Origin of the sequence: Caballeronia sp. J97 (genome assembly GCF_905220305.1) — a bacterium.
GTDB lineage: Bacteria > Pseudomonadota > Gammaproteobacteria > Burkholderiales > Burkholderiaceae > Caballeronia.
The window spans coordinates 1-56,416 of the sequence record NZ_CAJMZL010000004.1; the positions used below are offsets into that span (position 1 = coordinate 1).

General features: G+C 63.0%; 53 protein-coding genes, 2 tRNA genes and 1 pseudogene (1 of these 56 cut by a window edge). 33 read left to right on the forward strand and 23 right to left on the reverse strand.

Going from position 1 to position 56,416, the window contains the following annotated elements:
- From U4Y90_RS08220 to U4Y90_RS08235, 4 genes and pseudogenes are all read right to left on the reverse strand, one after another.
- Nucleotides 1–315 (reverse strand): ParB N-terminal domain-containing protein (locus tag U4Y90_RS08220; RefSeq protein WP_321794084.1); only part of this gene is annotated, 315 nt, incomplete at its 3' end.
- A pseudogene (locus tag U4Y90_RS08225) lies at nt 312–1,876 on the reverse strand (recombinase family protein). The pseudogene U4Y90_RS08225 and the gene U4Y90_RS08220, both read right to left, overlap by 4 nt.
- A 155-nt stretch (nt 1,877–2,031) precedes the next feature.
- On the reverse strand, nt 2,032–2,475 hold the full coding sequence (locus U4Y90_RS08230; RefSeq protein WP_321794085.1) for a hypothetical protein: 444 nt from the start codon (nt 2,473–2,475) through the stop codon (nt 2,032–2,034).
- A gap of 798 nt (nt 2,476–3,273) precedes the next feature.
- Nucleotides 3,274–4,134 carry an AraC family transcriptional regulator gene (locus tag U4Y90_RS08235; RefSeq protein ID WP_321794086.1) on the reverse strand — a complete coding sequence of 287 codons (861 nt, stop codon included), beginning with the start codon at nt 4,132–4,134 and terminating at the stop codon, nt 3,274–3,276.
- Between the two features lie 153 nt (nt 4,135–4,287).
- On the opposite strand from U4Y90_RS08235, the gene U4Y90_RS08240 reads away from it, so the two are divergent.
- A complete protein-coding gene (locus tag U4Y90_RS08240) occupies nt 4,288–4,482 on the forward strand; it encodes a hypothetical protein (protein WP_321794087.1) in 195 nt (64 codons plus the stop codon).
- A gap of 5 nt (nt 4,483–4,487) precedes the next feature.
- Nucleotides 4,488–5,870 carry an ATP-dependent RNA helicase DbpA gene (dbpA, locus tag U4Y90_RS08245; RefSeq protein ID WP_321794088.1) on the forward strand — a complete coding sequence of 461 codons (1,383 nt, stop codon included), beginning with the start codon at nt 4,488–4,490 and terminating at the stop codon, nt 5,868–5,870.
- Between the two features lie 6 nt (nt 5,871–5,876).
- On the opposite strand, the gene U4Y90_RS08250 is transcribed toward dbpA, so the two are convergent.
- Nucleotides 5,877–7,250, reverse strand: coding sequence for an MFS transporter (locus U4Y90_RS08250; protein ID WP_321794336.1), 1,374 nt, complete (start codon nt 7,248–7,250; stop codon nt 5,877–5,879).
- 191 nt (nt 7,251–7,441) lie between these two features.
- Here U4Y90_RS08250 and U4Y90_RS08255 point away from each other — a divergent pair, with 191 nt between their 5' ends.
- A complete protein-coding gene (locus U4Y90_RS08255; RefSeq protein ID WP_321794089.1) occupies nt 7,442–7,828 on the forward strand; it encodes a DUF488 domain-containing protein in 387 nt (128 codons plus the stop codon).
- Between the two features lie 279 nt (nt 7,829–8,107).
- On the opposite strand, the gene U4Y90_RS08260 is transcribed toward U4Y90_RS08255, so the two are convergent.
- A tRNA-Lys gene (locus U4Y90_RS08260) sits at nt 8,108–8,183 on the reverse strand.
- Nucleotides 8,184–8,342: 159 nt separating this feature from the next.
- Between U4Y90_RS08260 and U4Y90_RS08265 the strand changes: the two genes are divergently transcribed.
- From U4Y90_RS08265 to U4Y90_RS08275, 3 genes are read left to right on the forward strand one after another with little or no spacing between them, the layout of a single operon-like run.
- On the forward strand, nt 8,343–8,750 hold the full coding sequence (locus U4Y90_RS08265) for a PaaI family thioesterase (RefSeq protein ID WP_321794090.1): 408 nt from the start codon (nt 8,343–8,345) through the stop codon (nt 8,748–8,750).
- Complete coding sequence (locus tag U4Y90_RS08270; protein WP_321794091.1) at nt 8,751–9,620, forward strand: patatin-like phospholipase family protein; 870 nt, start codon at nt 8,751–8,753, stop codon at nt 9,618–9,620.
- Between the two features lie 10 nt (nt 9,621–9,630).
- Nucleotides 9,631–10,107, forward strand: a complete 477-nt coding sequence (locus tag U4Y90_RS08275) for an OsmC family protein (RefSeq protein ID WP_321794092.1) — start codon at nt 9,631–9,633, stop codon at nt 10,105–10,107.
- Nucleotides 10,108–10,118: 11 nt separating this feature from the next.
- Here U4Y90_RS08275 and U4Y90_RS08280 read toward each other — a convergent pair whose 3' ends face one another.
- Nucleotides 10,119–11,135 (reverse strand): D-2-hydroxyacid dehydrogenase family protein, encoded by a 1,017-nt coding sequence (locus U4Y90_RS08280; protein WP_321794093.1) that lies wholly within the window; start codon nt 11,133–11,135, stop codon nt 10,119–10,121.
- Between the two features lie 485 nt (nt 11,136–11,620).
- On the opposite strand from U4Y90_RS08280, the gene U4Y90_RS08285 reads away from it, so the two are divergent.
- A complete protein-coding gene (locus U4Y90_RS08285; protein WP_321794094.1) occupies nt 11,621–13,492 on the forward strand; it encodes a phosphoenolpyruvate carboxykinase (GTP) in 1,872 nt (623 codons plus the stop codon).
- A 339-nt stretch (nt 13,493–13,831) separates the two neighbouring features.
- A complete protein-coding gene (locus tag U4Y90_RS08290) occupies nt 13,832–14,911 on the forward strand; it encodes a LysR family transcriptional regulator (RefSeq protein WP_321794095.1) in 1,080 nt (359 codons plus the stop codon).
- A 79-nt stretch (nt 14,912–14,990) separates the two neighbouring features.
- Here U4Y90_RS08290 and U4Y90_RS08295 read toward each other — a convergent pair whose 3' ends face one another.
- The 3 genes from U4Y90_RS08295 to dprA form a co-directional block, all read right to left on the reverse strand.
- Nucleotides 14,991–17,636, reverse strand: a complete 2,646-nt coding sequence (locus U4Y90_RS08295) for a DNA topoisomerase III (protein ID WP_321794096.1) — start codon at nt 17,634–17,636, stop codon at nt 14,991–14,993.
- 171 nt (nt 17,637–17,807) lie between these two features.
- Nucleotides 17,808–18,185: a thioredoxin family protein gene (locus U4Y90_RS08300; protein WP_321794097.1), complete on the reverse strand. Its 378-nt coding sequence runs from the start codon at nt 18,183–18,185 to the stop codon at nt 17,808–17,810.
- A gap of 75 nt (nt 18,186–18,260) precedes the next feature.
- Entirely contained in the window at nt 18,261–19,466 is a 1,206-nt protein-coding gene (gene dprA / locus U4Y90_RS08305; RefSeq protein WP_321794098.1) for a DNA-processing protein DprA, read from the reverse strand.
- Between the two features lie 201 nt (nt 19,467–19,667).
- Here dprA and def point away from each other — a divergent pair, with 201 nt between their 5' ends.
- From def to U4Y90_RS08350, 9 genes are all read left to right on the forward strand, one after another.
- Complete coding sequence (def, locus tag U4Y90_RS08310; protein WP_321794099.1) at nt 19,668–20,171, forward strand: peptide deformylase; 504 nt, start codon at nt 19,668–19,670, stop codon at nt 20,169–20,171.
- Nucleotides 20,172–20,174: 3 nt separating this feature from the next.
- A complete protein-coding gene (gene fmt, locus U4Y90_RS08315) occupies nt 20,175–21,149 on the forward strand; it encodes a methionyl-tRNA formyltransferase (protein WP_321794100.1) in 975 nt (324 codons plus the stop codon).
- 70 nt (nt 21,150–21,219) lie between these two features.
- Nucleotides 21,220–21,867: a LysE family translocator gene (locus U4Y90_RS08320; protein WP_321794101.1), complete on the forward strand. Its 648-nt coding sequence runs from the start codon at nt 21,220–21,222 to the stop codon at nt 21,865–21,867.
- Between the two features lie 132 nt (nt 21,868–21,999).
- Nucleotides 22,000–22,854 (forward strand): zinc metalloprotease HtpX, encoded by an 855-nt coding sequence (gene htpX / locus U4Y90_RS08325; RefSeq protein ID WP_087123244.1) that lies wholly within the window; start codon nt 22,000–22,002, stop codon nt 22,852–22,854.
- A 153-nt stretch (nt 22,855–23,007) separates the two neighbouring features.
- On the forward strand, nt 23,008–24,426 hold the full coding sequence (gene rsmB / locus U4Y90_RS08330) for a 16S rRNA (cytosine(967)-C(5))-methyltransferase RsmB (protein WP_321794102.1): 1,419 nt from the start codon (nt 23,008–23,010) through the stop codon (nt 24,424–24,426).
- A complete protein-coding gene (locus tag U4Y90_RS08335) occupies nt 24,423–25,019 on the forward strand; it encodes a DUF4390 domain-containing protein (protein ID WP_321794103.1) in 597 nt (198 codons plus the stop codon). Before rsmB ends, U4Y90_RS08335 begins: the two co-directional genes overlap by 4 nt.
- Before the next feature lie 22 nt (nt 25,020–25,041).
- Nucleotides 25,042–27,471 carry a PAS domain-containing sensor histidine kinase gene (locus U4Y90_RS08340; RefSeq protein WP_321794104.1) on the forward strand — a complete coding sequence of 810 codons (2,430 nt, stop codon included), beginning with the start codon at nt 25,042–25,044 and terminating at the stop codon, nt 27,469–27,471.
- A complete protein-coding gene (gene esaR, locus U4Y90_RS08345; protein ID WP_321794105.1) occupies nt 27,472–28,185 on the forward strand; it encodes a response regulator transcription factor EsaR in 714 nt (237 codons plus the stop codon).
- Nucleotides 28,186–28,279: 94 nt separating this feature from the next.
- A tRNA-Phe gene (locus U4Y90_RS08350) sits at nt 28,280–28,355 on the forward strand.
- A gap of 111 nt (nt 28,356–28,466) precedes the next feature.
- Here the strand turns inward: U4Y90_RS08350 and U4Y90_RS08355 are convergent.
- Nucleotides 28,467–29,585 (reverse strand): lipopolysaccharide biosynthesis protein, encoded by a 1,119-nt coding sequence (locus U4Y90_RS08355; RefSeq protein ID WP_321794106.1) that lies wholly within the window; start codon nt 29,583–29,585, stop codon nt 28,467–28,469.
- 699 nt (nt 29,586–30,284) lie between these two features.
- Between U4Y90_RS08355 and queC the strand changes: the two genes are divergently transcribed.
- From queC to U4Y90_RS08380, 5 genes are all read left to right on the forward strand, one after another.
- Nucleotides 30,285–31,019, forward strand: coding sequence for a 7-cyano-7-deazaguanine synthase QueC (gene queC, locus U4Y90_RS08360; protein WP_321794107.1), 735 nt, complete (start codon nt 30,285–30,287; stop codon nt 31,017–31,019).
- Between the two features lie 37 nt (nt 31,020–31,056).
- Nucleotides 31,057–31,689, forward strand: a complete 633-nt coding sequence (gene queE, locus U4Y90_RS08365; protein ID WP_321794108.1) for a 7-carboxy-7-deazaguanine synthase — start codon at nt 31,057–31,059, stop codon at nt 31,687–31,689.
- Between the two features lie 19 nt (nt 31,690–31,708).
- A complete protein-coding gene (queD, locus tag U4Y90_RS08370; protein WP_321794109.1) occupies nt 31,709–32,155 on the forward strand; it encodes a 6-carboxytetrahydropterin synthase QueD in 447 nt (148 codons plus the stop codon).
- Nucleotides 32,156–32,342: 187 nt separating this feature from the next.
- On the forward strand, nt 32,343–33,125 hold the full coding sequence (locus tag U4Y90_RS08375) for an HpcH/HpaI aldolase family protein (RefSeq protein WP_321794110.1): 783 nt from the start codon (nt 32,343–32,345) through the stop codon (nt 33,123–33,125).
- On the forward strand, nt 33,122–33,802 hold the full coding sequence (locus U4Y90_RS08380) for a tetratricopeptide repeat protein (protein WP_321794111.1): 681 nt from the start codon (nt 33,122–33,124) through the stop codon (nt 33,800–33,802). Before U4Y90_RS08375 ends, U4Y90_RS08380 begins: the two co-directional genes overlap by 4 nt.
- Before the next feature lie 63 nt (nt 33,803–33,865).
- Here U4Y90_RS08380 and rodA read toward each other — a convergent pair whose 3' ends face one another.
- From rodA to U4Y90_RS08405, 5 genes are all read right to left on the reverse strand, one after another.
- The gene (gene rodA, locus U4Y90_RS08385; protein ID WP_321794337.1) at nt 33,866–35,014 is read right to left on the reverse strand and encodes a rod shape-determining protein RodA; all 1,149 of its coding nucleotides are present in this window, start codon (nt 35,012–35,014) and stop codon (nt 33,866–33,868) included.
- Nucleotides 35,015–35,037: 23 nt separating this feature from the next.
- Nucleotides 35,038–37,320 (reverse strand): penicillin-binding protein 2, encoded by a 2,283-nt coding sequence (gene mrdA, locus U4Y90_RS08390; RefSeq protein WP_321794112.1) that lies wholly within the window; start codon nt 37,318–37,320, stop codon nt 35,038–35,040.
- 82 nt (nt 37,321–37,402) lie between these two features.
- Complete coding sequence (mreD, locus tag U4Y90_RS08395; RefSeq protein WP_321794113.1) at nt 37,403–37,915, reverse strand: rod shape-determining protein MreD; 513 nt, start codon at nt 37,913–37,915, stop codon at nt 37,403–37,405.
- Nucleotides 37,912–39,030: a rod shape-determining protein MreC gene (mreC, locus tag U4Y90_RS08400; protein ID WP_321794114.1), complete on the reverse strand. Its 1,119-nt coding sequence runs from the start codon at nt 39,028–39,030 to the stop codon at nt 37,912–37,914. Before mreC ends, mreD begins: the two co-directional genes overlap by 4 nt.
- 197 nt (nt 39,031–39,227) lie before the next feature.
- Complete coding sequence (locus tag U4Y90_RS08405; RefSeq protein WP_004189550.1) at nt 39,228–40,271, reverse strand: rod shape-determining protein; 1,044 nt, start codon at nt 40,269–40,271, stop codon at nt 39,228–39,230.
- Between the two features lie 376 nt (nt 40,272–40,647).
- On the opposite strand from U4Y90_RS08405, the gene gatC reads away from it, so the two are divergent.
- From gatC to U4Y90_RS08430, 5 genes are all read left to right on the forward strand, one after another.
- A complete protein-coding gene (gatC, locus tag U4Y90_RS08410; protein WP_321794115.1) occupies nt 40,648–40,947 on the forward strand; it encodes an Asp-tRNA(Asn)/Glu-tRNA(Gln) amidotransferase subunit GatC in 300 nt (99 codons plus the stop codon).
- Between the two features lie 54 nt (nt 40,948–41,001).
- On the forward strand, nt 41,002–42,495 hold the full coding sequence (gene gatA, locus U4Y90_RS08415; RefSeq protein ID WP_321794116.1) for an Asp-tRNA(Asn)/Glu-tRNA(Gln) amidotransferase subunit GatA: 1,494 nt from the start codon (nt 41,002–41,004) through the stop codon (nt 42,493–42,495).
- Nucleotides 42,496–42,497: 2 nt separating this feature from the next.
- Nucleotides 42,498–43,967, forward strand: a complete 1,470-nt coding sequence (gatB, locus tag U4Y90_RS08420; protein WP_321794117.1) for an Asp-tRNA(Asn)/Glu-tRNA(Gln) amidotransferase subunit GatB — start codon at nt 42,498–42,500, stop codon at nt 43,965–43,967.
- Nucleotides 43,968–44,109: 142 nt separating this feature from the next.
- Nucleotides 44,110–44,949, forward strand: a complete 840-nt coding sequence (locus tag U4Y90_RS08425; RefSeq protein WP_321794118.1) for a PPK2 family polyphosphate kinase — start codon at nt 44,110–44,112, stop codon at nt 44,947–44,949.
- Between the two features lie 29 nt (nt 44,950–44,978).
- Complete coding sequence (locus U4Y90_RS08430; protein ID WP_321794119.1) at nt 44,979–45,788, forward strand: exodeoxyribonuclease III; 810 nt, start codon at nt 44,979–44,981, stop codon at nt 45,786–45,788.
- Here the strand turns inward: U4Y90_RS08430 and U4Y90_RS08435 are convergent.
- The 5 genes from U4Y90_RS08435 to U4Y90_RS08455 all read right to left on the reverse strand — a co-directional run bounded on the left by U4Y90_RS08435 (nt 45,769) and on the right by U4Y90_RS08455 (nt 50,362).
- On the reverse strand, nt 45,769–46,683 hold the full coding sequence (locus tag U4Y90_RS08435) for a M48 family metallopeptidase (protein WP_321794120.1): 915 nt from the start codon (nt 46,681–46,683) through the stop codon (nt 45,769–45,771). The genes U4Y90_RS08430 and U4Y90_RS08435 overlap by 20 nt on opposite strands.
- Entirely contained in the window at nt 46,680–47,966 is a 1,287-nt protein-coding gene (locus U4Y90_RS08440) for an AmpG family muropeptide MFS transporter (RefSeq protein ID WP_321794121.1), read from the reverse strand. Before U4Y90_RS08440 ends, U4Y90_RS08435 begins: the two co-directional genes overlap by 4 nt.
- A 44-nt stretch (nt 47,967–48,010) precedes the next feature.
- Nucleotides 48,011–48,619 (reverse strand): methionine biosynthesis protein MetW, encoded by a 609-nt coding sequence (gene metW, locus U4Y90_RS08445; protein WP_321794122.1) that lies wholly within the window; start codon nt 48,617–48,619, stop codon nt 48,011–48,013.
- Nucleotides 48,616–49,761 carry a homoserine O-succinyltransferase MetX gene (gene metX, locus U4Y90_RS08450; RefSeq protein ID WP_321794123.1) on the reverse strand — a complete coding sequence of 382 codons (1,146 nt, stop codon included), beginning with the start codon at nt 49,759–49,761 and terminating at the stop codon, nt 48,616–48,618. Before metX ends, metW begins: the two co-directional genes overlap by 4 nt.
- A gap of 244 nt (nt 49,762–50,005) precedes the next feature.
- A complete protein-coding gene (locus tag U4Y90_RS08455) occupies nt 50,006–50,362 on the reverse strand; it encodes a DUF308 domain-containing protein (protein ID WP_321794124.1) in 357 nt (118 codons plus the stop codon).
- Between the two features lie 200 nt (nt 50,363–50,562).
- On the opposite strand from U4Y90_RS08455, the gene U4Y90_RS08460 reads away from it, so the two are divergent.
- Nucleotides 50,563–50,844: a type II toxin-antitoxin system Phd/YefM family antitoxin gene (locus tag U4Y90_RS08460; protein WP_321794125.1), complete on the forward strand. Its 282-nt coding sequence runs from the start codon at nt 50,563–50,565 to the stop codon at nt 50,842–50,844.
- Nucleotides 50,841–51,161: a type II toxin-antitoxin system RelE/ParE family toxin gene (locus U4Y90_RS08465; RefSeq protein ID WP_321794126.1), complete on the forward strand. Its 321-nt coding sequence runs from the start codon at nt 50,841–50,843 to the stop codon at nt 51,159–51,161. The genes U4Y90_RS08460 and U4Y90_RS08465 overlap by 4 nt, the downstream gene beginning before the upstream one ends.
- Before the next feature lie 20 nt (nt 51,162–51,181).
- On the opposite strand, the gene U4Y90_RS08470 is transcribed toward U4Y90_RS08465, so the two are convergent.
- Both U4Y90_RS08470 and argB read right to left on the reverse strand, forming a co-directional pair.
- A complete protein-coding gene (locus tag U4Y90_RS08470) occupies nt 51,182–51,928 on the reverse strand; it encodes a pyrimidine 5'-nucleotidase (protein ID WP_321794127.1) in 747 nt (248 codons plus the stop codon).
- Between the two features lie 49 nt (nt 51,929–51,977).
- On the reverse strand, nt 51,978–52,877 hold the full coding sequence (gene argB, locus U4Y90_RS08475; RefSeq protein ID WP_321794128.1) for an acetylglutamate kinase: 900 nt from the start codon (nt 52,875–52,877) through the stop codon (nt 51,978–51,980).
- 144 nt (nt 52,878–53,021) lie between these two features.
- Between argB and U4Y90_RS08480 the strand changes: the two genes are divergently transcribed.
- The 4 genes from U4Y90_RS08480 to U4Y90_RS08495 all read left to right on the forward strand — a co-directional run.
- Nucleotides 53,022–53,243, forward strand: a complete 222-nt coding sequence (locus U4Y90_RS08480) for a cysteine-rich CWC family protein (RefSeq protein WP_321794129.1) — start codon at nt 53,022–53,024, stop codon at nt 53,241–53,243.
- A 128-nt stretch (nt 53,244–53,371) separates the two neighbouring features.
- Nucleotides 53,372–54,670, forward strand: a complete 1,299-nt coding sequence (locus tag U4Y90_RS08485; RefSeq protein WP_321794130.1) for an ATP-binding protein — start codon at nt 53,372–53,374, stop codon at nt 54,668–54,670.
- A 43-nt stretch (nt 54,671–54,713) separates the two neighbouring features.
- Entirely contained in the window at nt 54,714–55,256 is a 543-nt protein-coding gene (locus U4Y90_RS08490) for a response regulator transcription factor (protein ID WP_321794131.1), read from the forward strand.
- A 464-nt stretch (nt 55,257–55,720) separates the two neighbouring features.
- Nucleotides 55,721–56,416, forward strand: partial view of a methyl-accepting chemotaxis protein gene (locus U4Y90_RS08495; protein WP_321794132.1) — the 5' end (the start) only. Its footprint extends 864 nt past the window's final position; the window shows 696 of its 1,560 coding nt (coding positions 1–696); the start codon lies at nt 55,721–55,723; the stop codon falls past the right edge of the window.

Sequence of the window (56,416 nt, forward strand, 5' to 3'; positions counted from 1 at the left end):
CCTGCGCGCGATGTTTTCAGTCAGACTCATGACGAACGCGTCCTCGTCGCTGACGCTGACAACGAGCGCGGGGATGGTTGCCTCTCCAAGCGAGCGGAATGCCTTCAATCGGCCCTCGCCGCACACAAGAAGATATTTTTCTATGCCGCTGGTCGTCGCTCGCGGCGTCACCACGATGGGCTTTTTTAGGCCAATAGTCTTGATGTTATCGACGATTTCTTTGAAAACCCGACCATTCCGTTCTCGCGGATTGATAACTTCAATCTGGGCGACGGGGACCATCCGGATTTCTCCGGGCTGCTGCCGCGAATTCACGCTACTCTCCTGAGACGGGCGCGTTCGGCCATGCCATACAAGTAATCCAGTGTATCGAAGCGATAGCTCTCAAACTCGATGGGATTCTGGTCCGCCAGATGAATGCGAGGCTGGCAAAAATCCAGATGTGGCAACAGGTAGTAGTCCAGCGTCGATTCGTTGGTCTGGTCGAGGCGCACGGCAACCGTGATGTCCGGCAGAAGACTGGTATCGAAGCGCACCTTCCAGTGATTGCGACCATTGTCATGTGCCTGACAACGGGCGAGTACGATGCAGGCTGTGAACTCCTCGTTGACCGTCAGCAGGTCGGTTGCGGGGTCGCGTATCACTGTGCCACCCAAATCCGCGATTTTCGTTTCGGTTTGTGAGACGATTTGCGGATGGAGTTGCCGCAGGAAGCGGTTGGTTTCGATGTAACGGTAATCCCGGCCGGGTGTAAAACCAACGGTCTGGTACGCGCGAATCAGACTGCCAAAACGGTACACGTAGACCGATGTGGATGGCATGCCATCGGTTTCATCAATCACGACACCAGAAAGAAATCCTCGACTTCGATACAGGCCGCGCAGCCGCTCGATTAATTCCTCGTTTGAATAGCGACGCGCCCGGGCTCTCATGATGCCTTGAGCCGTGTAGAACGTCTCGCTCGGAACAATTGCCTGAAACGCACCTTCTTTTCGAATCCACATATCAGGTGTGTTGGTCACACGCATCTTCTTCAGCTTGAACGACACACGGTTGTACACGTTATTGCCGATGTATTTCTCGTTGGTCAACACCTCGCGTACCGTGGCTCGTGTCCATCCCCGGTCGAGGTCAGTCCGAACGCGCATTCCGTTCAGACGCGCGGCGATTTCGTATTCGTCGAGCGACTCATCGATAAACCAGTCGTAAATCAGGTTGACCGTTCGCACCTCGCTTTCCGGCCCCGGCATGAGAATCACCCGGTCCGTCTGGAGGCTTTTATGTTCGCCGCGGTGCAATTCTGCTTTCATGAGGCCATGGTCATCGACTAACACGCGCCGCAATCCATAGCCTGCCGGCCCTCCTTGCCGGAACCCCATTTCAATCAAGCGGCACTGGCCCGCGAAGACTTTCGCCGACAATTCGCGGCTGTACTCGCCAGCCATCGCCCTTTTCACGCCTTTCACGATGGTCGAGACGGGCGACCCGTCGTTCTCAAACTGCTCTGCGCAATACGCGACGTGAATGCCGGCGCGCCGGCAGATGTACTCGTAATAAGCGCTCTCGTCGGCATCCTGGAATCGCCCCCACCTGCTCACGTCGTAGACGAGGATGACGCAAAATCAGCGCTGCCATTGGCGACATCGGAGATGAGGTTTTGAAGTGCCTGCCTGCCGTCAATTCGAAGGCCGCTTTTGCCTTCATCGGCATAGGTGCGGACGATTTGGAGTCCACGGCGGGCAGCATACTCTCGGATTTGGTCGCGCTGATTCTCGGTGGAATACTGCTGGTGTTCGGTCGACATGCGTACGTATTCCGCTGCGCGCCCGGCAGAAGAACTGGCGTCGACCGGCGCATCCGCGCTATTGAATGACATGCTCCACCCCGCAACTCAGACACGGACAGGCCGCACGCATAGGACGCAAGTGGACGCCCGATGCGAACCATCGAATGGTCGCGGTCGAAAGCGAACGGCGACAAGGCAAAGGTAGCAGGCTCGAAACCGATATGTATCAAGTCATCTATTTGCAATCACGACGGCGGCTCGGTCGGCTCAGACAGCACGGCGATGTGAACGGTCCATGCGTCCATTTTTGCAACGCCGGCGTCAGCCGCGCGAGACAGCAGGTAGAAGCCAGAGTCCAGCGGCCGGGGAAGCTTGATAACGTCCATATTTGCAATTGCGCTGGCGGCCCGCCGCGCATTGCGCAATCGCTGCATAGTGCGGTTGCGCTCGCAATACGCCGGATGTGCACCCCGATATTCACGCCAGTAGCGCGAGTGGCCCGCGCGCCATTTCGCCTGAGCGCGCGCCTGGTTGTCGCGATAGTCACTGTCGTTACGGAGCCGGTTGCTCTGCCAGTCGCGTCGCCGGGCGCGCTGACAAGCCTCCGACGAGCAATATCGTTGACGGGGGACATGCGGCAGCGGCGCAAACGCGTTGCCACAGGCAAGGCAAAAGCGGGTCGATTTCATGGGCCCCTCCAGGTCAGGTTGCAACGGGCGCACGCAGAGGTTCCGACCTGTCACGGCGGGCTCTGGTGTATTAGAGACATACATTTTTCGGACAGACTTGCCGGCGAATCACACACTTTTCGGACAAGTCACAGCCGTCGATGCTTGGAATCGCACATGTTTCGGTCGGCCCGAAGTCATTGGTCAGCAGGAATCCGCGCACATACGGAAGCGCCGGGTAGATGTGACCCAATTCGCGCCGAAGTCAGAACGCGCATCGCGCAACCGCGGCTACGCTAGTAACACCGGCGGGCAAATAGCGCCGGCGGCGCGAACGCGTTGCCGCGAGCAAGGCAGAGGCGGGTCGATTTCAAGGGGCTCTCTAGGTCGCAGTGCAACGGGCGCATGTGGCCGTCTCGACCCGCCGGCGAAATCACTGGCGTGGGAACGGATGGAGAAGGGGCATCCGTGCGCATCCAGTGGATTCCCATCACTGGCGAAAATCGCTAGAATTTCCTTACTTCAAGCGCAGTTTTTCGAAAAACGCGCGCGTGCGCGACCGCCGTCTGCTGACGGGAGAGCTCGTTTCTGGGGCTTCGAGCACAACGCATTTGACGTGGCCCGGGTTTGAATTTCTCGGCTTATGCGTCCGCTTTTCTCACGTTATGCGTTCGCACTGACTGGAGCGCCTTCTCTGGCAAGGGCCAGTTTCTCGGGATATGCGACCGTCTACAGGTGTTGATAACGGCCTTCCGTACTATCCAAACCCGTGTTCGCGCAGAGCGTCACGGGTTTTTTCTTTGCGCGGCCGTTCTGACGTTACGCAACCACCTTCAACGGCAACCAAATCTCTGTCACCAGATCCGCCGGCGCCGTCTCCCTCGGATCGCTCACATAAACCTCGAAAACCGGCGCCTCGCCGGTCTCGCGGCCGGACTGGGGCAGCCATTCGCCATAAAGCCACTGATACGCGAAACCAAGCTGGGCATACGGCCCGACATGCGTGAGCACCGCAAACTCCCCGCCAGCAACTTCGACGCGCGACACCGGCGCCTCGAACTTCACCTGATCCGGCTCGAACAATTCGCAACAGGCCATCGACCGCAATTCATCTTCGGCGACAGCGGCCGGATCGTCGAAATAAATGCCGAGCGACCGCGCGCGAGGATCGACCAATTCACGCACGGCGAGCCAATGAAACAGCATCTCGAACGCCCGCCCGATGTTCATGTACGACCCGCGATGCTCCATCGCAGCCACGCTAAAGCCACTTTGTGTACGAATATCGACTTGATGCATTGCCGTATCTCCTGATCGAACTGCATCGAAAGGAACAAACATCGAAGCGCCGCCGTCATTTCGGAATTGCGCCGGCGCCATCCGATAACTCGCCTGAAACGCCCGCGAAAACGCCTGCACGCTGCCATATCCGGCGCGCTCGGCAATCGAATCGATCGGCACGGAACCTTGCAGCAGCTCATTCGCCGCCCGATGCAACCGCAGTCGCCGCACGGTCGCCGCGGCCGTCTCGCCGTAAAACGCGTGATAGATCCGATGCCAGTGATACGGCGACAAACACGCCACCTCCGCGAGGCGATTGAGATCCAGCTCGTCGTCGAGATGATCGTGGATATGTGCAACCACGCGCGCGAGCCGCGCTTCGTAGAGCCTGCTGCTCATCGTCCGCTCCGGAAAGAGAAATCGATTGCAGGATAAGTAGCACGACCGGCTTTAGCATTTCTTGCGGACTTGCGCGGACCGCGCCGACACGAGACACGCGTACACTTTCGCCTTTGAGCGCACGAAAGCGCCACAAACCAGAGAAACACGAATATGTTCACCTGCCGAAACCAGTCCTGCGGCGCCGATTGGGCGCTATCGGACGTCGATATCCACAACGAGGGCCAGGGCCTCCTGTTCCGCTGCCCGATGTGCGGCGCGCGCAACTACGTCACGCGCCATGAGACCAAGGAAGGCGACGTGACCTACGAGCAAGTCAAGGAAATCCCGCCTTACGGCAAGGGCTGACCGCCATGACAACCGACACCTCCTTCAGCAATCTCCCGCTCTCGCCGGCCATGCAGTCGAACCTGCAGCAACTCGGCTATCTTTCGATGACGCCGATCCAGGCCGCGAGCCTGCCGCCGGCGCTGGCGGGCCACGATCTCATCGCGCAGGCGAAAACCGGCAGCGGCAAGACTGCGGCGTTCACGCTGCCGCTGCTCTCCCGGCTCGACGCGAGCCGATTCGCGGTGCAGGCGCTTGTCCTCTGTCCGACGCGCGAGCTTGCCGATCAAGTCACGCAGGAGATCCGCCGCCTCGCGCGCGCGGAAGAGAACGTGAAAGTGCTGACGCTATGCGGCGGCACGCCGATGCGTCCACAGATCGCGAGCCTGGAGCACGGCGCGCATATCATCGTCGGCACGCCGGGGCGCATCATGGACCACCTGCAGCGCGAGACGCTCGCGCTCGATGCGGTTCGCACGCTCGTTCTCGACGAAGCCGATCGCATGCTCGACATGGGCTTCTTCGACGACATCGCGTCCGTCGCGCGCCAATGCCCGAAGGATCGCCAGACCTTGTTGTTCTCGGCGACGTACCCCGAAGGCATCGCGAAACTGAGCCAGCAGTTCCTGCGCAATCCGCGCGAGATCAAGCTGACCGAACAGCACAGCAACGCGAAAATCAAGCAGCGCTTCTATCAGGTCGAGGATCACGAGCGCCTGCATGCAGTCGGCCTGCTGCTCGATCACTATCGGCCGGTGAGCACGCTCGCCTTCTGCAACACGAAGCAGCAGTGCCGCGATCTGCTCGACGTCCTGCGCGCGCAAGGCTTCGAAGCGCTGACGCTGCACGGCGAGCTGGAGCAGCGCGAGCGCGATCAGGTGCTCGTGCAGTTCGCGAACCGGAGTTGCTCGGTGCTCGTCGCGACCGATGTCGCCGCGCGCGGCCTCGACATCGCGCAACTGGAAGCGGTGATCAATGTCGACGTGACGCCGGACCCGGAGGTCCACGTGCATCGCATCGGCCGCACGGGACGCGGCGATGAGGAAGGCTGGGCGCTGTCGCTCGCGAGCATGGACGAGATGGGGCGCGTCGGCGCGATCGAAGAGGCGCAGCGCGCGGAAGTGGAATGGCATCCGCTCGACGAGCTGACGTCGGCGGAACCGGGTCATCTGAAACCGCCGATGGCGACGCTGCAAATCCTCGGCGGTCGCAAGGACAAGATCCGTCCCGGCGACGTGCTCGGCGCGCTCACCGGCGAAGCGGGTTTCGACGGCAAGCAGATCGGCAAGATCAACGTGATGGACATGGTCACGTACGTGGCCGTCGAACGAACTGCCGCGGATGACGCCGTGCGCAGGCTGAGCGCGGGCAAGCTGAAAGGCCGCAAGGTGAAAGTGCGAAGAATGTGAGGGAGCTCACGCCTCGCGCGACGGCTCTCCGACAATTCGTTCAGACGACGGTTTGCGCGTCACGAGCCGCAAACCGCTCGCGATACTGCCCGCGCCCGCGAACGCCGCCCCGAGCGACAGCGCGAGCGTCGGGCCATGTTTTCCGGCGATGCTGAAGCACAGCGCGACCAGCGCCGCGCCGGTCGCCTGCCCGATCAGCCGCGATGTCGCAATCGTGCCGCTCGCGCCGCCGCTGCGCTCGCGCGGCGCGCTCGACATGAACGCCTTCAGATTCGGCGACTGAAAGAAGCCGAAACCCGCTCCGCAAATCGCCATGCGGATGCAGATTTCCAGCGCGTGTGGTTGCGCCGGCAGCATCGCGAGCGACACCATTCCGACGCACAGAATCGCGAGCCCGACACCGCCCAGAAGGCCGGGCGCGTGACGATCGGACATGCGCCCGGCGATCGGCGCCATCAGCGCGACGAGCGCGGACCACGGCGTCATCAGAAAGCCGGTCTCGACCTGGCTGCGGCCCAGCACGCTTTCGAAGAAGAACGGCAGCGACACGAACGCGAGTCCTTGCGCGGCGAACGAGCAGATGGCGGTCATCGTCGAGAGCGCGAACATCGGGCGTCGAAAGAGATCGACGGGCAGCATCGGCGCGGGATGGCAGCGTTCGCGCCGCAGCAGCAAAACCCCTGCGACGAGCGCGACGCCGAAGGACGCGAGCACGGTGCGCGTGGGCGCGCGCTGGGCCGCCTCGCCGAGCGCGAAGATCAGCGACGCGAACGTGACGACGTTGAGCAGCGCCGCGATGCGATCGAAGCCGTGTTCGGCGCGCTTCGTCTGCGGCAGCGAAGGCCAGGCGATCATCAGCGCGACCACGCCGACGGGCAGGTTGACCGCGAAGAGCCACGGCCAGGTGCCGAGCGAGAGGACGATCGACGCGACCGTCGGCCCGATCGCGAACGCAATTCCGACGACGAGCGCATTCAGCCCGACGCCGCGCCCCAGCCGGTGCGGCGGAAAGATCGCGCTGATGAGCGCCGCGTTGACGCTCATGATCGCGCTCGCGCCGAGGCCTTGCAGCAGACGTGCGCCGACGAGCGTCGGCAGCGACCAGGAGAACGCGCACACCGCCGATGCGATGAGAAACACGACGAGCCCGCCGAGATACACGCGCCGATGTCCGAGGATGCCGCCGAGTGCGGCGAAGGGGAGGAGCGTCGCGACCATCGCGAGTTGATACGCGTTGATGATCCAGACGGAGGCGGCGGGCGTCGTATGCAGATCGGACGCGATGGCGGGCAGCGCGGTGTTGGCGATCGCGGTGTCGAGCGTCGCGAGCGCTACCGAGAGCAGGATCGCGGCCATTCCGCGGCGCTCGAGCGGGGTCATCGGGGCGTCGGGATCGTGGGGCAGGTCTCGCGGGCGTTCTTCGGTGGGCACGGCGGGCATTCCGGATGTAAGCGAACGGAGAATAATCCGAAACAATACGGGAAGATGGACGGTTTCGCTGAGCGCAGGCGCAGGAGCTTTCAAAGCGATGTCAGCGGGTATGCTATGCGGACAACGACAAGGAAAAGACGATGGCGATTCGAATCGTGAGACTGGGGACGCCGCGCGCGAAGGACGAAGGTTTGCGTATCGGCACGGTGCGCCGTCCGCCGCGCGGCGTGCCGAAGGCCGAATTCGCGACGCGCGATTTTTACGATGTCTGGTATCCGGTGCTATCGCCGACGCAGGAGCTTGTGACAGAAGCGCTTCATGCCGAAAGCGATAAGGACTGGCGCGCGTTCGTGAAGAAGTTCAAGGCGGAGATGGCCGAGTCGGATGCGAGCAAGACGCTGGATCTGCTGGCGGCGTTGTCGCATCGGACCAATATGTCGGTCGGCTGCTATTGCGAGGACGAAGCGCGGTGCCATCGATCGGTGTTGCGCGAGTTGCTGACGGCGCGCGGGGCGGAGGTGGTGTAGGGAGTGTCTGTCGACAGACATCCCAAGGTCGAACCGGTGTTCGCCCTTGGGTAGCGGTCTGGATGCGGCGGCGGTGCGAGCGTTATGTTTCCGACTCGAACTGATGTTGCTTGAACTTCAGTGTCTTGCAGTTTTCGAGCTATTTCGGTGGAGGGAGAGCAGATTACCCGTTAGGACGTCGGCTGCTGGCGTTGACCGATTTTGCCTACGCAGTGCCTACACGGAACGCAGAAAGCAAAAAGCCCGGTCGCGATGACCGGGCTTTTTGCTTGAATTTATTGGTGGGGCGTGAGTGACTCGAACACTCGACCTACGGATTAAGAGTCCGCTGCTCTACCAACTGAGCTAACGCCCCAACAGAAGCGAAATTATAGCGGGGTTATTTGCAGGAGCGCAAGCCCCTCCGCAGAAAATTCTTAAACTTTTGACGAATCCCTGCCCTAGGCGCGCCGACGAGCCCACGACGGCCCGGTATCATGGTGCATCCTCATCGACCGCAACTCGAACAAAGACCATGGACGAAGCCGCCATCCGCGCCCTGCTCGACAGCATCCTCGCCCCGTGGGTCAAGGAATTGCGCCTCTCGCCCGAATCCATCGCCGGGAATGCAGTCACGCTGCGCCTGCCGTACTCGGATCATCTGCGTCACGCAGGCGGCGTGATCTGCGGCCAGGTCTTCATGGCAGCCGCCGACACCGCGATGGTCGTCGCCGTTTCACACGTCCTCGGCGGCTTCCAGCCGATGACCACCGTCTCCCTCAACACGACCTTCATGCGTCCGGTCAAGACGGGCGACGTGCTGATCACCGCTCACATCCAGCGCCGCGGCCGCAATCTCGTCTTCGGCGAAATCAGCATGCACGACGATCAAGGCGAACTCGCGGCCCACGCGACCACCACTTACGCGCTCATCAACAAATAAATGTTCGACCAGGTCGTATTCGCCGGCGGCGGAAATCGCTGCTGGTGGCAAGCAGGGTTCTGGGACGTCATCCAGCCGGAATTGAATCTCAAGCCGCGCGTCATCGCGGGCATCTCGGCGGGCGCGGCCACGGCGTGCATGCTCTACACGAACGAATCGCGCTGGGTGATGGACTACTACGCCCACGCCCTGCGCGACAACACCCGAAACGCCTATTGGGGCAATCTGCTGCGCGGACGATCGGTGTTCCCGCACTACCGCATCTATCGCCAGGCGCTGCTGGACATTTTCGCGGACCGCTTCCGTGAACTCGCCGCGGCGCCGGAAATCCGCATCGGCGTGTCGCATCTGCCGCGCTGGCTCGGCGCGCGCAGCGCGGTCGCGGCGGGTCTCATCGCGTACAACATCGAAAAGTACGTGCGCAAGACGCTGCATCCGACGCTCGGCCAGGCGCTCGGCTTCCATCCGGAATTCGTGACAGCCCAGGAATGCGCGACGATCGAAGATCTCGCCGATCTCATCCTGCAATCGTCGAGCACGCCGCCGTTCACGCCGATTCTCCGGCGCAACGGCCGTCCGGTGCTCGACGGCGGCATGGTCGACAACGTGCCTGTCTCGGCGCTCGATCCGTCGCCGGGACACGTCCTCGTGATGGTCACGCGTCTCTATCCGCGCGAACGCATGTTCGTCGTGCCGCACGGCGAGCAGAAGCGCCTCTATGTTCAGCCGTCGCGCAAGGTGCCGATTTCGAGCTGGGACTATACGAGCCCGTCGCAAATGCAACATGCTTATGGTCTGGGCCGCGCGGACGGCGAGGACTTTCTCGAACACCTTCCGCGTCTGATCGAAACCGCTTCGCATCTCGCTTGAGGAGCAGACCGTGGCGAAGAAGCATACGTACGAACTGACCGTTGACTGGACGGGCAATCTCGGCTCCGGCACATCGGCTTATGACGCGTACTCGCGCGATCATCTCGTGCGTGTCGGCACGAAGACGGCGATCGAGGCGTCGAGCGACCCGGCGTTTCGCGGCGACCCCGCGCGTCACAACCCGGAAGAGTTGTTCGTGGCGTCGTTGTCGTCGTGTCACATGCTCTGGTATCTGCACTTGTGCGCGACCAGCAAGATCGTCGTGACAAGTTATGTCGATGAAGCCATCGGCACGATGCAGGAGGAATCGAAGGGAGACGGACGCTTTGTCGATGTATTGCTGCGCCCTCGCGTGACGATAGGCGCCGGCAGCGACGCCGATCTCGCGGCGCGCCTGCATGAAGAGGCGCACCGCTTTTGCTTCATTGCGAACTCGGTGAATTTTCCGGTGCGCTGCGAGCCATCGATCGACGTATCGACGCTGTGACGCGATAAAACTCAGCGGCGGCGCACGTGCTGGAGCGCTTCCTTGTTGGAGACGCTCGACGTGTCGCCGGCATCGAACGCGAGAATGTTCCGGAACGCCGCACCGAAGTACAACTCGTAACTCTCTCGCTCCACATAGCCGATGTGCGGCGTGCAGATCACGTTCTCCAGACGCAGCAGGCCATAGCCCTGCAGAATCGGCTCGCTTTCGAACACATCGACCGCGACCATGCCCGGCCGGTTGTGATGCAGCGAATTGAGCAGCGCGTTCTCTTCGAGCAACTCGGCGCGGCTGGTATTGACGAAGAGCGCAGTCGGCTTCATGCGCATCAGATCGTCTTGCTTGACGATCCCGACTGTGTCATCGGCGAGACGCAGATGCAGCGTGAGTACGTCGCTCTGCTCGAACAGCGCCTCGCGGGTTGCGGCAACCTCGAAGCCGTCTTCGCGCGCGGCGCTTTGCGAATGCTCGCGCCCGTAGACGAGCACGTTCATGCCGAACGCCTTGCCGTAGCCGGCCACCAGCTTGCCGATCTTGCCGTAGCCCCAGATGCCGAGCGTCTGGCCACGAAGCACCTGACCCAGCCCGAAGTTCGGCGGCAGCGCCGACGTCTTCAGTCCCGATTGCTGCCACGCACCTTGCTTCAGGTTCGCGACGTACTGCGGAATCCGGCGTTGCGCCGCCATGATGAGCGCCCACGTCAGTTCGGCGGGTGCGACCGGCGAGCCCGTGCCCTCGAGCACCGCGATGCCGCGTTCCGTGCACGCGTCGATATCGATATGCCCGCCACCCGCGCGCCCCGTCTGGCTGATCATGCGAAGTTTGGGGCATTTATCGAGCAATTGAGAGCTGATGCGCGTACGTTCGCGAATCAGCACGAGCGCATCGACCTCCGAAAGTCTGCTGGCCAACTGTCCGAGACCACGCACCGTGTTATTGAAGACCTTCACCTCATGGTCATCGAGCAAATGGAAGCAATCGAGCTTCCGGACGGCGTCCTGGTAGTCGTCGAGAATGGCGATTTTCATGGGCATTGATTGGCTTTTGTTAGGCATCAAACGTGCTGCTTTTTTATTGAGGACGAGAATAGGGCACTTAAATTCGGGTAATTACGGATAAATCGCGCTCTATTCATCGTTTTTGCGCTGCATCACAAGGTGGAAGCGCTGCGGTGTTATGCTTGACTCCCATTTTTCAGGAGCGTCGAGCGTCCGCGTCAGAATAAAGAAATTCAGCGCAACTAGCGGAAAACACGATGATCCGCAGGAGACCGGCCACTTAGTATCTCTTTTTAACAGTTTGTTCCTTTCCGATGCAAGCCGCGAACAGGTACGGTTTGAGGGAAAGGAATTGATGCCCGTGACGCCGCATTGGCTCACGAACCGCATTTCGTGCGATGAAATAGCGTAACAGCAGAGCACGAAAGCGCCCGGCGGTTCGAGTCGCAAACGCCTCTCGCATGCAGCGTCAGATGGGCGATTGGTTTTCATTGCAGAAGAACGGAGACAACTCGATGAACCAGCCCGCAGTAGTCGAAGACAACAATAAAAATGCCGTCGAAATCGAAGCGCCGGCCTATGTCCGGCACCGAAGACTCATCGAATGGGTTCAGCAAGTCGCGGCCCTGACCAAACCGGATCGCATCGAATGGTGCGACGGATCGCAAGAAGAATACGATCGGCTCTGCCGGCAGATGGTCGAAGCCGGCACGATGAAGAAGCTCAATCCCGAAAAGCGCCCGAATTCCTTCCTCGCGTGCTCGGATCCCTCGGATGTGGCGCGCGTCGAGGATCGCACGTTCATCTGCTCCGAGCGCCGCGAAGACGCCGGCCCCACGAACAACTGGATCGATCCGCAGGAAATGCGCGTGACCCTCGACGGTCTGTTCGACGGTTCCATGCGCGGCCGCACGATGTACGTCGTGCCGTTCTCGATGGGGCCGCTCGGCTCGCCGATCGCGCATATCGGCGTGGAATTGTCGGACAGTCCGTATGTCGTGACGAACATGCGCATCATGACGCGCATGGGTCGCGCGGTGTACGACGTGCTGGGCGAGAACGGCGAGTTCGTGCCGTGCGTTCATTCGGTCGGCGCGCCGCTCGTCGATGGCCGCAAGGACGTGCCGTGGCCGTGCAACGACACGAAGTACATCGTTCACTTTCCGGAAAAGCGCGAAATCTGGAGTTTCGGCTCGGGTTATGGCGGCAACGCGCTGCTCGGCAAGAAGTGCTTCGCGCTGCGCATCGCCTCGACGATGGGCCGCGACGAAGGCTGGCTCGCCGAGCACATGTTGATTCTCGGCGTGACGTCACCGCAAGGACGGAAGTATCACGTGGCGGCAGCGTTCCCGTCGGCGTGCGGCAAGACCAATTTCGCGATGTTGATTCCGCCGAGCGATCTCAACGGCTGGAAGGTGACGACCATCGGCGATGACATCGCGTGGATCAAGCCGGGCCGCGACGGTCGTCTCTACGCGATCAACCCGGAAGCGGGCTATTTCGGCGTCGCGCCCGGAACGAGCGAAAAGACCAACTTCAACGCGATGGCCACGCTGAAGGAGAACGTGATTTTCACCAACGTCGCGCTGACCGACGACGGCGATGTCTGGTGGGAAGGCATGACCGACACGCCGCCCGCGCATCTGATCGACTGGCAGGGCCGCGACTGGACGCCGGCGATCGCAAAGGAAACGGGCGCGAAGGCTGCGCATCCGAACGCGCGCTTCACGGCGCCGGCGTCGCAATGTCCTTCGATCGATGCCGACTGGGAGAATCCGGCCGGCGTGCCGATCGACGCATTCATCTTCGGCGGACGCCGCTCCAACACGGTGCCGCTCGTGACCGAAGCGCGCGACTGGACCGAAGGCGTCTACATGGCCGCGACGATGGGCTCCGAAACCACCGCTGCCGCCGCGGGCCAGCAGGGCGTCGTGCGCCGCGATCCGTTCGCGATGCTGCCGTTCTGCGGCTATAACATGGCCGATTATTTCGGCCACTGGCTGAAGATGGGCGAACGCCTCGAAGCGACGAACGCGAAGGCGCCGAAGTTTTTCTGCGTCAACTGGTTCCGCAAGGGCGACGACGGCAAGTTCGTGTGGCCGGGCTTCGGCGAGAACATGCGTGTGCTGAACTGGATGATCGGCCGTATCGAGGGCACAGCGAAAGGCGAGGAACACGCATTCGGCATTTCGCCGCGTTACGAGGACATCGACTGGGGCGCGCTCGGCTTCTCGCGCGAGCAGTTCGAGCAGGTCATCTCGGTCAACGATGCCGCCTGGCGCGACGAACTGGCGCTCCACGACGAGCTATTCACGAAGCTGAAACCCGGTTTGCCGCAAGCGCTGCCGGAAGCGAAAGCTGACATGGAGAAGCGTCTGGCTGCCTGAGTGAACACCACTGGCGTGATGCTGCGCCTGATTTGTCACATGAAGTGAATCAATCCCCATATATCAGACCCGCTTCGGCGGGTCTTTTTTCGCCCGTCTACACCGCCTAAATTGACGCGGCAAGTATTTCCAAAATTTCGTCGATCAGAATCTGCTCAATCGAGTGTTGTGCGAATCGCAACAATCGGTGATCTTTCATCCGCACAACATACCTAACTACCAGATTTTTTTCGACTTTTTCGTGTTTCCCGGCAACTTCTGCACAAAAGCGTCTGTCCTAGGATAATCCTGAATTGCTTTGCAGCAGAATTCGAGCCGTCTAGCGGCAGGAGTTGTCTTATGGATCATTTGCAGTCGATGAGAGTATTCGTCCGCGTCGCGGATCTCGGAAGTTTCGCCCGGGCCGCGAGCGCGATGGACATCTCCAATGCGGTGGCTACGCGCCACGTAGCGGACCTCGAAGGCCGCCTCGGCACGCGCTTGCTCAATCGCACGACGCGCAGCCTTTCGCTCACCGAGTCCGGCCAGGTCTATCTGGAGCGGGCGCGGCAAATCCTCGACGAACTGGAAGACGTCGAACAAATGGTGGTGGCGCGCAATCACGAACCGCTCGGTTCGCTCAGGATCGTCGCGCCGGTGGTGTTCGGTCTGCACAATCTTGCACCGGTGTTGCAGACGTACGCGCAGCGCTATCCGAAAGTCGTGCCCGATGTGACCCTGGTGGATCGTCAGGTCGATCTGGTCGAGGAAGGTTTCGACGTCGGCATCGTCATCGCGCGGCAGGTGAAGAGTGCAAGCGTCGTCACGCGACGCCTGACGACGGGTTGCATGACCGTCTGCGCGACGCCCGCGTATCTCGAAAAGCATGGCACGCCGACGCGCCCCGAGCATTTGCTCGAGCATCCGTGCCTGAGCCTGCCGTCCGAATACTGGGGCGACGAACGTGTGTTCACCGGTCCGGAAGGCGAAGTGCGCGTGCGGCCGCAGAACGTGATCATCGCGAACAACACCGAGATGCTGCGGCAGTTCGCGCTGCTCGGCATGGGCATCGCGATCCTGCCGAGCTATCTGATCGGCAACGACACGACGCGCGGCCAGCTCGTGCGCCTGCTCGGCGATTATCAGTTGCCGCAGGTCGAGATCAACGTCGCGTATCCGAGCCGCCGTCATTTGCCGGCGAAGGTGCGTACGTTCATCGATCACCTCGTCGAGCATTTCAGCCAGACGCCGAATCATCAGCTCGGCGAGCAATGGATTCGCGACGGCCGAGGCAGGCCGGGCGCGCATCCGCACTACGAGCACGCCGATGAAGCGGCCACGCCCGCGCCGCGCTCGCGCCCGATCGATGGCGAACTGGCGCCGAAGCTGTCGAAACCTTCGCGAACGCGAGTTCGCCAGCCGGCGGCATCGCCGTTTTGAAGGGCTCGCGCAAAGCGCAAATGAAAAACCCCCGAGAAGCGATTCGCGGGGGTTTTTTCTTCGACGGTAACAAGCGCGGTTAGCCTGCCTTCTTCGCCGCCGTTTTCTTTGCGGCCGCCTTTTTCGCGGGCGCTTTCTTCGCGGCGGTTTTCGCGGACGCGGTCTTGGCGGCCACGGCGATATCGCTGTCGCCGTTGTCGTCTCCGCTGTCGGCCTGCGCTTCCGCAGTCGCGCCGCGTTTCGCCGCTGTCTTCGCCGCCGGCTTGCCTTCCTTCTTCTCGAACTCGAAGCCGATCTTGCCGTCCGGCTGCCTCACGAGGAATGCCTTGAAGTTGCGCCCGGTACGCGACGACTTGAAGTTCGTCAGCAGATCGGTGCGGCCTTCGCCCAGCAGTTTCTCCATTTGTTCGCGCGCGATTTCCTGCTGGAGAATCACCTTGCCCGAACGGAAGTCGCACGTCTTCGGATTCGATACCGAGTTCTCGCACACATAGCTCATGCCGTGCTCGAACACGCGCGACTGACACTTCGGACATGCGCCAACCGGTTTCTGCTCGGAGAAGTCGGGTGGTTCGCCGTCTTCGCCGCCGGCGTCCTGGCCGAAGTCGAACTCAAGCTTGTAGTTCTTGATCTCGTCGTCGAGCGCGAGCTTGAGAATCGCGGAGAACGGACGGCCCATCTTGCTGCGGAAGCCCGACAGCGGCCCGATGGTTTTCTCGCGCAGCAATTCCTCGACTTCGGGAATCTCGAACTGACGCCCGCCCGGAATCTTCGAGATCGAAAACTCGCACTTCGTGCACGCGAACCGGCGGTAGTTTTCCTTCACCTGCGCGCCGCAGTTCGGACACGGCGTTTCGAGCGTCGCGTAATCGCCGGGGATCGTGTCGGAGTCGTATTCCTTCGCGCGTTTGACGATGGTCTGCGTCATGCGGGCGATTTCCTGCATGAAGGCATCGCGATGCAGGTTGCCGCGCTCCATTTGCGAGAGCTTGTGCTCCCACTGCCCCGTCAGTTCAGGCGCGGTCAGTTCCTCGACGCCCAGGCCGCGCAGCAAGGTCATCAACTGGAACGCCTTGGCCGTCGGAATCAGCTCGCGGCCTTCGCGCACCATGTACTTCTCGCCGAGCAGGCCTTCGATGATCGCCGCGCGCGTTGCCGGCGTGCCGAGGCCCTTCGCGGCCATCGCGTCGCGCAACTCTTCGTCTTCGACCAGCTTGCCTGCGCCTTCCATCGCCGAGAGCAGCGACGCTTCGTTGTAGCGCGCCGGCGGCTTGGTCACGAGGCCGTGCGCCTCGACCTTCTCGACATCGACCTTTTCGTTCTTCTGCACGGGCACGAGATTGCCCTCTTCGCCCGCGGCTTCACGGCCGTAGACCTGCAGCCAGCCCGGCTCGACGAGCACCTTGCCTTCCGTCTTGAAGTGATGCCCGGAGACCTCGGTGATGCGCGTCGTCACGAGATATTCGGCCGCCGGGAAGAACACAGACAGGAAGCGCTTCACGACGAGGTCGTAGAGCTTCTGCTCGGGCTCGGACAGCGACTTCGGCGCCTGCAGCGTCGGGATGATGGCGAAGTGATCGCTGATCTTCGAATTGTCGAAGATGCGCTTGTTCGGCTTCACCCAGCCCTTGTCGAGCACCTGCTTCGCGAACGGCAGATAGTTGTTGCTTTCCTTGAGCATGGTCATCGTTTCCTTGACCGTGCTCATGTAGTCCTCGGGCAGCGCGCGCGAATCGGTACGCGGATAGGTCAGGACCTTGTGCTTTTCGTACAGCGCCTGGGCCAGGCCGAGCGTGTTCTTCGCCGAAAAGCCGAAGCGGCCGTTGGCTTCGCGCTGCAGGCTGGTCAGGTCGAACAGCAGCGGCGACATTTGTGTCGACGGCTTCGATTCTTCCGTCACGGTGCCGGTCTTGCCGCGGCACGCCGCGACGACCGTTTCCGCCGCCGCTAGACTCCACAGGCGGGAATCGCGCTGCTCGGGATCGTTTTCGACGCGCTTGAACTTCGGGTCGAACCAGCGGCCTTCGTACAGGCCCTTCGCGGCGATGAACTCGGCGCGCACTTCCCAATAGTCGCGCGGCACGAACCGGCGGATTTTCTCTTCACGTTCGACGACGATCGACAACGTTGGCGTCTGAACGCGGCCGACGGTGGTAAGGAAAAAGCCACCGCCCTTGCTGTTGAACGCGGTCATCGCGCGCGTGCCGTTGATGCCGACGAGCCAGTCCGCTTCCGAGCGGCAGCGCGCGGCGTCGGCGAGCGGCTGCATGTCGGCGTCGCTGCGCAGGTTCGCGAAGCCTTCGCGAATGGCGGCGGGCGTCATCGATTGCAGCCAGAGGCGCTGGACCGGCTGCTTCGCCTTCGCGTGCTGTGCGATCAGGCGGAAGATCAGCTCGCCCTCGCGCCCCGCGTCGCATGCGTTGATGAGGCGGTCGATATCCTTGCGCTTCATCAGCTTCGTCAGCACCTTGAGGCGCGACTCGCTCTTCGCGATCGGATTCAAGTCGAAATGCGGCGGAATCACCGGCAGATTGGCGAAACTCCATTTGCCGCGCTTGACGTCGTACTCCTCGGGCGCCGCGATCTCGAGCAGGTGGCCGACCGCGGACGAGAGCACGTAGTCGTCGCTCTCGTAGTACTCGTCATGCTTGGTGAAGCCGCCGAGCGCACGAGCGATGTCGTTCGCGACGGAAGGCTTCTCAGCGATGATCAGGGCTTTGGACATGACTCAAAAGGGTTGGTAACTGGCAGCGGCCCGGTTTGGACCGCTTTAACGTCCGCTTTATAGCACACGCTTTGCGCGGCGGGCGTCGAAGCGCGAATCCAGGCAGTTCGATACCCGGCGCGCGAAGCGTGTTGCGAGGGGCGCGAAACGTGCGTTTCGCGTGCGTCGCAATCAGGCCGTGGCAAGCGCCGGGCGCAATTTCGGCGCACCGACCATGCCCGGCAGCGCGGTCAGATCGGTGAGCATCCGGTCGACGATTGACGCTTGCGGCAGCACCGTGCCGAAGAATCGCGTCGTGACCGAGTCCTCGATCAGGATGGTAGGAAAGTTTTCCACGTCGAGATCGTCGAAACGGTCGGCGTGATTCTCGATATCGATCCACGCGAAGCAGACGTCCGGATGGGCATCCGCGAGCTTGTCGAACCCTTCGCGATATTCGCGACAGGTCCCGCACCATTCCGCGCACAGGCAGGCGACGAACAGCGTGCCGGGCACGGCGATGCGCTCCGCGATGCGATCGGCATCGGTATCGAGATTCAGCGCGGACATGGCGGGTGCGAAATCCTTTATTGGTATCGACTGCGGGGACGGCTCATTTTTCCGCGAATGTAGCACGACGCGCGCTCAGCAGCGCTCCACCACCGTGAAGCGTCCGCCAGCAAGCGCGGCCACCCGGCCCGACAGTTCGAGTTGCAGGAGCGCACTCTGGAGCGCCGCGCCGTCCAGATCGGTGCGCGTGGCGAGGATTTCAAGCGTCGCGGGTGCGTGGCCGAGCGCGCCGAGCACGCGGCTGGCGTCTTCGCTGATCGGGATATCCTGCAATTTTGCCGATGCCCACGATGCGCTCAACGGACGCGGCTGTCCGCGTTTCGCCGCCGCCGCGCTCACGTTGGATGGCGAAAAGCCGAACTCCTCCAGCACTTCTTCCGGGGTTTCGACCAGCTTCGCGCCCTGCTTGATCAACCGGTGGCAGCCCTGCGAGAGCGGCGCATGGACCGAGCCGGGCATCGCGAAAACATCGCGCCCCATTTCGTTGGCGAGGCGCGCGGTGATGAGCGAGCCGGAGCGCATCGCGGCCTCGACGATCAGCACGCCGCCCGACAATCCCGCGATCAGCCGGTTCCGCTGCGGAAAGTTGGCGGAGCGCGCCGGCGTGCCGAGGGGCCATTCGGAGAGAATCGCGCCGTCGCGGGCGATTTCATGGGCGAGTGTGTGATGCGCGGCGGGATAGACGAGATCGGCGCCGGTGCCGATCACCGAAATCGTACCCGTGGCGCCCTCCAGCGCCCCGCGATGCGCGGATGCGTCGATGCCGAGCGCGAGCCCCGATATGACCGCGAGCCCCGCATCCGACAGCACGCGAGCGAAGCGGCGCGCATCCTCCAGGCCTTGCGGCGTGGCATGCCGGCTGCCGACGATGGCCACCGCGCGCGCCTGAAGCAGATCGAGCCGGCCTTTCGCATAGAGCAGCGGCGGCGGGTCGGGCATCGTGAGCAGTGCCTGCGGATAGGTTGCGTCCGCGAGCGTCAGCACGTGGTTGCCCGGCTCGGACGCCCACGTCAGAGCCGTTTCAATATAGTGGTCGAACGCAACGCCTTCGATTTCTTCCGGCGGCGCGAGCACGGCTTCGGCGGCGCGCGCGCCGGCCGCTTCGGCGAGCGACGCAAAGCTCTCCGAAAGCACTTCGAGCGGGCCGCCGAAAGCGCCGAGCAACGTGCGCAGCGCGAGCGGCCGCAACCCCTTCGCGTGCGCGAGGCGCAGCCAGGCGCGCAGTTCTTCGGCATCGTGTGTGGAGGCGGCTTCCTCGGTCGGCAGGTCGGCGGTCGTCATGTTAAGATTTTTGATCCGGAACAGATAAAGAAAGGTCGCTCAGGCGCGCTGCAACGCCCGATGCGACGTCCATCGGCCGCTTGCCGGCGGCGTTGAATCCCGTGGATTCACCCGCATATCTTCGGCATGCCGCCCCATTACCCGCAACCTGGCCGAATGGCCGATTTACACGCGTCCCGGCGCGCGTAGACAATCCGAATCATGGCTCTGCTCAAGATACTCAACTACCCGGACAAGCGGCTGAACAAGGTGGCCAAGCCCGTCGCCGTGGTCGACGACCGCATCCGAAAACTCGTCGCCGACATGGCCGAAACAATGTACGCCGCGCCCGGCGTCGGCCTCGCCGCGACGCAGGTGGACGTGCATGAGCGCGTGATCGTGATCGACGTCTCGGATTCGCATGACCAGTTGATGGTCTTCATCAACCCGGAACTCGTCTGGACGAGCGACCACAAGAAGGAATGGGAAGAGGGTTGCCTTTCGGTGCCTGGCATTTACGATTTCGTCGAGCGTCCCGACAAGGTGCGCGTGAAGGCGCTGAACGAGAAGGGCGAAACTTTCGAACTGGATTGCGACGGCCTGCTCGCCGTCTGCATCCAGCACGAGATGGATCATCTGGCGGGCCACGTGTTCGTCGAATATCTGTCGCAGCTCAAGCAGACGCGCATTCGCGGCAAGATGAAAAAGCTGGAAAAGGCGTTGTAACCAATGACTCAATCGCTGCGTGTCGTTTTTGCCGGTACGCCGGAATTCGCTGCCGCCGCGCTCGCGGCCATTCACGCGGCGGGATTTTCGGTGCCGCTCGTCCTGACGCAGCCCGACCGGCCTGCCGGGCGTGGCATGAAGTTGACCGCAAGTCCGGTCAAGCGCTTCGCTTTCGAGCATGGCCTGACCGTCGCGCAGCCCACGTCGCTGCGCCGCGCGGGCAAGTATCCGGAGGAAGCGGCGGCGGCGATCGACCTGCTGCGCGCGACGCCGCACGACGTGATGGTCGTTGCCGCCTACGGGCTGATCCTGCCGCAGGAAGTGCTCGATATCCCGCCGCGCGGCGCGATCAATATTCACGCATCGTTGTTGCCGCGCTGGCGTGGCGCCGCGCCGATTCATCGCGCGATCGAAGCGGGCGACGCCGAAACCGGCATCACGCTGATGCAGATGGACGCCGGTCTCGATACCGGCGCAATGATCCGCGAAGCGCGCACGCCGATTCTCGTCGACGACACGACCGCGACGCTGCACGACCGGCTCGCGCAGATGGGCGCGGAATTGATCGTCGCCGGATTGCGCGATCTCGAACGCGACGGCGCGCTGCGTTCCACGCCGCAGCCGGACGAAGGCACGACCTACGCAGAGAAGATCGCGAAGCACGAAGCCGCGCTCGACTGGCATCGTCCGGCGCAAGAGCTCGCGCGTCAGATCCGCGCGTTCGATCCGTTTCCCGGCACGTTCGGCACGCTCGACAACGCCGCGATCAAGATCTGGTCCGCGCAGCCGGTCGATGTCTCGTCGAAGGCCGAGCCAGGCGCCATCGCCGATGTGTCGCCGGACGGAATCGTGGTGATCTGCGGCAGCGGTGCGCTGAAGCTCACGCAGTTGCAAAAGCCGGGCGGCAAACGTCTGCCGGTGCGCGAATTTCTCGCGGGCGCGCCGCTCGCGAAAGGCCAGCGTTTCACGCTGCCGTAAGGGACGCCGGACCGGGCGCGGCGCTAAAATAATTCGCTGTTGGCACGCGCCTGTCTGTCTGGAGTTTCCGATGCTCGGCATTACCGGTTTCACCTTCTTTCTCATCGCCGTTTTTCTTCTCAACGTCACGCCCGGCCCCGATACGGCTTACATCGTCGGGCGCAGCGTCGCGCAAGGACGCGGCGCGGGCATCGTGTCGGCGCTCGGTATTTCCGCGGGCTGCATCATCCATACGCTCGCGTGCGCGTTCGGCCTGACGGCGATTCTCGCGGCATCGGCGACGGCGTTCACCGTCATCAAGATTGCCGGCGCGATTTATCTGATTTATCTCGGCGTGCGCCTCATTTTCGCGAAGCACGACGACGCCGCGGGCGCGCGTCAGGCGAACGCCGCCGAAAAAGCCGCGCCGAAATCGCTGGGCCAGCTTTTCGCGCAAGGCTTCGTCACCAACGTGCTGAATCCGAAGGTCGTGTTGTTCTTCGTGTCGTTCTTTCCGCAGTTCGTCGCCGTCGACAGCCAGCACAAAACGCTCGCGTTCCTCGCGCTCGGCGTCGTGTTCATCGCGATGAGCACGGTCTGGAACAGCTTTGTCGCGTGGATCGCGGGCAGCGTCACGGAGCGCTTCGCGGGCAAGTCGGGCGTGAAGAAATGGCTCGATCGCGGCGTCGGCAGTGCGTTCGTCGGACTCGGCATCAAGCTCGCGACGACGCATCGATAAATCGCGCAACCGCGGATTGAATTATTGACGGATGCCCCTATCTAACATTTTGCTTACAATCATCGTTCCGGCCATGTCGGCCGGGGCAACCGCGCGCTTCGCGCACTGCATTTGAGGAGAGGAGCTCCGGACATGTTCAACTGGGTCAAAACCGCGATGCTGATGGCTGCGATCACGGCCCTCTTTGTCGTGATCGGCGGAATGATCGGCGGATCGAAGGGCATGATGCTCGCGCTGATCGTCGCGCTCGGCATGAATTTCTTTTCGTACTGGTTTTCGGACAAGATGGTCCTGCGCATGTACAACGCGCAGGAAGTCGACGAAACGACCGCGCCGCAGTTTTATCGCATGGTGCGCGAGCTCGCCACGCGCGCTCAATTGCCGATGCCGCGCGTCTATCTGATCAACGAAGACGCGCCGAATGCGTTCGCCACGGGACGCAATCCGGAGCACGCGGCGGTCGCGGCAACCACGGGCATTCTCCGTGTGCTGTCCGAGCGCGAAATGCGCGGCGTGATGGCGCACGAACTGGCGCACGTGAAGCACCGCGACATCCTGATCTCGACGATCTCCGCGACGATGGCCGGCGCGATCTCCGCGCTCGCGAACTTCGCGATGTTCTTCGGCGGGCGCGACGACGAAGGCCGCCCGGCCAATCCGATCGCGAGCATTCTGGTGGCGATTCTCGCGCCGATCGCGGGCGCGCTGATCCAGATGGCCATTTCCCGGGCGCGCGAGTTCGAGGCCGACCGCGGCGGCGCGGAGATTTCCGGCGATCCGCAAGCGCTCGCGAGCGCGCTCGAGAAGATCCACGCGTACGCGACCGGCGTGCCGTTCCCGACGGCGGAAGCGCATCCGGCGACCGCGCAGATGATGATCATGAATCCGCTGTCCGGGGGCGGCATCGCGAATCTGTTCTCGACTCACCCGGCGACCGAGGAGCGCGTCGCGCGCTTGATGGAGATGGCGCGCACGGGCCGCTTCTGAAGCCGGCAACATCGTCACGAAGGCCGTTCCGGAAAGAACCGGAACGGCCTTTTTCTTATGCATTCGCCGCCCGTCCGGGCGCTCGATCCCCGCACGTTACAATCCCCGTTCACGCAAGCGCGCCGCTTGCCGCCCGACCGTTCCCGTTTCGCCATGACCGACAAGCCTTCCCGCCGGCCCGCCGCCGTGCATTCCCGTTTGAGCGCGCTGCACCTCGCGCCCGATTCGCTCGCCTTCGCGCTCGATTGCGCCGCGCAGGCCGTGGGCGCGGTGCGCGCGGGTTCGGCGCTGCCGGCGGCATTGCAGACGGTCATCGCGTCGGCGAAGCACGGGGCGGCGCGCGGCGCGGTGCAGGACATCGCGTATCGTGCGATGCGTCGTCTCGCGCTCGCCGATGCGCTGCTGCACAAGCTCGTGAAAAAGGCGCCGCCGCCGCACGTGGCGAACATGCTCGTCTGCGCGTTCACGCTGCTGACCGACGACGAAGCGCACGCCGCTTACGCGCCCTTCACCGTGGTCGATCAGGCCGTGAACGCGATTGCCGCGCGCCGCGAGTTCGCGTTCGCGAAGGGGCTGGTGAACGCGGTGCTGCGCAACTTCCTGCGCGAGCGCGATACGCTCATCGCGGAAGCACGTAAAGATCCCGTCGCGCGCTGGAACTATCCGCAATGGTGGATCGACGCCGTGAAACGCGGCCAGCCCGATGCATGGGAGCGCATTCTCGAAGCGGGCAATGCACAAGGCCCGCTCACGTTGCGCGTGAACGTGCGCCATGCGAGCGTCGATGAATACCTCGCGCGTCTCGAAGACGCGCATATCGAAGCCGAAGCGGCAGGCCTTCACGCGGTGCGCCTGAAAACGCCGATGCCCGTCGATCGCATTCCGGGCTTCGACGAGGGCGTCGTGTCGGTGCAGGACGCAGGCGCGCAGCTCGCCGCGCAATGGCTCGACGTGCGAGACGGCATGCGCGTGCTGGACGCCTGCGCCGCGCCGGGCGGCAAGACGGGCCATATCCTCGAACTCGCGAACGTCGATCTGATCGCGCTCGAAAGCGACGCCGAGCGGTCGGGCCGCATCGGACAGAATTTGCAGCGGCTGAAACTCGAAGCGCAAGTCAAAGTGGGCGACGCGGGCGAGCCCGGGCAATGGTTCGACGGCGCGCCGTTCGATCGCATTCTCGCGGACGTGCCGTGCTCGGCGTCGGGCATCGTGCGGCGGCATCCGGATATTCGCTGGCTGCGGCGCGCATCGGATATCGATGCGCTCGTCGCGGAGCAGCGGCGCATCGCGAGCGCGCTGTGGCCGCTCGTCGCGAAGGGCGGCGAACTGCTCTACGTGACATGTTCCATCTTTCCCGAGGAGGGCGAAGAGCAGGCCCGCTGGTTTGGAGCCGCACATGAAGATGCGGTACGATTGGACGCGCCGGGGCAATTGTTGCCGACAGCGGCGCGCGCAAGCACGGGCGCGGCGCAAGATTCACCGGACGGTACAAATCTCGCGAACCCGCATCGGGACGCGGAGACTCTCGCGGACCACGACGGATTCTTCTACGCGCGCTTTCAGAAACGGTGACGATCAAACGCTTCTTTCCGCTTCGGCTCGCGGCCGTCATCTGGACTGCGCTGACGCTCTGGCTGACGTTCGCCGCGGCCGACCCCGCGTTTGCCGAGACGATCGCCGTGCAGCGTGCGTCGCTGCAAGCGGACAACACCGGCTGGAGTCTCGACGCGCATTTCGACTTCGACCTGAACAACAGCCTCGAAGATGCCGTGAACCGCAGCGTGCCGCTCTATTTCACGATCGATTTCAATTTGTCGCGGCCGCGCTGGTATTGGTTCGATGAAGAGCCGGTCAACGTGTCACAGAGCATCCGTCTCTCCTACCAGCCGCTCACGAACGAATATCGCGTGTCGACGGGCGGCCTGCAGTTGCGCTTCGCATCGCTGAACGAAGCGCTCGCGGTCATCAAGCATGTGACTTCGTGGCATGTCATCGATCGCAACCAGGTGCACGGCGGCGAAACCTATACGGCATCGGTGCGCATGCAGCTCGATATCGCGTTGATGCCCAAGCCGTTCCAGATCGACGCGGTGAACAATCGCGACTGGAACCTTTCCTCGGACTGGAAGCGTTTTACTTTTACGGCGGCAGAACGTGCGAAATAGATTTCGACGCGGCCGCACGGACATGAAGAGTTTCGTCGTCCGCTTGCTGGTCTCCACGGTAGCCCTCACGGCGGTTCTGCTGCTCGTGATGCTCGCGCTCGCCAGCGCGAACACCGAGTATTTCGACCGCTATTACGGCTGGCTCTATGCGGCGAACGTCGCGGTGGCGATCGTTTTCATGCTGATCGTCATCAGCCTGTTCATCATCATCGTGTCGAGGGTGAGGCAAGGGCGCTTCGGCACACGCCTGCTCGCGAAGCTCGCGCTCATCTTCGCACTGGTCGGCGTGGTGCCGGGCGCGATCATCTACGTGGTGTCGTATCAGTTCGTGTCGCGCAGCATCGAGTCTTGGTTCGATGTGAACGTCGAGACCGCGCTCACCTCGGGCCTGACGCTCGGACGCGGCATGCTCCAGACTTCGCTCACGGATTTCAAGAACCGCGGCCGGCAGATGAGCGATCAGCTCGCGAGCGCCGATCCGTCGAGTCTCACGTTGTCGCTCCTGCGCCTGCGCGATCAATACGGCGTGCAGGATGCGGTCGTGTTCGAGCGGCCGCGCGATCAGTACAACCGCGAGGATCTCGCATCGGGCAACAACTCGCTGCGCGTGCCGGGACTTCGCACCGTCGCGCAGGCGTCGGGCAATTACTACGCGTTGCTGCCGGCCAACGAGCCGACCGGCGCGATGCTGAGGGAGGCGCAGGATCATCCGTACGGCGCGATCGAAGGCGAGATCGACGGCGATCCGAAATCGAACGGACCGAAGGGCGCGCTGCGATTACGCGTGCTCACCAAGATCCCCGATCCGACGACGACCACGGAATTCCAGCACGTCGACCGTTTCCTGCAGATCGAGCAGCCGGTCAGTCAGGAGCTCGCGCGCAACGCCGATGCCGTGCAGCGCGCATATCGCGAGTATCAGGAGAAGCGGCTCGGGCGCACGGGCTTGCGCAAGATGTATATCGGCACGCTCACGCTCGCGCTCTTTCTCGCGACCTTCATCGCGATGATGCTCGCGCTCGCGCTCGGCAATCAGCTCGCGCGGCCGTTGTTTCTGCTCGCGCAAGGCACGAAGGAAGTGGCCGAGGGCGACTACACGCCCAAACGCGAGATCAATTCGCGCGACGAGTTGGGCTTTCTCACGCAGTCCTTCAACGCGATGACGCGCCAGCTTTCTGAGGCGCGCGCGGCGGTCGAGAACAATCGCATCGCGCTGGAGCATTCGAAGGCGTATCTGGAGAGCATTCTCGCGAACCTGACGGCAGGCGTGTTCGTGTTCGACCGGCAGTTCCGTCTCTCCACCGCGAATCGCGGCGCCGAGCGCATCTTCCGTCAGCCGTTCGCCGCGTTGATCAATCAGCCGCTCGATCGAATCGATGTCCTCGCCGAGTTCGGCGCGATGGTGAAGAAGGCTTTCGCGGAGCGCGATGCGGCCGCGGTCGGCAGCGATCATCCGGTCGGCGATCGCGGTCACTGGCAGCAGCAGGTCGCCGTGACGGTGCCGGGCGAGAGCGAGCCGCTGACGCTGCTCGTGCGTGGCACGCAGTTGTTGAGCGTGACCGAGAGCGACGCCGAGGATGCGGAAACGACCGGCTACGTGGTCGTGTTCGACGACATCTCCGATGTGATCTCCGCGCAGCGCTCGGTTGCGTGGGGCGAAGTCGCGCGGCGTCTCGCGCACGAGATCAAGAATCCGCTCACGCCGATCCAGCTCTCCGCCGAACGCATGCAGATGAAGCTCGCCGATAAACTCGCGCCGCCGGATGCCGACGTGTTGAAGCGCGCTTCGACGACCATCGTCAATCAGGTGCAGGCGATGAAGCAGATGGTCGACGACTTCCGCGAGTACGCGCGCACGCCGCCCGCGGTGCTCGGCAATCTGCAACTGAACGATCTCGTCGCGGAAGTGCTGACGCTTTACGGCATCGAAGACGGCAAGACGCCGATCAAGGTCGACCTCGCGAAATTGCCGGTGATTCGCGGCGATGCGACGCAGATCCGTCAGGTCATCCACAACCTGCTGCAGAATGCGCAGGACGCGGTGGCCGAAGTCGCGGAGCCACGCGTGCTGCTCGAAACGAGGACAGTAGAATATGGCGAGCCCGACGCATCCGGTCATGCGCGTGTCGCGGTCCGACTGACCGTGTCGGATAACGGCTCGGGCTTTCCGGCGCGTATCCTTTCGCGTGCTTTCGAGCCTTACGTGACGACCAAGGCGAAAGGCACGGGCCTGGGACTTGCAACGGTGAAGAAGATCGTCGACGAGCACGGCGCGCGCATCGACATACGCAACCGCTCGAAGACCGCGGATGTGATCGAAGGCGCGCAGATATCGATTCTGTTTCTACAACTCGCGGACGATACCGCAGCGCCCGGCGCGACGCCGGCGGGGGCGGGTGCGTCAGCGAATCAGGGAACGACAAAAGCAACAGTGCAGACAAGGGCAGCGTAAATGGCAACCATCCTGGTGGTAGACGATGAAATGGGGATCCGGGAACTGCTCTCCGAGATCCTGAGCGACGAAGGTCATGTGGTGGATGTGGCGGAAAACGCGCAGCACGCGCGCGACTACCGTCTGCAGCAGACGCCCGATCTCGTTTTGCTCGACATCTGGATGCCCGATACCGACGGCGTGACTCTGCTCAAGGAGTGGGCCGCGCAGGGCAAGCTCACGATGCCGGTGATCATGATGTCGGGGCACGCGACCATCGACACGGCCGTCGAGGCGACGAAGATCGGCGCGCTCAACTTTCTCGAAAAGCCGATCGCGCTGCAAAAGCTGCTGAAGGCCGTCGAGCAGGGGCTTGCACACGGCACGGCGGCGGCGCCTGCCACGACGGTGGCGAAGCCGCCATCGAGCGTGAGCGCATCGGGCGTGCCTGTCGCGGCTGCGCTGCCGACGGCATCGGCGCTCAATGCATCGAGCGAAGTGGCGGCGAGCGGCGCGATGCAAAATCAGGTGGGGCAGACGGCATCCATCTCGTTCGATATCCCGTTGCGCGATGCCCGCGATGCCTTCGAGCGCGCGTACTTCGAGTATCACCTCGCGCGCGAGAACGGCAGCATGACGCGCGTCGCGGAAAAGACGGGGCTAGAGCGCACGCATCTGTATCGCAAGTTGAAGCAACTGGGTGTGGATCTCGGGAAGAACAAGAACGAGGTCTGAGCCTGCTATGAGCCTCTTCGCGAACAATTTCAGAAAAATGCGCGAAGGGGCTTGAGGGGCGCGATAGTCTCTGCTATAGTTTCACCTCTTCGTTGGCCCGGTAGCTCAGTTGGTAGAGCAGCGGATTGAAAATCCGCGTGTCGGTGGTTCGATTCCGCCCCAGGCCACCAGAATGCAAGAAGCCCGAGAGTGTTATCGCTCTCGGGCTTTTTCATTTTCCGCCTTCGAAAACGCGCAGTTCGTGCAAGCGGGCCGCGCGTTCTTCGTCAGCTATTCGATGCTCACTTCGGGTTGGACGCGACGAAGTTCTTGAACGCGGTGTAAGCAGCCTTCTGCGTCTTGCCGTCGTTCTTCAGGAGACCGTAGGCGCCTTCGCCGCCATTGGGATCGTCATAGAGTTCGTACGTCTGGATCGCCTGGATGTTGTACTTCGATGCCACCGCGACAAACTCCGACATCATCTTGTTGCCGACGAGGTAGGCTGCGATCTGCTGGTCCGTGCCCATCCACGGACGCACGCCGAATTCGTTGATCCAGATCGGCTTGCCCATTTGCTGCAAGGTCGCGAGCACGTCATGGCAACCCGTTCCGCCGCACGCGTTCGTGATGTCGCCCATGTCCGAGTACCAGTGCCACGCGGTGATGTCCCAGTTCACGACCGGATGTCCCGTCGTGCCGTCGGGTTGTGTGCCGTTCGCGAGCATCTGGTCCAGGGCGTAATGCATCCATGTTCCACCGCCCATGACGATCTTGCCGTTCGTATCGACCGACTTCACGCCGGCGATCATTCCGCGAATCACGCCGCGCGCGATCTGGAACTTGGCGTTGTCGAATTGCTGCGGATAGACGCCGTCCACGTTGTTGTAGATAGTGAGCGTGTCGAGTTCGTTCGATACTTCGTAGTACGGGTACTTGTAGGCCGTGGCCGTCCAGACGCCGAGCTGATAGCCGGCGTTATAGGCATCGGTTTCGCTGCTGAAGTCGATGCTCATCAGCATCACCGGATACACGGTGACGCCGCCTGCCGCCATCGTCTTCGCAATGCCTGCGAGCTTGTTCGCGGACCCTTGGCTGTATACCTCGTTTCGATACAGCTTCACGCCGAGATCCTGCAACTGCGAGAGTTGCAGCGCGGGACTGGAGATGTCGTAGGCGCCGCCTTCGTTGTTGTGGCCGTTCGCGCCGTAGAAAACGCTGGCGGACGTCGCGGCCGCCGCCACTGTCTTGCGGCTTGCCGCGGCTGCGGTCGACGCCGTGTCGAGGGCGTCGTTCCCGCCGCCCCCGCACGCGGCGATCAAGAGGCTGACCGCGACCGTGGCGGCGATAACGCTTGCCTTGGGCGCGGACAGGATGTCAGCAACGCGGATGGCGCGAAAGTTGGTCTGAATGTTCTTTTTCATTGTCTGTACTACTAATAGAAAGGTTGTGCGTCGGCGAGGTCGGTGTATTTTCCGGAGCGCCGCGAGCGCGGGACGGATCGGAAACGGACCAGCGGTTCCGCGTGACCCTGCGGAAGGGGAAATCGGAAATAATTTCGAACTACGAATTAATGACGATCGTACGATCCGAATCCAATAACACCCGATTAGCTTGAAAGGCAAAAATTACGCATTTCTGTAACCGAATCGGGTCGATTTGTTACATGTATATCGGCGTAGCTGCTGGCGGGTTTAGAACGATTGGCAAAAGTGCCGATTTATTTATTCTGATGATGGCAAAAATTGCCGTATGCGCGAGGCCGCCGGAGACGGACCCGGCAAGACGCCGGACGGATTGCACGTAGCTCGGCGAACAACTGTGCTACGTGCTAAAATTCGCGCCGAATTAAGGACTTGCCTCGTCCTCGGACCCGCAAGTCCTTTTCTTTTCGGCGCTCCGAATCGCTCGTGCGACGCGCCGGAACATTCACCCGGCGCTCGATCATCCGTCCCGGATTCCGCTATCGGCGGCATAAAGGACGAGCGCGTCCGGGCGAAGGCCGCCGGCCTATACTGGACTCGCGGGCGTTCCGCCCGCGCCGCTCGTCGCGAAGTCCGGTCACCCCGACTGCCTGTGCGGCGTGCGACGCCATCACATTCACGGAGTACGGAGCTTTCACGGTGACTCGGATAGACGCTAAAGACAGCGCGCTCGTGCTGTTCTCCGGCGGCCAGGACTCGGCTACTTGCCTCGCCTGGGCGCTCGAACGTTACAAGACGGTGGAGACGCTCGGTTTCGATTACGGACAACGCCATCGCGTCGAACTCGAATGCCGCGACGGGTTTCGCGCGGCGCTCGTGCGCGAGTTTCCGCAGTGGGCCGAGCGACTGGGCGAAGATCACATGATCGATTTGTCCGTTCTCGGCGCGATCAGCGATACCGCCATGACGCGCGAGATCGAGATCCAGGCGAGCGCGAGCGGGCTGCCGAACACGTTCGTGCCGGGCCGCAATCTGCTGTTCATGACGATTGCCGCAGCCGTGGCGTATCGGCGCGGATTGAAGGTGCTGGTCGGCGGCATGTGCGAGACGGATTTCTCCGGTTATCCGGATTGCCGCGACGACACGATGAAAGCGCTGCAGGTCGCGCTCAATCTCGGCATGGAAACGCGCTACGCGCTGGAAACGCCGCTGATGTGGCTCGACAAGGCCGACACATGGCGGCTCGCGGAAACGCTCGGCGGCGAATCGCTCGTCGAATTGGTCCGCATCGAGACGCACACCTGTTATGTCGGCGAGCGCGCGGAACTGCACGAATGGGGCTTCGGATGCGGTCAATGCCCGGCCTGCAAGCTGCGCAAGCGCGGCTACGAAGCGTATCGCGCGGGCGAACAGGTGACCACCGCGCCGGTTTGATTTTTACGACGCGTTTTACAAGGTAGACACAGCAGTCATGACGTATTCGGTAAAGGAAATCTTCTACACGTTGCAGGGCGAAGGCGCCAATGCCGGGCGCCCGGCCGTGTTTTGCCGTTTCGCGGGCTGCAACTTGTGGTCGGGGCGCGAGGAAGATCGCGCGGACGCCGTCTGCCAGTTTTGCGACACCGATTTCGTCGGCACCGATGGCGAGAACGGCGGCAAGTACAAGACGCCGGCGGAGCTCGTCGCGAAGATCGCATCGCTGTGGCCCGAAGGCGCGGCACACAGGTTCGTCGTGTGCACGGGGGGCGAGCCGATGCTCCAGATCGATCAGCCTTTCGTCGATGCGCTGCATGAAGCCGGCTTCGAAATGGCGATCGAGACGAACGGCTCGCTGCCGGTGCTCGAGAGCATCGACTGGATTTGCGTGAGCCCGAAAGCCGACGCGCCGCTCGTCGTCACGAAAGGCAACGAGCTGAAGGTCGTGGTGCCGCAGGACAACCAGCGTCTTGCGGAATACGAGAAGCTCGACTTCGAGTACTTCCTCGTGCAACCGATGGACGGTCCGTCGCGCGAGATCAACACCAAGCTGGCGATCGACTGGTGCAAGCGGCATCCGAAATGGCGCCTGTCGATGCAGACGCACAAATACCTGAACATCCCCTGAATAGAAACGGTCAGCCGACGTGCAGACGATTACCCGAAAACTCGAATTCGACGCGGGCCACCGCATCCCCGATCACCGCAGCCAGTGCCGTAATCTGCACGGGCATCGCTATGTGCTCGAGATCACGCTGCAAGGCGATCTCGTCGACGTGGAAGGCGCCCCCGACCGCGGCATGGTGATGGACTTCGCCGACGTGAAAGCGCTGGCGATGGAACATCTCGTCAACAAGTGGGATCACGCGTTCATCGTCTACGAGGGCGATGTCAAGGTGCGTGAATTCCTGCAAATGCTGTCGGATCACAAGACCGTCGTGCTGGACCGCATTCCGACCGTCGAGAATCTGGCGGCCGTCGCGTTCGACATTCTCGCGGACGTCTACGATGCCCATTACGGCATCAACCTCAAGCTGAAGCGCGTGCGTCTCTACGAAACGCCGAACTGCTGGGCCGACGTCGAGCGCGGCTGATTCTCCGCGTGCGAGCCGCCGGAGGCGCCTCCGGCGCGCGCGCTTTTGTCACGGTATGATCGTCCGATGAGTCGCCCACCCTCCGAGGCGACGAGACACGGAGCGCACGCATGCCGTCCCTTCTTCCGTCGTTTTCATCGCCGCGGCCGTACGCGGACTCCCTTCGATTCGCCGAAGGAGCCGCGCGATGAGCACCTTCACCAATCCCCTCAAGCAGCGCTTTTCCGAGCCAGGCACGTTATTCGGCCTGTGGCTGTCGCTAGGCAGCGCCGATGCCGCCGAAGCGCTCGCGCATGCGGGCTTCGACTGGCTGTGCATCGACATGGAGCACTCGCCGAACGATAGCGCCGATGTCGTCGCTCAGTTGCGCGCGATCGCCGCCGCCCATCTGCCGAGCGAGCCGATCGTGCGCGTGCCTGCCAACGAAGGCTGGCTCGTCAAGCGCGCGCTCGACGCGGGCGCGCGCACGCTGATGTTTCCGAACGTGCAGTCGGCGGAGGAGGCGGCGCGCATCGTGAGGCTCACGCAATATCCGACCGAAGCGGCGCTGCACGGGCTGCGCGGCGTCGCGGGCGCGGTGCGCGCGGCGGCATACGGCATGCGTCGCGACTATATGGCGAGCGCGAATGCGCAGATCGCGACGATCGTGCAGATCGAATCGGTCGCGGCTCTCGAAGCCGTCGACGAAATCGCCGCGACGCCGGGCATCGATTGCCTGTTCATCGGGCCCGCGGATCTGGCGGCGAGCCTCGGACATCTCGGCGATGGCAAGCATCCGGACGTGCAGGCGGCAATCACGAAAATCGTCGATGCAGCGAATCGCGCGGGCATCGCGAGCGGCATCTTCGCGCTCGATGCCGCGAGCGCGAAGCAATATGCGCAGGCGGGCATCAAGCTCGTCGCGATCGGCGCGGATGTGATGTGGTTGTTGAAGGCGACGCGTCAGGCGTTGCAGGAGGCGAGATCATGAAAACCGCCTTGGCGTCGGTGGTCGTCGCGGTGAGTCTTTCGATATCGATCGGCGCGGCGCACGCCGACAACGCGCCCAAGCCGACCGATATCGCGACGCAGAATGCCGTCGCCGATTACAACGCCGGGAATTTCACCGCGGCGCGATCTGAGTTTCGGCGCGCGGCGCGCAACGGCAGCCGCCTCGCCGAATTCAACTACGCGATGATGTTGCTTAACGGCGAAGGCGGCCCGGCCGACGTGGCGGAGGGCAAGAAATGGCTGCGTCGCGCCGCTGACGCCAACATGACCCACGCGCAATACGTGTACGGCAAGATGTACGACGACGGGCAGTTCGTCGAGAAAGACCCGGCGGAGGCGCATCGCTGGTTCCTGCGAGCGGCGAATCAGGGGCACGTCCAGGCCGAACTCGCGCTCGCCAATCAGTTCCTCGACGGTCGCGGGACCGCGCGCGACAACACGCAGGCGTTCACCTGGTACAAGAAAGCGGCGGAAGGCGGCGACATGACGGCGCAATACGTCGCGGGCTCGTTCTACGAGCGCGGCGGCGATGGCGTCGAGCGCAATCTGAATGTCGCGCGTGCGTATTACGCGGCGGCGGCCGCGCAGGGCGATCCGGCGGCCAAGCTCAAATATCTGCAACTGAGCACAGAACTCGAACAGCACAAGCCGCAGTGACGGCGCGCGCCGATCAAAAAAGCCGCGGACGACGCCGCGGCTCATGTTTCGAAAGAAAGCCGGCTAGCTCTGCATCAAGCGCTTTTGCCGCGCGATGCTCATGATGAGCCCGACCGCGACGCCGAGCGTCGTCAGGGCGGTTCCGCCGTAACTCATGAACGGCAGCGGCACGCCGACCACGGGCAGAATCCCGCTCACCATGCCGATATTGACGAACGCGTAGGTAAAGAACGCGAGCGTGAGCGATCCGGCCAATAATCGCCCGAAGAACGTTGCGCCGTTCGCCGCGATGAACAGTCCGCGCGCGATGAGCGCCATATAGAGGAAGAGCAGCACGAGCCCGCCCGCGAGCCCGAACTCCTCGGAGAACACGGCAAAAATGAAGTCAGTGTGTTTCTCGGGAATGAATTCGAGGTGCGCCTGCGTGCCCTTCAACCAGCCCTTGCCGAACGTGCCGCCCGAGCCGATCGCGATCACCGCCTGAATCGTGTGGAAGCCTTTGCCGAGCGGATCGGAAGTCGGATCGAGCAGCGTGCAGATGCGATGCTTCTGATAGTCGTGCATCATCGGCCAGACGACTTCGGGCTGACAGATCTTGTCCTGGAACGTCGCGATGCCCGCCACTGCAATGACCCCGGCGACGAGCACCGGCACGATCAGCTTGAAACTCAATCCGGCGAAATAGATGACGAACATGCCCGCCGCGAACACGAGCACCGCCGTGCCCAGGTCCGGCTGTTTCGCGATCAGGCCGACCGGCAGCAACAGAATGACGAAGCCGACGACGTAATCCCACCAGCGGATGTTGCTCTCGCGCTTCTGGTAGTACCACGCGAGCATCAGCGGCATCGCGATCTTCATGATTTCCGATGGCTGGATCACCACGCCGACATTGAGCCAGCGTTTCGCACCCTTGCGCGTCAGCCCGAACGCGGCGACGGCGATCAACAACGCGACGCCGACCGTATAGAGCGGTACAGCGAAGCGCATCAGCATCTGGGGCGGGATGTTGGCGAGCACCCACATCAGCCCGAACGTCAGCATGATGTTGCGCAACTGGTCTTCGACACGGCCCGGCATGTCGAGACTCGCGCTGTACAGCGTCACGATCCCGACGCCGAGCAGCAGGAACACGATCAGCGCGAGCGGCTTGTCGAAGCCCGCGAACATGCGCTTGGCGCGGTCCAGCAGCTCGCGCTTGTCGAATTGCATGTGCAGTTGCATGGCGGTTTCCTTTACTCGTCGATGCCGCCGGACGGCGCGAGAACGCGCACACCGTCGTTTTCATTGCCGCGCACCATGGTGGGCGTCGGCTCGGCCGGGCGCTTTTTCGGCGTCGGCGCGCGGCCGGGCGTGGACGCGGGCAGCGCCGCCGCCGGCGCTGCGGACGGCGCCGACGCAGCACGCGGCTTCGAGGCTTTCGCGGCGGAAGCAGGAAGCGCAGGGGCGGACGCGGCTTTCGCGACCTCGGGATTCGATGCGGCCTGAGGCGAAAACGCCGGCGACGAATTCGCAACCGACGCCGGCAACGCGACCGCGGCGGGCGGTTGCGTGCCGCCGATCATCGGCAGGCCGGCGTCGGTCGTGGCCGACGCAGCCGCCGCGACGGCGGCCGCTTCCGCGCCCGGCTTGAGACGGTCGACCAGATAGTAGTCGAGCACCTTGCGCGCGATCGGCCCGGCCGATTCCGCGCCCCAGCCGCCGTTTTCGACGATCAGCGCAAGCGCGATCTTCGGCTGCTCCGCCGGCGCGAACGCGATGAACAGCGCGTGGTCCCGCAGATGCTCGGCGAGCGCGTGGCCCTTGTAGTTCGCGCCCTGCAGCGAATAGACCTGCGCCGTGCCGGTCTTGCCCGCCGCCAGATACGGCGCGCCCGCGAACACCTTGGCCGCCGTGCCGTTGGTGACGACGCCTTCCATCGCGCGCTTGATGAAATCCACGTCCTTCTGCTGCACGGCGATCTTGTCGCTCGGATCGCGCACGACGGCGCGCGTCGCCTTCGTGATCGGATTTTCGATGTCGCGCACGAGGTGCGGCTTCATCACGACGCCGTTGTTCGCCAGCGTCGCGGTGGCGTGCGCGAGTTGCAGGATCGTGAACGAGTTGTAGCCCTGCCCGATACCGAGGCTGATCGTTTCGCCCTCGTACCAGCGCTGCTGCTCGGGTTTGCGGTACGCCTTGCGCTTCCATTCCGTCGACGGAAGAATGCCCTTCGCCTCGCCCGCGATATCGATGCCGGTAATCTGGCCGAAGCCCCACGGCTTCATGAAACCGGCCATCGCGTTGACGCCGAGATCGCGCGCGAGCATGTAGAAGTACGTGTCGTTCGACACGACGATCGCGCGGTTCATGTCCACCCAGCCCTGGCCCGAACGCACGTCGTTGCGGAACGTATGGCCGCCGAACGTGAAGTAGCCGGGATCCTGAAAGCCCCAGCCCGGCGTGCGCTTGTGCAGCGTCAGCGCGGCGAGCGCCATGAACGGCTTGTAGGTCGAACCCGGCGGATACGTGCCGTGCAGCGGACGGTTCAGAAGCGGGTGGTCCGGCGAATTGTTGAGCGCGTCCCAGGTCTGCTGATCGATGCCGTCGACGAACGAGTTCGGATCGAAACTCGGCGCCGACACGAACGCGAGCACGTCGCCGGTGGACGGCTCGATCGCGACGAGCGCGCCGCGCTTGCCCGCGAACGCCTGCTCCGCGACCTGCTGCAAGCCGATATCCAGCGACAACTGCAGATTGTTGCCCGGCGTTGCCTGCGTGCGCGACATCGTGCGCACCGGCCGGCCGCCCGCGGTCACTTCCACTTCCTCGAAGCCGGTCAGGCCGTGCAGTTCGGTTTCGTAGCTCTGCTCGACGCCGATCTTGCCGACGTAATCCGTGCCCTTGTAGTTGTTCGCGTCGAGGCGCGGATCGTAGTGATCCGAGCTTTCGTCGTTGGCGTCGCTCGCGTCGTCGATGCGCTCCTGATCGCGCTGCGAAATACGTCCGATATAGCCGATCACGTGCGCGGCGGTCGTGCCGAGCGGATATTGGCGGAACAGGCGCGCACGCACTTCGACGCCGGGAAAGCGGAATCGCTGCGCGGTGAACTTCGCAACCTCTTCGTCGGTGAGGCGCGTGCGGATAGGCAGGCTTTCGAAATTCTTCGAGTCTTCGAGCAGCTTCTTGAAACGGCGGCGGTCGCGCGCGTCGATCGGAATGACTTGCGAGAGCTCGTCGATGGTTTCGTCGAGCGTGCCGTTGATCTTCGAGCGCGTGATTTCGAGCGTGTAAGCCGAGTAGTTCTTCGCCAGCACGATGCCGTTGCGGTCGGTGATGATGCCGCGATTCGGCACGATCGGCGCGACCGAAATACGGTTCTCATTCGCCTGCAACGAGTATTTGCTGAAATGCCAGACCTGCAAATAGAGAAAGCGCAGCCCGATCAGCCCGAAGCAGACGAACACGAACAGTCCCGCCGCCGCGACGCGCAGGCGGAACTTCGACAACTGTTGCTCGGTGTTCTTTATTTCGGTCATGCAGCTTTCGCGGTTTGCTCGCGATTCAAGTGTAGTTCGCGCGCGGCGGTTTATTCGGTCACCCGGCGCCGCGCGGCAAAACTCAAATAGGGCGCGTGTCGTCCGGATCGGCGGCGCGGCGTTGCGGCATCAGCAAGAGAAAGCTTGCGATCGGCCAAAGGAGCGCTTCGACGAACCCGTTGATCAGATAGCTCCAGCCGGGGAACGCGGCGCCCGTCATCAGGCGAATGATGAACGGCACGAGATGCGCGCCCACGAGGAGCGGCGCGACGACGAACATCTGCACGGGCAGCGTCATCCACAGCACGCGGCGGTGAATGGTGATCGCGCCGTACGAAAGAAGTGTGTAAGCCAGCGCGTGTTCGCCGAGCAGATTCGCGTTGTGCACGTCCATCAGGATGCCGAGCATGAACGCGATGCCCATGCCGACCTTGCGCGGCTGATGCACGTTCCAGAACAGCAGCACGAGCGCGACGAAATCCGGCACGCCGACGAGCCGCCCCCACGGCATCAGGTTCAGCAGAAACGCGGCGGCCAGACTGAACGTGATGAAGTACGGATTGACCGGCTGCAGGATGTATTGCGGACGGTTCATCGCGCGGCTCCCGAAGATGCAGGCTTCGGCGCGTGAGCCTTCTTCGATGGCTTCGCCGCCGCACCCGAGGCCGCCTTGGGCGGCGCAGCTTTCGCGGGCGGTGCCTCGGCGGGCTGGGCCGGCGCGGCGCCGGGCGTCGGCGCGGACGCGCCCGCGGCCTCCGATGCGCCGCTCGCGCCCGCTGCGACCGCCGCCTTCGGCGCGGCCTTCTTCTTGCCCTTGTTTTCCTTCGCTTCCTTCGCCGCCGCGGCCGCTTCGACTTCGATCGGATTCGGCGGCTGGTTCAGGTTGTAGTGCAGCACGAGCAACTGACGCGCACCGCGCACCGCCGCGATCGGCACACAGACGACGCGCGCGAAAGCCGTGTCCGCCTGCTTGTCGACGCGCAGCACCTTCGCGACCGGCAGTCCCGGCGGATAGATGCCGTCGAGGCCGCTCGTCACGAGCTCGTCGCCGGCTTGCACGTCGGCGCTGATCGGCACGAAGCGAAGGTCGAGCGTGTCGCCTTTCGGCGTGCCGTAAATCACGCTGCGCAAACCGGTGCGCGAGATCTGGACGGGCACGGCCTGGTCCTTGTCGGTGAGCAGCGTGACTTCGGATTGCAACGGAAACACGCGCGTCACCTGACCGATCACACCGTCTTCGGTGACGACCGGCGCGCCATCCTGGATATTCTGCTGCGAACCCTTGCCGATCACGACTTTCTGCGTGAACGGATCGCGCGTGTCGTACTGGATTTCGGCTGGCGTTTCTTCGGTCGTCGCGCGCGATTGCAGATTGAGCAGCGCGCGCAAATGCGCATTCTCGATGGCGAGTTGCGCCGCATCGCCGGCCTTCACGGAAAGCTCGAGGTTCTTGTCGGCGAGCTTCTTGTTTTCGCTGCGTAGCGTCGCGCTCGTCACGGCGAGATCCGCCGCGCCCATGAAGATGTCGCGCGGCACCAGCGCGGCGCGCTGCAACGGATAAAGCCCCGCGCCGAGCATCCCGCGAACGATTTCCAGCGTGCTGAAACGAGCATCCGAGACGAGCAGCGCGATGGCGAGCACCACGAAGAAAATCAGGCGCGCGAGCGCGGAAGGGCCTTGCTTGAAAAGGGGCGGCGGACTGTATTCCATGGTCGGCGCCGAGGGCGTGAACGGATGGATCGATGCTGCAGGTTATTTCGCCGATGGCGAAACCTGCCCTACGCTGTTCCGACAACGGCCCGGACAGATGCCGGGCCGTGCGCGCGTCGCGTTACGCGGGTGCTTGTAGCTGTCGCGTGGAAGACTATTCCGCTCAGGAAGGAGAGCGAATGCCTTCGCCAGGGAGATCACTCGTACGAGAAGATGCTGCCGAGCTTGTCCATGCGCTCGAGCGCCATGCCCGAACCACGCACCACGCAGGTCAGCGGATCTTCCGCGACGAGCACCGGCAGGCCGGTTTCTTCCGCGAGCAGGCGATCGAGGTCGCGCAGGAGCGCGCCGCCGCCCGTCAGCATCATGCCGCGCTCGGCGATGTCCGCGCCGAGTTCCGGCGGCGTTTGTTCCAACGCGATCTTCACCGACGACACGATCTGGTTCAGCGGGTCAGTCAGCGCTTCGAGAATTTCATTGCTCGAAATAGTGAAGCTGCGCGGAATGCCTTCGGACAGATTGCGGCCCTTGACTTCCATTTCCTTCACTTCGGAGCCGGGGAACGCCGAACCGATTTCCTTCTTGATGGCTTCGGCGGTCTGTTCGCCGATCAGCATGCCGTAGTTGCGGCGGATGTAATTGACGATGGCCTCGTCGAACTTGTCGCCGCCGACGCGCACCGAGCCTTTGTACACGATGCCGCCCAGCGAGATGACGCCGACTTCCGTCGTGCCGCCGCCGATGTCGACGACCATCGAGCCCGTTGCCTCCGAAACCGGCAGGCCCGCGCCGATTGCCGCGGCCATCGGCTCTTCGATCAGATAGACCTGCGACGCGCCCGCGCCGTGCGCTGCTTCCTTGATCGCGCGGCGCTCGACTTGCGTGGAACCGCACGGCACGCAGATGATGATGCGCGGCGACGGCGAGAACATGCGGGATTCGTGAGCGGTCTTGATGAACTGCTTGATCATCTGCTCGGTGACGGTGAAGTCGGCGATCACGCCGTCCTTCATCGGGCGGATGGCCTCGATGTTGCCCGGCACTTTACCGAGCATCTGCTTGGCTTCCTTGCCTACCGCCTGAATCGTCTTCTTGCCGTTGGGGCCGCCTTCCTGGCGAATCGAAACGACCGATGGCTCGTCGAGGACGATGCCCTTGCCGCGCATGTAGATCAGCGTGTTGGCGGTACCGAGGTCAATCGCCAGGTCGTTGGAAAAATAGCTGCGCAAAAAACCGAACATTCAAAAATCCTGTCTCGCTGGGTGGCCGTTCGTCGCGAGGAGCGCCGGGGACGGCAGCGGAAAAAATAACGGCTTGCAGGGGCGGCGAACGCTCGCCGTGAAGTGCAAAACCGGGAAGAAATCTACCGCAGAATGGAACGCAGTACGCAAACGTTTCTCGCAATTCAGTGATTCAGGGAGAAAGCCGCTGACAAGGCGTTCCTGTGGTGAGTCGAACGTGTAATGATACCTTATAATTTGTGGGTATCTATAGGAAAAGGATGGCAGTTTTTGCCATCGCCAGACCTGTTTCCGAGGGCTCCTTTCAAGATCGTAACTCGCTGTCGCGGCGAACATTTTCGAGATTGAGGCCGTCCACGCTTTCTCCGGTGATTCCATGTCTTTGACCCTGACCGACGTAAAACGCATCGCGCATCTCGCGCGGCTCGAATTGCCCGACCACGAAGCCGAGCCCACGCTCACGCGGCTCAACGATTTCTTCGGTCTCGTCGAGCAGATGCAGGCCGTCGACACGACCGGCATCGAACCGCTCGCGCACCCGATCGAGCAAATCGAGGAAGTCGCGCTGCGTCTGCGTGACGACGCTGTCTCAGAGCGCATCGAGCGCGAAGAGTTCCAGCGTTGCGCGCCTGCCGTGCAAGACGGGTTGTATCTCGTGCCGAAGGTGATCGAGTAAGCATCAAACATTCAGCGTCAGCGCGATTCAGACCGCGCTCATCAGGAAACTGCAATGCATCAAAAAAGCTTGACCGAACTGCGCGCCGCGCTCGACTCGAAGGAAGTCTCCGCGGTCGAACTGGCGCAGTCGTATCTGCAACGCATCGAGGCCGCGAAGGACCTGAATGCGTTCATCGGCGTCGACGCCGCGCTCACGCTGGAGCAGGCGAAAGCCGCCGACGCGCTCATCGCGGAAGGCCGCGCGGGCGCGCTGACCGGCCTGCCGATCGCGCACAAGGACGTGTTCGTCACGCGCGGCTGGACGTCCACCGCCGGCTCCCACATGCTCGAAAATTACGCGAGCCCGTTCGATGCGACCGTCGTCGATCGGTTGAAGCACGCCGGCATGGTCACGCTCGGCAAGACCAACATGGACGAGTTCGCGATGGGCTCGTCCAACGAGAATTCGTACTTCGGCGCGGTGAAAAATCCGTGGGATCCGAAGGCCGTGCCGGGCGGCTCGTCGGGCGGATCGGCCGCTGCCGTAGCCGCGCGTCTCGCGCCCGCCGCGACCGGCACCGACACCGGCGGCTCGATCCGCCAGCCCGCGTCGTTCACCGGCATCACCGGGATCAAGCCGACGTACGGCCGCGTATCGCGCTACGGCATGATCGCGTTCGCGTCGTCGCTGGATCAGGGCGGACCGATGGCGCAAACCGCCCACGACTGCGCGCTGCTGCTGAACGCGATGGGCGGCTTCGACGAGCGCGATTCCACGAGTCTGCAACGCGAGAACGAAGACTACACACGCTATCTCGGCAAGACCTGGAACGGCGGCGACGCCGCGAAGCCGCTCGCGGGTCTGCGCATCGGCATGCCGAAGGAGTATTTCGGCGCGGGCCTGGCCGACGACGTGCGCGCCTCCATCGACGCCGCGCTGAAGCAATACGAAGCGCTCGGCGCTACGCTCGTCGAGGTTTCGCTGCCGCAGACCGAGCTGTCGATTCCCGTGTACTACATCATCGCGCCGGCGGAGGCATCGTCGAACCTGTCGCGCTTCGACGGCGTGCGCTACGGCCATCGCGCGGCGCAGTACAAAGACCTGCTCGACATGTACAAGAAGTCGCGCGCGGAAGGCTTCGGGCCGGAAGTGAAGCGCCGGATTCTGGTCGGCACGTATGTCCTGTCGCACGGCTACTACGACGCGTATTACCTGCAGGCGCAGAAGATTCGGCGCATCATAGCGCGCGACTTCCAGGAAGCGTTCAAGCAGTGCGACGTCATCATGGGACCGGTCGCGCCGTCGGTTGCGTGGAATCTCGGTGAGAAGGCCGACGATCCCGTGCAGATGTATCTCGCCGATATCTACACGCTGTCCGTGAGCCTCGCGGGCCTGCCCGGCATGAGCGTGCCGTGCGGTTTCGGCGCGGGTGCGAACGCGAATCGCCCGGTCGGTCTCCAGATCATCGGCAACTATTTCAACGAAGCCCGGATGCTCCAGGTCGCCGACGCGTTCCAGCGCGCGACCGGCTGGCACCGCAAGGCACCATCGGCATCGGGAGTGTGAACATGCAGTGGGAAGTCGTCATCGGACTGGAAACGCACGCGCAGCTTTCCACCGTCTCCAAGATTTTCTCGGGTGCGCCCACGCAGTTCGGCGCGAGCCCGAACTCGCAGGCGAGTCCCGTCGATCTCGCGCTGCCCGGCGTGTTGCCCGTGATGAACCGCGGCGCCGTCGAGCGCGCGATCCGCTTCGGCCTCGCGATCGGCGCGCACATCGCGCCGCGCAGCATCTTCGCGCGCAAGAACTACTTCTATCCGGATCTTCCGAAGGGCTATCAGATCAGCCAGTACGAGATTCCGGTCGTGCAGGGCGGTCAGATCACGATCCAGGTTCCGGCTAACGAAAAGGCCGGCAAGGAAGCGTACGAAAAGACCGTCAACCTCACGCGCGCGCATCTCGAAGAAGACGCGGGCAAGTCGCTGCACGAAGACTTCGCGGGCATGACGGGCATCGACCTGAACCGCGCGGGCACGCCGCTGCTCGAGATCGTCACGGAGCCGGAAATGCGCAGCGCGGCGGAAGCGGTCGCGTACGCGAAGGCGCTGCACGGGCTCGTCGTATGGCTCGGCATCTGCGACGGCAACATGCAGGAAGGCTCGTTCCGGTGCGACGCGAACGTGTCGGTGCGCCCGGTCGGCCAGAAGGAGTTCGGCACGCGCGCCGAGATCAAGAACCTGAACTCGTTCCGCTTTCTCGAAGAGGCGATTCAGTACGAAGTGCGCCGTCAGATCGAGCTGATCGAAGACGGCGGCACGGTGGTTCAGGAAACGCGTCTCTACGATCCGGACAAGCGCGAAACGCGTTCGATGCGCAGCAAGGAAGACGCGCACGATTACCGCTATTTCCCGGACCCGGATCTGATGCCGCTCGTGATCGAATCGACGTGGATCGAGCGCGTGAAAGGCGAGATGCCCGCGCTGCCTGCGGACATGCAGAAGCGTTTCGTCGAGACATACGGCCTCACGCCGTATGACGCGGGCGTGCTGACGTCATCGAAGGCGATGGCGTCGTACTTCGAAGCGCTCGTGCAGAAAGCGGGCGAAGGCCAGGCGAAGATCGCCGCGAACTGGCTGATGGGCGATGTCTCCGCGCAACTGAATCGCGAATCGCTCGATATCGGCGAATCGCCGGTGTCGGCCGCGCAGCTCGCGCTGATCATTCAACGCATCGCCGACGGCACCATCTCCAACAAGATCGCGAAGGACATCTTCCAGACGATCTGGGAAGAGAAGGCGACCGACGATGCGGCTGCGGATCGCATCATCGACGCGAAGGGCCTGAAGCAGATCTCCGACACCGGCGCGCTCGAGGCTATCATCGACGAGGTGCTCGCGGCGAACCAGAAGTCGGTCGACGAATTCCGCGCGGGCAAGGAGAAGGCGTTCAACGCGCTGATCGGTCAGGCGATGAAGGCGACCAAGGGCAAGGCGAATCCGCAACAGGTCAACGAGCTCTTGAAGAAGAAGCTATCCTGATAGCCTTCGGGGGCATTCGTCCGCCAGGGCGGAGATTGACCCCGGAGACCGCTGATAGCCTGAGTCGCGCGTGCGAGACTCGCGGGCTGCTGCCGATCCAACTTGGCAGCAGCCCGTTTTCATTGAACGACGGTAAAAGAACATGGCAAAGAAACCCGAACTCGACGATTTCCGCGTGCCCTTCTTCGACTCCGGCAAGAAGCTGAAGCCCTTCGACCTGAGCGCGATCGATCCGTCCGGGAAGCCGTTTTCCGGCGGCACGAAGGACGTCGACCGCGAGCGTCTCTCGGCGATCGGCGCGCAACTCGACGACCTTCAGGAGAAACTCCACGCCCAGCGCCGCCGGCGCGTGCTGCTGGTGCTGCAAGGCATGGACACGAGCGGCAAGGACGGCACGGTGCGCGCGGTGTTTCACGATGTCGATCCGCTCGGGCTACGCATCGTGCCGTTTCGCGCGCCCTCGGAGCGCGAGGCTGCGCACGACTTCCTGTGGCGCGTGCATGCGCAGGCGCCGATGGCCGGCGAATTCGCGATCTTCAACCGCAGCCACTACGAAGACGTGCTCGTGCCGCGGGTGCTGAAATCGATCGATGCCGACGAATGCGAGCGCCGCTATCGCCATATCCGCGAGTTCGAGTCGCTGCTTGCGGACAGCGGCACGACCATCGTCAAATGCTTCCTGCATATTTCCAAGGACGAACAGCGCGAGCGCTTGCAGGCGCGCATCGACGATCCGACGAAACACTGGAAGTTCGACGTTTCCGATCTCGAAGCGCGCAAGCAATGGGACGACTATCAGGCGGCGTACGCGGACGCGCTCGGCGCGACATCGACGGAATACGCGCCGTGGTACATCGTTCCGGGCAATTCGAAGACGCACCGGAACGTGATGATCGCCGAACTGCTGTTGCGCACGATGCAGGACATGAAGCTCGAATTTCCGCCGGCCAAGGAATCGCTCAAGGGCGTGAAGGTCGAATAACCCGAACACTCAAGAAAAAAAGGAAGCGTATGTTTCGCGTGATTACCGCCAATCTGAACGGCATTCGTTCGGCCGCCAAGAAAGGTTTCTTTGACTGGTTCGGCGAGCAGAAATCCGACGTCGTGTGCGTGCAGGAGATCAAGTGCTCGCAGGACGACCTTACGCCGGAATTCCTCGCGCCGCACGGCTTTCAAGGCTATTTCCAGCACGCGGTGAAGAAGGGCTACAGCGGCGCGGGGCTCTACACGCGCCACGAACCGGATGACGTGATCATCGGTTTCGGCTCGAAAGAGTTCGATCCGGAAGGGCGCTACGTGGAGGCGCGGTTCGGCAAGCTGTCGGTGGTGTCGGTGTATGTGCCGTCGGGTTCGAGCGGCGACGAGCGGCAGCAGGCGAAATATCGCTTCATGGACGAGTTCATGCCGCATCTCGACACGCTTTCGAAAGAGCGTGAGGTCATCCTGTGCGGCGACGTGAACATCGTGCACAAGGAAATCGACATCAAGAACTGGAAGAGCAATCAGAAGAACTCGGGTTGCCTGCCGGAAGAGCGCGCGTGGCTAACCAAGCTCTTCGACGACGTCGGTTATGTCGATGTCTTCCGTACGCTCGATCAGCGCGCGGAACAGTACACGTGGTGGAGCAATCGCGGCCAGGCGTATGCGAAGAACGTCGGGTGGCGTATCGATTATCAGATCGCGACGAAGGAAGTCGCCGCGACCGCGAAGGAGACGTCGATTTTCAGGGACATCAAGTTCAGCGATCATGCGCCGCTGACGATCGATTACGACTGGAAGATCGCGAAAGCGAAGAAGTCAGCTAGCGCCCGCTCTTCTTGAACCGTCCCATGCCGGCGTAGTTCGGCAACTGATCGATCGTCTTGCCGACCGCCTTCGCATAGAGCGGCATCATGTCCGGCATGCGCTTCAACAGATCCTGTCTGCGATCCGGGCCATACGGATGCAGCCAGATGAAGCCGTCGTCCGCGCGGCGCGTTCCCGAATCGATCTTGTTCCACAACGTGACGGCAGCGCGCGGATCGTATCCCGCGCGCGATGCAATCTCGCTGCCGATCACATCGGCCTCGGTTTCGTCGGCGGGGGAATAGCGCATCGACAGCAATTCATCGCCGATATCGGGCTGCTGCGACGCGTAATTCGAAAAGCCGAAGAGCTGCGGCATGCCGTTCGAGGAAAGCTGAGCCGCCTGTTGCCGCCCGAGCCGCTCGCGCGCATGCTCGCGCAACGCGTGCGCGATCTCGTGGCCGAGCATCATGCCGATCTCGTTGTCGTTCAGACGCAGCTTGTCGACAAGCCCGCTATACACGACGATCTTCCCGCCCGGCAGGCACACCATGCGCTCGTCCGGCGACTTGATGACATTGATCTCCCACTTCCAGCTTTTCGCGCGATCGTTCCACTTGAGCGCGAACGGAATCTCGTGATTCGCGATGTCGCGCACGCGCTTCACGAGCGGGTTGCCTTCCGGAAGCAGCGTCTTGTTGCGCTCGGCATCGTGGATGACCTGCGCGTATTCATCGGCGGACTGCGCTTCGAGCGTCGCGGGCGGGATCAGGTTGCGAAACAGCGCCGTATTGCCGAAGCGGATCTGGTTGTTCGGTGCGGAGTACGGCGGCGGCGTCTTCTGTTCGTCCTGAGCATGCGCGGACAAAGGCGCGAGCGACGCCCATGCCAATGCGCAAACCAAGGCGCGAAGCTTGAAAGAAACCGTCATCGTTGAGTTCTCCAGGGCGCGATCTTGGGCAACAGTAACATGCCCGGAATGGACAGCACGACGCAGATCATGAAGTACGGGAACCATCCCGTTTCATTCACGATATAGCCGCTGCCGGCCGCGGCGAAGGTTCGCGGAACGGCCGCGAGGCTCGTGAAGAGCGCGAATTGCGTCGCGGTGTAGCGCGGGTCCGTCGTGCTTGCGATATACGCGGTGAACGTCGCGAGCGTGAGGCCCGTCGCGAAGGTTTCGAAGCCGTACAGCACGCCGAGCGCCAGCGGCGACGGCCCGATTTTCGCGAGCCATGCAAACCCGAGCGTCGCGATGATTTGAAGAAAGCCGAAGATCCACAGTCCGCGCGCGATGCCGATTTTCACGAGCGCGATCCCGCCGAGCAATCCGCCCGCGATGCTCGCCCAGAACGCGACCGCCTTCGCGATCACGCCGATCTGCGCCAGCGAGAAGCCGACATCGATGAAGAACTTCGTCGCGAGCGCGGTCGCCATCGTATCGCCGAGCTTGTACAGGAAGATGAAGCCGAGCACGAGCAGCGCGGCGCGCCAGCCATCGCGCGTGACGAATTCGTGAAACGGCTCGACGATCGCCTCGCGCAGATTCTTCGGCGGCGCGCCGTGAATCGTCGGCTCCTTGACGACGAGCGTCATCACGAGGCCCGGCAGCATGAACGCGGCCGTGATCAGAAACACGGTCTTCCACGGCAGGAAAGTTGCAAGAATCAGCGACAGCGAACCCGGCACGAGTCCCGCGACCTTGTATGCATTGACGTGCACCGCGTTGCCGAGCCCTTGTTCGGTATCGGCGAGCAGTTCGCGGCGGTAGGCGTCGATGACGATATCCTGACTCGCGCTGAAGAACGCGACGAGCGCGGCGAGCGCGGCGACGGCCCACAGATTCCGCTCGGGCGAGAAAAACCCGAAGGAGCCGATCGCCACCATCACGAGCACTTGCGTAACGAACATCCAGCCGCGCCGCCTGCCCGGGCTCCAGCCCGGAAAGCGCGGAATGAAGCGGTCCATCAGCGGCGACCAGACGAATTTCCACGTGTACGGAAGTCCGATCAGCGCAAAGAGGCCGATTTCCTTCACGTTGATGTGCGCGGTCGTGAGCCACGCCTGCAACAGGCTGTAAAGCGTGAAAAGCGGCAATCCGGACGTGAAGCCGAGAAAGACGCAAATGAGGATGCGCTTGTTGAGAAACGCGCGCCATCCGGGATGTTCTTCGTGTGCGGTTAGAGCGGGCGCCTCGTGTGGCGTATCGGGCATGTCGTGTACGGGCAGTTGTCGATGCGTGAGCCCGCCGGTCGATGTTACCGGCGCTTCACGCGATAGACCGCAAGACTACCACGCCAGTTCGCGCCCCAACGGACCGATTGCCCGTCGTGCAGCACCACCCGATCCAGGATCTCGATCCCGACTTCCGGCGCGAGCGCCTCGAAGTCCTTGATCGTGAGTACACGCACGTTCGGCGTGTTGTGCCATTGATAGGGCAGCGATTTCGACACCGGCATGCGCCCCTGAATCACCGAAAGCCGATGCTGCCAGTAGCCGAAATTCGGAAACGACACGATGCACTGACGCCCGACGCGCACGGTTTCGCGCAGTATCGCGGCAGTCTGATGGATCGTCTGCAGCGTCTGCGAGAGGATCGCGAAATCGAAGCTGTCGTCTTCGAAGAGACGCAGACCGTCTTCGAGATTCTGCTGGATCACGTTGACGCCTTTTTGCGCGCACGCCAGCACGCCGGCGTCGTTGATCTCGATGCCGTAGCCCTTCACCTCGAGTTCTTCGCCCAGCAAGGAAAGCAGCGAGCCGTCGCCGCAGCCGAGGTCGAGCACGGTCGAGCGCGGTTCGACCCAGCGGGCGATGGCCCGAAAGTCCGAGCGCAGCGCGAGGGAATCGAGTGTGTGCTGGTTCATGCGGCGATCTCCGTGGCGATGCGTTCGTAGTAGGCGCGCATGAGATTGTGATAGCGCGCGTCGTCGAGCAGGAAGGCGTCGTGGCCGTGGGGCGCGTCGATCTCCGCGTAACTCACCGTGCGTTTGTTGTCGAGCAGCGCCTTCACGATTTCACGCGAGCGCGCGGGGGCGAAACGCCAGTCGGTCGCGAAGCTGGTGATGAGATATTTCGCCTGCGTATTGGCGAGCGCTTTAGTGAGATCGCCGTCGAAGGCTTTCGCGGGATCGAAATAGTCGAGCGCGCGGGTGATGAGCAGGTATGTGTTCGCGTCGAAGTATTCGGCGAACTTGTCGGCCTGATAGCGCAAGTACGATTCCACTTCGAACTCGACATCGAAGCTGAAGTTGTATGCGTCGAGCGCGCCTTCGGCCCGGCGCAGCGCGCGGCCGAATTTCACGGCCATGTCGTCGTCCGACAGATACGTGATGTGGCCGATCATGCGCGCGACGCGCAAGCCGCGGCGCGGCTTCACGCCATGAGCGTAGTAGTCGCCGCCGTGGAAATCGGGATCGGAGAGGATCGCGGAGCGCGCCGTCTCGTTGAACGCGATGTTCTGCGCGGACAGCTTCGGCGTCGACGCCACGACGATGCAATGCGCGAGCCGTTCCGGATACATCATGCTCCACGCGAGCGCCTGCATGCCGCCGAGGCTGCCGCCCATCACGGCCGCGAAGCGCTCGATGCCGAAGCGGTCCGCGAGACGCGCCTGCGCGTTCACCCAGTCTTCGACCGTGACGACGGGAAAGCTCGCGCCATACGGTTTGCCGGTCGTGCCGTCGATGCTCATCGGTCCGGTCGAACCGAAACACGAGCCGAGATTGTTCACGCCGATGACGAAGAAGCGGTTGGTGTCGAGCGGCTTGCCGGGACCGACCATGTTGTCCCACCAGCCTACGTTCTTCGGGTTATCGGCATGAATGCCCGCGACGTGATGCGATGCGTTCAACGCATGACACACGAGCACGGCATTCGAGCGCGCGGCGTTGAGTTCGCCGTAGGTTTCGACGACGAGTTCATAGTCGCCGAGCGACGAGCCGTTCTGCATCTTGAGCGGCTCGGTGAAGCGCAGTGTTTGGGGCGTGACGATGCCGATCGATTCCATTCATTCCGCCTTTGACCAAGCGGCTAAACGGTGTCGGCGTTGCGCTGCCTGGGAAATCGAGCGCGGCTGACGACCTCTTTAGCCGCATTTATAGTGAACGCCCGTGAATGATCACTGAGGTTCGCGCGCCCGCAATCGAGTCAGCAAATCGGCGCGCTGTTATACGAATATCGCAATTCGTTCGCAAGTATAACGGAAAACGCGGCAAGCCGATTCGGCTTGCCGGCGGCGAACCCTGACCGGGTCAGCGCACGCGTGCCTCGTGCAGCGAACGCAACTGGACTGCCGACGCAATCATCGACAGACCGTAGACGACCGCGTAGCAGCCGATGAAAAGGATGAAGGTCCAGCGCCTTTCCGACCCGCCGCGCATGCCGGAGCAGAGCGCGAATGCGCCGTCGACGAAGGCATAGGCGCCCCGGACGATGATGAGAGACGCGGGCGTCGCACCGGGGCACGCGAGTGCACGGATTCCAAAGAGGATTGCCACGACGCCGCGAAACGCAAGCCCGTTCAATTTCACATTGCTGAGCGTGGCGGGCAGGGGCTGACGATGGATGCACTCATCGAGCTTGCCTCGTCGTGCCTTGTCGATGCTCACAAGACGTCGCGGTTGAGAGGGGGCTACCGGATCTGCGTCGTTTCTCGGAGAAATTTACTAAGCAAAGCTTAGCAGTTGCATCAATTCAGCTTTGCCAAAACGCCTCAAGCGTACAAAGTTTCTGTAGTGGCCGCTTCGTTTGGATGGGGTGATATTTTTTACTATATTGACTAATCGTCGCGTCTTGCCAAGGAGCGGAAATGAAACCGAGCCGGGTCCGACCGGTGAGTCACCTGAAGAGCCGGGCCGCCGAGATGATCCGCAATATCGTCGAGAGCCGCGAGCCGATGCTCATCACGCAGAACGGCGAAGGCAGAGTGGTCGTCCAGGACGTGCAGTCGTACGAGGATCTCCATCAGACGCTCGCGCTGCTGAAGATTCTCGCGATGGGACGGAAGGCCATTGAAGCCGGTCAGTGTGTGAGCGCGAGCGATGTGTTCGCCGAGATCGAGCGCATGGACCGCGAAGAAGGCGTCAAATGAAGACCGTCTTTCTCGACCCGGTGCGCCAGGATTTGCGAGACTTCCGGCGTTACGTCATCAACAAGTTCGGCGGTACCGCATGGGCCGCGACGCGCAACAAGATCGCGGACACCATCGCCGAGATCGAGGCCGCGCCGCGCAATGGCTCGACGCCGCCCGAGCTCGTCGACTTCCGCATGTCGGGCTACTACGAAGTTCTGAGCGGCACGAACCGCATCATCTACAAGGTCGATGGAGAGACCATCTATGTGCATCTCGTCGTCGATGCGCGCTCGGATCTCGAAGACATTCTCGCGCGGCGGCTGTTTCGCATGTAGACGCAATCCGCGCGATTGCGTCAGAGCGCGCCGCCGCGCATGCCGAGCGTGAGCGCGCGCAGCGACCGCACGGTGCGGTCGACGTAGTGCGGCCGTCCTGCGCCCGGCTTGCGGATCGAGAGGCCGCCGCTCGACGTTTTCGCGACCGGCAGATGTCCGACGATCCACACCGTGCGAATGCCCAACCGCCGATAGGACTTGAGGTGCCCGCGCGTATCCTCGACGAGAATCGCGTCTTCGAGACGCACATGCGCGCGGCGCATCGCATGGCGGAGCATCGGCGCGTCGGGCTTGGCGCGCCAGTGGTTGCCTGTGCGCATGTCTTCGATCGCGATCACGCGCTCGAACAGCTTCGCGATGCCGAGCTCCGCCAGCACGGTGCGCGCGTAGATCGTCGGCGCGTTGGTGAGCACGATCTTGCGGCCGGGCAGCGCACGCAGCATGCGCGTGAGGCCGCGCTCGGCGCGCAGCATCGACGGCAGATCGGCGAAAGTGTGAACCTCGCGCAGGAAGTCGGCCGGATCGACGCCGTGATGCCTCACGAGCCCGAGCAGCGTCGCGCCGTAGCGCAAGGTATAGCCGACGCGCAGACGGTTCGCCTCGTCGACGTCGACTTTCAGGCGGTCCATGATGTACTGCGTCATGCCGCGGTTGATCGCCGGGAAAACAGCGTGCGACGCGTGATGCAGCGTGTTGTCGAGATCGAAGAGCCAGACGGGGCCGCGTGTCTTGACGCGGCGTCGGCGGGACGGGCGATGCGCAGTCATGTATGAAAACGCCCGCGTATCGGCGGGCGTCGGAGAAGCGGGAGAAAGCTCAATGCGAGCGGATCATCGTGCCGAACGGCTGCTCGGTCAGGATTTCGAGCAGCACCGAATGCTCGATGCGGCCATCGATGATGTGCACCGAGCGCACGCCGCTCTTCGCGGCATCCAGCGCGGAGGAAATCTTCGGCAGCATGCCGCCGGAGATGGTGCCGTCGGCGAAGAGGGCGTCGATCTCGCGCGCGGAAAGATCAGTGAGCAGATTGCCTTCCTTGTCCATCACGCCGGGGATGTTCGTCATCATGACGAGCTTCTCCGCGTTCAGCACGACGGCGAGCTTGCCCGCGACCAGATCCGCGTTGATGTTGTACGAAAGACCGTCCTCGCCGAAGCCGATCGGCGAGATGACCGGAATGAACGCGTCGTCCTGTAGCGCCTTCACGACCGCCGGGTTGATCGCCTCGACCTCGCCGACCTGACCGATGTCGATGAACTGGCCCGGATTATCGCGATCCGGCATCAGCAACTTGCGCGCGTGGATGAGGCCGCCGTCCTTGCCGGTCAGACCGACCGCGTGGCCGCCGAAGTGATTGATCAACGTGACGATGTCCTGCTGCACCTCGCCGCCGAGCACCCATTCGACGACTTCCATCGTCTCTTCGTCGGTGACGCGCATGCCCTGAACGAAGGTGCCTTGCTTGCCGACCTTCTTCAGCGCCTGGTCGATCTGCGGGCCGCCGCCGTGCACGATCACCGGGTTGATGCCGACGAGTTTCAGCAAAATGACGTCGCGCGCGAAGCCTTGTTTCAGGCGCTCTTCGGTCATGGCATTGCCGCCGTATTTGATCACGACCGTCTTGCCGTGATACTGACGGATATAGGGCAGCGCCTCGGCCAGGATTTCAGCCTTCAGGGTCGGCGCGATTTGCGTGAGGTCGGGTAGCTCGGACATGGCGGCAAATGAGGCGAGGAGCGTTTAAACACGCCGAATTGTACAGGACTGACGCATCGCAGCAGGACGAATTGCCGCGGCGCCGTCACGTTTTCCGGCAGACGCGCCGGCGTGCGATCATCGTTCGGGCAGATCGATGACAAGATGATGAACCCATCCCCGGAAACGAATGAGCGCGAAACTTCCGGCGCGCAGATTTGCGCCCGCTGCGGCGCGCCGTTTCGCTGCGGCATGCTCGCGGGCGATTCGGCGTGCTGGTGCGCGAATATGCCCGTGTTGCCCGCCGATCTTCTGCGGCCCGGCATGCGCTGTCTGTGTCCGGCGTGTCTCGCCGCGGAGATCGGGCGCGCTTCCCGTGCGGATTGACGGAGCGCTTGCCGTCTCGGCCTCGCGGGGCAAAGTGCGACAAATCGCGCCAGATGCGGCTGCAAGCCCGATGCAAGCGGGATAATGTCGCAGGAGGCGTAACCACGCCGTCAAGCACTCAACCTCAGATGCATCGCATAACCAACACCGGACGGGTCAATCTCGGTCATCTCTTCTGGCTTCGCTCGCTCGCGATCATCGGCCAGTTGACGACCATCGCCGTCGTGCAGATCTTCTTCGGCGCGAAGCTCCCGCTGCCCGCGATGCTGCTCGTGATCGCGCTGGAGATGCTCTTCAACGGTCTCACGTGGCTGCGCGTCGCGCGGGCGCGGCCGGAGACCAATTCCGAACTGTTCGGGCAGATGCTGGTGGACCTCGGCGCGCTCTCGGCGCTCCTGTTCCTGTCCGGCGGCGCGACCAATCCGTTTGTCACGCTCTATCTGCCGTCGCTCGCGATCGCCGCCGCCGTCCTGCCGTGGACCATGATGACCTGCCTCGCGCTCTTTGCGGTCGCCTGTTACGCGCTGCTCAGCTACAACTACGTGCCGCTCAACATCGAGAATCCGGCCAATCTGTTCGATTATTTCCGTACCGGCCTGTGGGTCAACTTCATGGTGAGCGTGGGCTTGATCGGCTGGTTCGTCGCGCGCATGTCGCGGGCGCTGCGCGTGCGCGACGCCGCGCTCGCCGAGGCCCAGCAGCGCCATCTTCGCGATGAACGGGCGGTCGCGCTCGGCGTGCAGGCGGCGACCGTCGCCCACGAGATGGGCACGCCGCTGTCGACCATCGCGATGCTGTCCGAGGAATTACGCGATTCCGCCGCGCACGACGCGAACCTCGCCCCCTACGCGGCCGATTTCGAACTGCTCGAGCAGCAGATGGCGCTGTGCACCTCCGCGCTTGCCCGCCTGCGCAGCCGCGCGACGGGTCCGTCGAGTCGCCAGCCGCTCGACGAATGGCTGCCGAGCTTCATCGAGCAATGGCGTCTGCGGCATCCGCAGGTGAAATTCGCGCAGATCGACCGGACACCGGCGGATGCGTCGATCGACGATGCGGTCGCGGTCGGGCAGATTCTGACAATCCTGCTCGACAACGCTGCGCGCGCGAGCAGCGAATCGGTGACGCTGCAGGCGTCGGCGGAGTCGTTCGACGAGATGGATTACGTGCGCTTCGACGTGTGCGATCGCGGGCCGGGCATTCCGCTCGCGCTGCGCGCCACGCTCGGCGCCGGCCCCGTCGACAGCACGCAAGGCGGGCACGGCGTTGGGCTCTATCTGGCGTTCGCGGCGGCGGCGCGGCTCGCCGGTTCGATCGAACTGATCGACGGCAAGCCGCGCGGCACGTGCGCGGTGTTGCGCCTGCCGAATCGCGGAACGGTCGCGGTGCCGGCGCAGACCGCGGGAACTGAACGAAGCGGCGCGGCCTGAACTCGAATTCAGGCGCACCCGAGTGGATTACGGAGAAGAAAACATGAGCGATACCAACTTCCTGATCATCGACGACGATGAAGTCTTTGCCGGCATTCTCGCCCGCGGCCTCACGCGACGCGGTTACACGCCGCATCAGGCACACGACGCCGACGAAGCGCTGAAGCTCGCCAACCAGCACAAGTTCGGCCAAATCACGGTCGATCTTCACCTGGGCAACGATTCCGGCCTGCGCCTCGTCGCGCCGCTGCGCGACTTGCAGCCGGACGCGCGCATCCTCGTGCTGACCGGCTACGCGAGCATCGCGACGGCGGTGCAGGCGGTGAAGGACGGCGCGGACAACTACCTCGCGAAACCGGCGAACGTCGAGTCGATTCTCGCCGCGCTCCACGAGCAGGCCAGCGAGCAGACGGCCGAGGAAGCGATCGAGAACCCGACGCTGCTTTCCGTCGCGCGGCTCGAATGGGAGCACATCCAGCGCGCGCTCGCGGAGAACAACGGGAACATTTCGGCGACGGCGCGGGCGCTCAACATGCATCGACGCACGCTGCAACGCAAGCTGGCGAAGAAGCCGGTGCGGCAATAAGACGGGACCACGCCCGGGCGAAGCTCCGGGCGTCGATTCGAATTCGAGGGCATAGGGCAATGGCCGACGCGTTCAGATACGCATCAGATACGAGCGCCCAAAAAAGAACCGCCCAAGCCGGGTGCCAAGGGCGGTAATCGGAGAGTTGCAACGACATGCGCGTACACAGATGGAACACGCATGTAGAAAGCATACGTTGCAGCGTTGCGCACCCAAATAAGAAAACTCCCAATTCAGAATTCACTTAATTTATCTGCTTTTGGGCAATAAACGGTGGATTCCTTTCGGCCGCGCTTTCGCAGCACTTTCGCCGATATTTCGGCGACCATTTCCACGGTGTTATCTCCTTCATACGCGCTCAAGAAAAACGCGACGGGCGTCGTAAAGCCACTCTGTGCGCGAACCCGGGTTTGCGCCGCGCCGTCCGCGGGCGTCGTCTGCGGGGCGTGATTTAGGAGACGTCGATGAAATGGTTTGACCGCCTGTCCGTGCTCGGCAAGCTGTTGCTGTCTTTTGCGGTGGTGATTCTGTTCACCGCATGCGTGGGCGCCACCGGCGTGGTGTCGCTCGCGAAGATGAATGGCCTGATCGAGGCGATCAGCGACCGTCACATGGACGGCCTGTATTGGGTCGAGGAAGTGAACAAGCACAAGCTCAACACGGATCTCGCCGCCGCCAATCTCACCTTCGCCGACGATGCCGGCAAGGAAAAACTGAAGGAAGGCATGTCGGCGTCGCTCGACGGCATGCACCGCGCCTTCGAACGCATGCGCCCGACGATGAACTCCGCCGAGGGCATCGCGCTCTACGATGCAGCGAACAAGTCCGTCGCCGCGTGGGAAGACATCGTGCTCATGCAGATGGGCCGGAAGCCGATGCCGGTCGATGTCGACCAGATGGGTCTCATCGCGCGCGCAATCGCGGCGAGCGAGAAGGCGCGCGACTCGCTCGAGCGTCTCGCCGACTTCAAGCGTCAGTCCGCGACCGAGGCGCGCAAGAACGCCGCATCGGAATACGAAACGATGCGCGTCGTCATGCTCGCTCTCGTCTTTGCCGCGATGGTCGCGGGCGCGCTGCTCGCCGTGCTGATCGGGCGGCGTCTGTCTGCGCAACTCGGCGGCGAGCCGGCGTACGCAGCGGATATCGCCGATCGCATCGCG

Coding starts and splice junctions, on each gene's coding strand:
- argB (WP_321794128.1), bottom strand. CDS start 52,877: ATGTCCGAGCTACCCGACCTCACGCAAATCGCGCCGACCCTGAAGGCT.
- U4Y90_RS08480 (WP_321794129.1), top strand. CDS start 53,022: ATGATGAACCCATCCCCGGAAACGAATGAGCGCGAAACTTCCGGCGCG.
- U4Y90_RS08290 (WP_321794095.1), top strand. CDS start 13,832: ATGGATCATTTGCAGTCGATGAGAGTATTCGTCCGCGTCGCGGATCTC.
- htpX (WP_087123244.1), top strand. CDS start 22,000: ATGTTCAACTGGGTCAAAACCGCGATGCTGATGGCTGCGATCACGGCC.
- U4Y90_RS08380 (WP_321794111.1), top strand. CDS start 33,122: ATGAAAACCGCCTTGGCGTCGGTGGTCGTCGCGGTGAGTCTTTCGATA.
- U4Y90_RS08280 (WP_321794093.1), bottom strand. CDS start 11,135: ATGAAAATCGCCATTCTCGACGACTACCAGGACGCCGTCCGGAAGCTC.
- U4Y90_RS08435 (WP_321794120.1), bottom strand. CDS start 46,683: ATGACGGTTTCTTTCAAGCTTCGCGCCTTGGTTTGCGCATTGGCATGG.
- U4Y90_RS08460 (WP_321794125.1), top strand. CDS start 50,563: ATGAAACCGAGCCGGGTCCGACCGGTGAGTCACCTGAAGAGCCGGGCC.
- U4Y90_RS08430 (WP_321794119.1), top strand. CDS start 44,979: ATGTTTCGCGTGATTACCGCCAATCTGAACGGCATTCGTTCGGCCGCC.
- U4Y90_RS08270 (WP_321794091.1), top strand. CDS start 8,751: ATGTTCGACCAGGTCGTATTCGCCGGCGGCGGAAATCGCTGCTGGTGG.
- U4Y90_RS08320 (WP_321794101.1), top strand. CDS start 21,220: ATGCTCGGCATTACCGGTTTCACCTTCTTTCTCATCGCCGTTTTTCTT.
- rodA (WP_321794337.1), bottom strand. CDS start 35,014: ATGCAATTCGACAAGCGCGAGCTGCTGGACCGCGCCAAGCGCATGTTC.
- mreC (WP_321794114.1), bottom strand. CDS start 39,030: ATGGAATACAGTCCGCCGCCCCTTTTCAAGCAAGGCCCTTCCGCGCTC.
- U4Y90_RS08230 (WP_321794085.1), bottom strand. CDS start 2,475: ATGAAATCGACCCGCTTTTGCCTTGCCTGTGGCAACGCGTTTGCGCCG.
- U4Y90_RS08485 (WP_321794130.1), top strand. CDS start 53,372: ATGCATCGCATAACCAACACCGGACGGGTCAATCTCGGTCATCTCTTC.
- U4Y90_RS08250 (WP_321794336.1), bottom strand. CDS start 7,250: ATGACCCCGCTCGAGCGCCGCGGAATGGCCGCGATCCTGCTCTCGGTA.
- U4Y90_RS08465 (WP_321794126.1), top strand. CDS start 50,841: ATGAAGACCGTCTTTCTCGACCCGGTGCGCCAGGATTTGCGAGACTTC.
- gatB (WP_321794117.1), top strand. CDS start 42,498: ATGCAGTGGGAAGTCGTCATCGGACTGGAAACGCACGCGCAGCTTTCC.
- metX (WP_321794123.1), bottom strand. CDS start 49,761: ATGGAATCGATCGGCATCGTCACGCCCCAAACACTGCGCTTCACCGAG.
- U4Y90_RS08425 (WP_321794118.1), top strand. CDS start 44,110: ATGGCAAAGAAACCCGAACTCGACGATTTCCGCGTGCCCTTCTTCGAC.
- U4Y90_RS08235 (WP_321794086.1), bottom strand. CDS start 4,134: ATGAGCAGCAGGCTCTACGAAGCGCGGCTCGCGCGCGTGGTTGCACAT.
- U4Y90_RS08355 (WP_321794106.1), bottom strand. CDS start 29,585: ATGAAAAAGAACATTCAGACCAACTTTCGCGCCATCCGCGTTGCTGAC.
- def (WP_321794099.1), top strand. CDS start 19,668: ATGGCTCTGCTCAAGATACTCAACTACCCGGACAAGCGGCTGAACAAG.
- queE (WP_321794108.1), top strand. CDS start 31,057: ATGACGTATTCGGTAAAGGAAATCTTCTACACGTTGCAGGGCGAAGGC.
- esaR (WP_321794105.1), top strand. CDS start 27,472: ATGGCAACCATCCTGGTGGTAGACGATGAAATGGGGATCCGGGAACTG.
- U4Y90_RS08300 (WP_321794097.1), bottom strand. CDS start 18,185: ATGTCCGCGCTGAATCTCGATACCGATGCCGATCGCATCGCGGAGCGC.
- mrdA (WP_321794112.1), bottom strand. CDS start 37,320: ATGACCGAAATAAAGAACACCGAGCAACAGTTGTCGAAGTTCCGCCTG.
- gatC (WP_321794115.1), top strand. CDS start 40,648: ATGTCTTTGACCCTGACCGACGTAAAACGCATCGCGCATCTCGCGCGG.
- dprA (WP_321794098.1), bottom strand. CDS start 19,466: ATGACGACCGCCGACCTGCCGACCGAGGAAGCCGCCTCCACACACGAT.
- fmt (WP_321794100.1), top strand. CDS start 20,175: ATGACTCAATCGCTGCGTGTCGTTTTTGCCGGTACGCCGGAATTCGCT.
- U4Y90_RS08255 (WP_321794089.1), top strand. CDS start 7,442: ATGGCGATTCGAATCGTGAGACTGGGGACGCCGCGCGCGAAGGACGAA.
- U4Y90_RS08375 (WP_321794110.1), top strand. CDS start 32,343: ATGAGCACCTTCACCAATCCCCTCAAGCAGCGCTTTTCCGAGCCAGGC.
- U4Y90_RS08285 (WP_321794094.1), top strand. CDS start 11,621: ATGAACCAGCCCGCAGTAGTCGAAGACAACAATAAAAATGCCGTCGAA.
- U4Y90_RS08405 (WP_004189550.1), bottom strand. CDS start 40,271: ATGTTCGGTTTTTTGCGCAGCTATTTTTCCAACGACCTGGCGATTGAC.
- gatA (WP_321794116.1), top strand. CDS start 41,002: ATGCATCAAAAAAGCTTGACCGAACTGCGCGCCGCGCTCGACTCGAAG.
- U4Y90_RS08490 (WP_321794131.1), top strand. CDS start 54,714: ATGAGCGATACCAACTTCCTGATCATCGACGACGATGAAGTCTTTGCC.
- U4Y90_RS08265 (WP_321794090.1), top strand. CDS start 8,343: ATGGACGAAGCCGCCATCCGCGCCCTGCTCGACAGCATCCTCGCCCCG.
- dbpA (WP_321794088.1), top strand. CDS start 4,488: ATGACAACCGACACCTCCTTCAGCAATCTCCCGCTCTCGCCGGCCATG.
- mreD (WP_321794113.1), bottom strand. CDS start 37,915: ATGAACCGTCCGCAATACATCCTGCAGCCGGTCAATCCGTACTTCATC.
- U4Y90_RS08440 (WP_321794121.1), bottom strand. CDS start 47,966: ATGCCCGATACGCCACACGAGGCGCCCGCTCTAACCGCACACGAAGAA.
- metW (WP_321794122.1), bottom strand. CDS start 48,619: ATGAACCAGCACACACTCGATTCCCTCGCGCTGCGCTCGGACTTTCGG.
- rsmB (WP_321794102.1), top strand. CDS start 23,008: ATGACCGACAAGCCTTCCCGCCGGCCCGCCGCCGTGCATTCCCGTTTG.
- U4Y90_RS08295 (WP_321794096.1), bottom strand. CDS start 17,636: ATGTCCAAAGCCCTGATCATCGCTGAGAAGCCTTCCGTCGCGAACGAC.
- U4Y90_RS08470 (WP_321794127.1), bottom strand. CDS start 51,928: ATGACTGCGCATCGCCCGTCCCGCCGACGCCGCGTCAAGACACGCGGC.
- U4Y90_RS08240 (WP_321794087.1), top strand. CDS start 4,288: ATGTTCACCTGCCGAAACCAGTCCTGCGGCGCCGATTGGGCGCTATCG.
- U4Y90_RS08340 (WP_321794104.1), top strand. CDS start 25,042: ATGAAGAGTTTCGTCGTCCGCTTGCTGGTCTCCACGGTAGCCCTCACG.